The organism is Frateuria sp. GZRe12 (assembly GCF_051900535.1).
In the GTDB taxonomy this organism is placed as follows: Bacteria; Pseudomonadota; Gammaproteobacteria; order Xanthomonadales; family Rhodanobacteraceae; genus Frateuria_A.
In genome coordinates this window covers 54,988-110,846 of sequence record NZ_JBHZGI010000008.1, presented here as the reverse complement: position 1 = coordinate 110,846, position 55,859 = coordinate 54,988, and the positions used below count along the sequence as shown (strand labels likewise).

Genomic DNA, 55,859 nt, shown 5'->3' with positions numbered 1-55,859 from the left:
GCCTCGATGCGGTTACCCACGCCGGCCGCCAGGTGCTCGAACGCGCGCGGGTGATCCTGGCCGAGGCGGCCAATATCCGCTCGATCGCCGCGAACCTGCGCAACGAGGCGCACGGCGAACTGCGCATCGCCACCACCCACACCCAGGCGCGCTTCGCCCTGCCCGCCTCGATCGCGGCGCTTAACCACGCCTACCCGCAGGTGAGCGTGCACCTGCAGCCGGGCCAGGATGCCGACGTGCTGGCCCAGCTCGAAAGCGGCCGGGTGGACATGGCCGTCATCAGCACGGCCGGTGCGCCGCCATCCATCGGCATCGCCCTGCCCGCCTACCGATGGCATCGCGTGGTCGTCGCGCCGACGGGCCACGCCCTGGCGAGGCGCGCCCTGCCGCCCACGCTGGCCGAACTCGCCGCCGAGCCGCTGATCAGCTACGACTCCTCGGTCAAGCCGGAGTCTTCGCTGCGGCGGGTATTCGAAACCGCCGGCCTGGTGCCGCAGATCGCGATGACCGCCGGCGACGCGGATCTGATCAAGACCTACGTACGCGCGGGGCTGGGCATCGGCGTGCTGGCGGAGATGGCGATGCTTGCCGCCGACGCGGACCTGCGCGTGCTGCCGGCCGACCACCTGTTCCCGCAATGCACGACGTGGATCGTGTTGCGGCGGGAGGCGGTGGTGCGCGAATTCGTGCTGGAGTTCATCGGGCGGTTCGCGCCGCATCTCGACCGGCGGGACGTGGTGCGCGTGCTGGCCGGCGACGAGGTGTCGGGCGAATGGCCGCAGGCGCCGCACTGGCGCGAGCGGGCAGTGGCGCTTCCGGACGCTGCCTGAGGCGGCGGCTGCCCTATGCTGCTGCTCCCTTGCGGGAGAGGGTTGGGGTGAGCGGCCGTGGCTCGTGGGTGCATCCACAAGAGCACTTTCTTGCATGTCGTTCTTGCGGGGATCTGCGGCGACTGGGCTCGCCTGCGGCGGGCTTTCGATCGCCTGCCGGCGCTCGAGTCACTTTTCTTTGCTGGCCCAAAGAAAAGTAACCAAAAGAAACGGCCTGCTAAGCCCGGTGAGGGATAAGAGCTAGGTGCCACCTCGCCTTGATGGGTGGGTCTCTTGCTCTTAGAGGAGCTGCCGCCGCTTTACCGCGGGCGCTCGGGAGTTGGGGCAAGGGAGGGTTTGCGGCGGCATGGAGCTGCTACCGACTTGCCGGTCAAGAGCGGTCGGTGTTCTGACGCCCGAACGGTCTACAGATCAGCGGAATGGATAGGCTACGAAGGAAACCGTTCTTCCGTTTGGTGATCGCGAGCCCTATTTCAAGCAATGGCGAGCGCTCGCTGAGCGAGAGAGTCACCCGAGCCCCGCACTACCAAACCGCTGAATACCTCCCTCGCCTCAACTCCCGAGCGCCCGCGGTAAAGCGGCGGCAGCTCCTCTAAGAGCGAGCGGCTCACCCATCAAGGCGAGGTGGCACCTAGCTTTTTAGCCACCCCGGGCCTAGCAGGCCATTTCTTTTGGTTACTTTTCTTTGGGCCCGCAAAGAAAAGTGACCCGAGCGCCGTCAGGCGATCGGAAGCCCGCGGCAGGCGAGCCAAGTCGCGGAAGATCCCCGCAAGTACGACATGCCAGGCAACACTGCTTTAGCGGACGTAACGGCGTCGCGCCAAGGCACCAGCGAACAGGCCAACACCGAAGGCCACGTAGACCGCCGCGATCGACCTGCGGCTGATGTGCCGTTCGAAACCGGGCCGGAATCTCGGCGGCGTGATCGTGTAATCGACCACGCAGGCGGCCGCCGCCACCGCACCGGCACGGGCGGCCATTACGCGCGGGGGCGCGGGCCGGCGCAGGCACCAGGCTTCGTAGATGCCCGCCCACAGCAGCGAGCTGGCGTGGTGCACCAGGTAACCCACGGCCGTGTAGCGCCAGCTCGGCCGGACGTGCCTCTTGGCGCGTCGTCCCCAGAACCACTGGCTCGCCGCGTTCACGCCGGCAAACGGCGCGCGCGCTTCGCATGCACTACACGCCGCCACCACCACGCTCGACAGCATCGCGGCGGCGGCGCCGCTGAGGTTGGTGCGGGCGATCCATGAGGGTTTCAGGCGCGCGGGCGGCGTGGGCATGAAGGAAGCCTCCGGAGGGGACAGGACGCGCCTGCGCGTGCTGGTGCTGGGCGCCGACGGATTGATTGGTCGTGCCGTATGCGACGCGTTGCAGGCGGCCGGCCATCGCCCCGTGCGTGGCATCCGGCACAGGCAGGGTAGCGGTGGCGCGGGTGTAGGCCATGTCGAAATGGACTTCGCCCACGACACCCACCAGGCCGACTGGCTGCCACGTCTCCGGGGTATCGATGCGGTGGTGAACGCCGTGGGCATCTTCGCCGAGCATGGCGCGCAGACGTTCCGGCGCATCCACACGCAAACGCCGCGCGCGCTGTTCGCGGCGTGCCGCGCGGCGGGCATCACGCGCGCCGTGCAGATTTCCGCGCTGGGCGCCGACGAGCACGCCACCAGCCGCTTCCATCGCAGCAAGCGCGCCGGCGATGCCGCGCTGCACGCGATGGTCCCGACCGGCACGGTGCTGCAGCCGTCGCTGGTGTTCGGCCCGACCGGCGCGAGCAGCCGGATGCTGATGCTGCTCTCCTGGCTGCCGCTGGCGGTGCTGCCCGGAAGCGGGCGCCAACGCATCCAGCCGATCCACGTCGACGACATCGCGGCGCTGGTGGTGCGGCTGCTGGAAGATGACGCGCGCCCGCGCAGCCTCGCCGCGGTGGGGCCGCAGCCGCTCTCGCTGGCGCGCTATCTGTCGGTGCTGCGCCATGCACTCGGTGGCGGGCGGCTGCGCGTGCTCGGCATCCCCACCGCCTGGCTGGCGCGCTTCGGGCGCCTGGGCGGGCACTGGGTGGATCGCGAGGCGCTGGCGATGCTCGATCGGGGCAACACGGCCGACGCCGCGCCCGCCACGCACTGGCTCGGCCATCCGCCACGGCCTCCACGGCTGTTCCTTTCGCGTGCCGAGGCGGCGGACATGCGCGTGCTGCTCGCCTGGCGCGTCTGGTCACTCGTGGGGCGTGCCGCCGTCGCACTGGTGTGGCTGGTGACGGCCGCGCTTTCGCTGGGCGTGTACCCGGTGGCGGGCAGCATGGCTTTGCTCGCCCAGGTCGGGCTGCATGGCCCGATGGCCTCGGCCGCGCTCTATGGCGGCGCGCTGCTCGACCTTGCGCTCGGCATCGCCACGCTGGCGCTGCGCGGCCGCGCGCTGCGGCTGGCCTACCTGGCGCAGGTCGCGCTCATCCTTTCCTACACGGCCATCATCACCGTTGCCCTGCCGTCGTTCTGGCTGCATCCCTTCGGGCCGATCCTGAAGAACCTGCCGATGCTGGCGTTGATCGGCGCCCTGTACGCTACCGAGCGGCGCTGATGGACTACCTCATCGTCAAATGGCTGCACGTGCTGTCCTCGACGCTGCTGTTCGGCACCGGCATCGGCACGGCGTTCTACCTGCTGGTGGTCAGCCTGCATCGCGACGTGCGCGTGGTGGCGGTAGTGGCGCGCTACGTGGTGATCGCCGACTGGCTGTTCACCGCGACCACGGTCGTGTTCCAGCCTGCGAGCGGCTTCTGGATGGTGCACTGGGCGAAGATCCCGTGGCGCAGCGGCTGGGTCGGCTGGTCGACGCTGCTGTATGCGCTGGCGGTGGCGTGCTGGTTGCCGGTGGTGGTGTTGCAGGTGCGCATGCGCGACCTGGCGATCGAGGCGGCGGCCCGCGACCTGCCGTTGCCGCCGGGCTACTGGCGTGCCTTCCGGCTCTGGGTGGCGCTGGGGATCCCGGCCTTCTTCGCGTTCGTGGCGGTGTTCTACCTGATGGTGGTCAAGCCGCCGTTGTAGGGCCGCACCCTATGCGCGGCCGGGCACCGAGGCGGACGCGCACAGGGTGCGCTCCTGCAGGAAGCAGCTTTCCGAGATTCTATGAGGGGCGGGTTTTGCGCAGGGCGGTCAGGACGAGGCGTCGCTGCAGGCGCTCGGCGACTCGCCGCGGCGTTGCCAGCTGCATGCGTTCGAGCGCGGCGTCTTCGCCGGGCACCGGTTCGCCCGGCCGCAGGACGGCCTTCGCCAGCGCAAGGCGTCCGCGCCAGTTCGTGCCGCGCTCCTTCAGCCAACCCAGCGCCGGCACCAGCTGAAGTTCGACGTCGTCGAAGTCGCTGCCGAACGGGAACATCGGCAGCAACTGGGCACGCCCGAGCGGCGCCAGCGCCTGCTCCAGGCATTCCGGTCGGTGCCGGCGCCACGCCTCGGGAATGCGGAACCCCGGCGCGAGCTTGCCGTTCGCCTTGGCCTCGGCCGCCAGCGCGTCGAGGAAGCGCGCGTCGCAGATCGACAGCATCGCCTCGATGCACTCGCTGTCGCTCTTGCCGCGCAGGTCGGCGGCGCCGTACTCGGTGACCACGATGTCGCGCAGGTGGCGCGGGATCGTGGTGTGGCCATAGTCCCAGCGGATGTTGGTGCGCACCTCGCCGCCCTCGCGGCGGGTCGCGCGCAGCAACAGGATCGAGCGGCCGTCGTCCAGCTCGTGCGCCATCGCCACGAAGTTGTACTGGCCGCCGACACCGCTGACCACCTGGCCGTCCTCCAGCGCATCCGATACGGCGGCGCCCAGCAGCGTGGCCATCATGCAGGTGTTGAAGAAGCGCGCACCGCGCCGCTGCAGCGCGGCCAGCGGCTGATGGTCGCCATAGAGCTGGTTGACGTTGGAGACCGGGCACATGTCGATCGCATCCGGATCGGCCGCTTCGGTGGCATCGAGCCACTCGTACAGCTCGCGGCTGCCGAGGAAGAACGCGCCACGCAGGTAGTGCCCGCCCGGCGTGGCCGGATTGAGCCGCCCGGCCGCGGCGGCCTTCTCCAGCGCCATGTTGTCCCAGCTGCGACGCTTGAGGATGCCGCCGCGCGCCAGGTGCATGAAGCCGTCCATCACCATCTCGCTGGCGCCGTACACGCCGGCCTCGAACGGCTCCAGGCCGCCGATGCGCCGGGCCAGCGCCAGGGTCGGGCTCTCGCCATCGAGCGCGCGCAGGCCATCGCGCCAGGCGGCGTTGTCCTGCTGGCGCAGCAGCAGGCTGTGGACCAGCGCGTCCGACAGCGCACCGATGCCGATCTGCAGGCAGCCGCCATCCTTCACCAGCGCACTCGCGTTGAGGCCGATCGCGTATTCGGCCACGCCCACCGGCGTGCGCGGCAGGGCGAACAGCCGCGGCGACCGTGGCGGAGCCAGTTCCATGTCGAAGAAATCCGCCGCAACCTCCGCATGCCCGCTGAGGTAAGGCAGGTCCGGATGCACCACCGCCACGCACAGTGGCCGCGGCTTGCCGGCACGGGCGCACTGGGCGAGGAAATCGAGCGTGAGGTCCGGGTTGCAGGAGAGGCTGTAGCGCACGCCCTCCGGCGTTTCCCGCCGCGCCACCAGTTGCACCAGCAGGTTGACGTCCTGCGCGGCCAGGTCGCGCGCCACGTGGGTGTAGTTCTGGCTGATGTAGTCGCGCTGCGCCCGCGGCGCGTGCAACAGCGCGCCCGACTGCAGGTAGAACTCGTGCACGGCCACATTGGTGGGCAGCGCATGGCGCTGCTCGGCGAGGGCGTATTCGGGGTCCTCGTAGTCGGCCCCGAAATGCCGCTCCAGGAACGGCGCGAGGAAGCGCGCCTCCAGCCCCGGTTTCGGCCGCGGCCGGGTCAGCGAGAGCGCGGTATAGAGCCTCAGTGAGCGCGCCGGATCGGCCACGGTCAGCCGGTAAAGGGCGTTGAGCAGGCCATGCGGCTTGCCCAGCCCCAGCGGCGCGGCGACGCAAAGATGCGCCCCCAGCCGGTCGGCAATGAGCTGTGCGCAGGCGGCAGTGTCGTCGAGGCGCGGCGCGGGCGGCATGCCCGGATCATGGCAGATGGCGGGCGAGGCGCGCATCCGTCCCGCGACGTTCCGGGGACGGACCTTGCCCTAAACTCGCGGCCATGGCGACGATCCCGCTGATACCCTCCGCGCCCAGCCGCTTCCTGGCCGAACAGGCATTGAGCCGCGCCGCCGGCGCGCCGCTGATCGGTGGCAACGCGGCTGACCTGCTGATCGACGCCCAAGCGCATTTCGACGCCTGGCTGGCCGCGATCCGCGGCGCCCGCCAGCGCGTCCTGCTGGAAAACTACCTGATCAGCGACGACACGGTGGGCCGCGCCTTTCGCGATGCGCTGGTCGAACGCGCGCGGGCCGGCGTGATGGTCGCGGTGGTCTGCGACTGGCTCGGCTGCCTGGGCCAGTCCGGATACGCGTTCTGGCAACCGCTGCGCCGGGCCGGCGGCGAGGTGCGGGTGTTCAACCCGCCGCAGCTGGGCAAGCCGTTCGGGTGGATCACCCGCGACCACCGCAAGTTGCTGGTGGTCGACGGTCACCTGGGCTTCCTCTCTGGCGTGTGCATCAGTGCGCGCTGGCTGGGCAACGCCAAGCGCGGCGTGCCGCCGTGGCGGGACACCGGCGTGGTGCTGCGCGGCCCGGCCGTGGGCGAGCTGGAGCAGGCCTTCGCGCAAAGCTGGGCGAGCATGGGTAAGCCCCTCACGCTGCCGCCCCCGGACAACAAGGCCGCCGGCGAGACCGCCCTGCGCGTGATCGCCACGCAGCCGTCCACCGCCGGCATGTACCGGCTCGACCAGCAGGTCGCCGCGATGGCGCGGCGCACCCTGTGGATCACCGACGCCTACTTCGTCGGCATGGCGCCGTATGTGCAGGCGCTCGCCTCGGCCGCGCGCGACGGCGTGGACGTGCGGCTGCTGGTGCCGGGCACCAGCGATATCCCGCTGGTCGCGGGCATGTCCCGCTCGGGCTACCGGCCGTTGCTCAAGGCCGGCATCCGCGTGTTCGAGTGGAACGGCTCGATGCTGCACGCCAAGACCGCGGTGGCCGACGACCAGTGGGCGCGCGTGGGTTCGTCCAACCTCAACATCGCCAGCTGGCTGGGCAACCGCGAGATCGACGTGGCGGTGGAGGACACCGGCTTCGCCCGGCAACTGGCCGAGCAGTACGAGCGGGACCTGACCAATGCCACCGAGATCGTGCTGGCGCCGCGCCGGCGTCGGCCGCACATCGCAAGGGTGGAGAGCACCACCGAGCGTCCGCCACGCCCCAAGCGCCCGGGCGGCAGCACCAGCCGCGCCGCGGCCGGCGCGCTGCGTATCGCCAACACCGTCGGCGCGGTGTTGACCGACCGCCGGGTGCTCGGCGATACCGAGCGCGGTCCCCTGCTCGTCGGCATCGTCGTGCTGACCGTGCTGGCGGTGGTGGCGATCGCCTGGCCCAAGGCCCTGAGCTGGCCGATCGCCGCCTTTTCGGTCTGGTTCGCGTTCAACCTGGCGATTCGCCTGTGGCGGCTGCGCCGCCGGAAGTAGCCCGGCTCCTTTCCGGCCCAGGGAACCGCGCCATAACCTGATGGAAGGTCTTCAAATCGTCGCCCAAGCGCATGTTCGGCAAGCGCTTCGTGCTAGGCTCGACGGTCCATGCACACCCCCGACCAACCCGCGGCCCCGCCGCGCAACATCCTCACGCCAAGCACGCTGAACCGGCTCGTGCGCGGGCTGCTGGAGGACGCGTTGCCGCTGGTGTGGATCGAGGGCGAGCTGTGCAACGTGTCGCGACCGGCCTCGGGGCATCTGTACTTCACGCTGAAGGACGCCGGCGCCCAGGTGCGCGCGGCGATGTTCAAGCCCAAGAGCAGTTGGCTGCGCTTCAAGCCGGCCGACGGCATGCACGTGCTGGTCCGCGCGCGGGTCGGGCTGTACGAACCGCGCGGCGAGTTCCAGCTGGTCGCCGAACACATGGAGCTGGCCGGCGAGGGCGCGCTGCGGCGCGAGTTCGATCTGCTCAAGGCGCGGCTCGATGCCGAAGGCCTGTTCGAGCCCTCCCGCAAGCGTCCCCTGCCCCGGTTCGTCCGGCGGATCGGCGTGATCACCTCGGCCACCGGCGCGGCGATCCGCGACGTGCTGAGCGTGCTGCGCCGGCGCTGGCCACTGGTCGAGGTCGAGGTGCTGCCCGTGCCGGTGCAGGGACGAGAAGCGCCACCGGCGATCGTGGCCATGCTGCGCAAGGCCTCGGCGTCCGGTCGCCACGACGTGCTGCTGCTGACCCGCGGCGGCGGCTCGCTGGAAGACCTGATGGCCTTCAGCGACGAAGCCGTCGCCCGCGCCGTACACGCCAGCGCTGTCCCGGTGGTGAGCGCGGTCGGGCACGAGATCGACTTCTCCATCGCCGACTTCGTCGCGGACCTTCGCGCGGCCACGCCCTCGGCCGCTGCCGAACTGCTGGTGCCCGACGCGCTGGCGCTGCGCCGGCATCTGGGCCAGCTGGCTCAACGTCTTCAATTGCTGCAGGCCCGTCGCCTGCAGGCACAGACCCAGCGCCTCGACCACCTTTACGCTCGCCTGCAGGCGCAACGCCCGCAGGCGCGGTTGGGGCGCGACCGCGAGCGGCTGGTGCAATTGCACCGTCGACTGGACGCGGCGCTGCGCGAGCAGGTTCGCACCCGTGGCATGCGGCTCGAGCGCCTGCACGCGCGGCTGCTTGCGCAGCATCCGCGCCAGCGACTGCAGTTGCTGCAGCGACGCCTGGCCGAGCGCGAGCGCTCGTTGCAGCAATGCATGGGCCATCGCCTGGAGCGCGCCCGCCTGACCCTGCGCCAGTCCGCGCGCGCACTGCACGCGGTCAGTCCGCTGGCCACGCTGGAGCGCGGCTACGCCATCGTGTTCGACGGTGAGGGCCGGGTACTGCGGGCGGCAAAGGATGCACCGGCGGGTACGGTCGTTCGCGCGCGACTCGCCGAGGGCGAATTGACCGCCCGCGTCCTGCCCCCGGATACACCCAAGCCGTAGTAGCGAAGCCGGCTCACGCACCGGCAACGCCTGCGGCGGCAACCTGTTCTTCTCCATCCGGGAGACGTCCATGCTCGAGAAGACCTACCCCTACTACCTCGCCAACCGCCCGCAGCACCCCAACGCCGACCTCGAGGTACGCGACAAGTACAGCGGCAAGGTCGCCACGCGAGTGGCCGTGCCCGACGCCCGCGCGATCGAGAAGGCCATCGCCGCGGCGGTTAAGGCGACGGCGCCCATGCGGGCGTTCAAACCCTGGGCGCGGCAAGCCGTGCTCGAACATTGCGTCGCGCGCTTCGAGCAGCGCCGTGACGAACTGGCGCTGGCGCTGTGCGTGGAAGCCGGCAAGCCGATCAAGGACGCCGCCGGCGAGGTCACGCGACTGATCGAGACCTTCCGCATCGCCGCCGCCGAAGCCGTGCGCCTCGACGGCCAGACGCTCAACCTGGAACTGGCGCCGCGGCTGGACGGCTATCACGGGTACACCAAACGCGTGCCGATCGGGCCGGTGGCTTTCATCACGCCATTCAACTTCCCGCTCAACCTGGTCGCGCACAAGGTCGCGCCGGCGATCGCCGCCGGCTGCCCGTTCGTGCTCAAGCCCTCCGAGAAGACCCCGATCGGCGCGCTGATCATCGGCCAGGTGCTGGCCGAGACCGACCTGCCCAGGGGTGCCTTCTCGATCCTGCCAATCGGTGGCAAGGAGGCCTCACCGCTGGTCGAGGACGAGCGCCTCAAGCTGCTCTCCTTCACCGGCGGGCAGATCGGCTGGGACCTGAAGGCCCGCGCCGGGCGCAAGAAAGTGGTGCTGGAGCTGGGCGGCAATGCCGCCTGCATCGTCGACGCCGACCAGGGCGGCAAGCTCGACGCCATCGTGCAGCGGCTGGTGTTCGGCGCGTTCTACCAGTCCGGCCAGAGCTGCATCGGCGTGCAGCGGATCTACGCGCACGCTTCGCTCTACGAGGCGCTGAAAAGGAAACTGGTCGCCGCCACGAAGAAGCTCAAGGCGGGCGATCCGAAGAAGAAGGACGTCTTCATCGGTCCGATGATCGACGAGGCCGCCGCCGAACGCCTGCACGGCTGGATCGAGGAGGCCCGCCGCGCCGGCGGGAAGCTGCTCTGCGGCGGCAAGCGCGAGGGCAACATGCTCGAAGCGACGCTGATGGAGAACGTGCCGCGGGACGCCAAGGCCAATCGCCTCGAAGCCTTCGGCCCGTTCGCCCTGCTCGCCCCGTTCGACACGCTGGACGAGGCCATCGGGCTGGTCAACGACTCCGACTACGGCCTGCAGGCGGGCATCTTCACCGATCGCCTGGAACACGCCATGCGCGCGTGGGACGAGCTGGAACAGGGCGGCGTGATCGTCAACGACATCCCGAGCTTCCGCGTGGACAACATGCCCTACGGCGGCATCAAGCTCTCGGGGTTCGGCCGCGAGGGCGTGCGCTACGCCATCGAGGATATGAGCGAGGTGCGGTTGCTGGTGATGCGTCGACCGGCGTGAGTCAGTCCTCCGCCGGCCCCTCGTTTTCCGGCGGCACATCGGTGCGCTCACGCCACGCGTACCAGTGATACACCGCCATTCCCACGTATTCGTGCAGAGCCGCGTTGGTGACATAAAGGTTGTACGCATTGGGCACCAGCGACCACACCCCGCGCAGGTAGTCCGCCCGCACCGGCGTCACCTTGATGCCGAAGTGCTCGAACGCGAACACCGCCCGCCGCAGGTGATGCGCCGAGGTCACCAGCCAGACCCGGTCGGCGCCGATCTGCCGAAGCATCCCGCGGGCGTACAGCGCGTTGCCCCAGGTGGTGAGGCTGCGCTTTTCCAGCACCATGTCTTCGCGCGGCACGCCCAGTTGCATCAGCGTGCGCTTGTAGGTGCGCGCAAGCGGCTCGCCGGTGTTCTCCGCGTCGCCACCGCTGACCAGCAGGGTGCAGCGCGCGCCGGACGCGCGGCAATCGCGATAGAGCACGACCGCCTCGGCGATGCGCGAGTAGGCGGTATGTCCCGGCTCGAGCGGCCCACCCGGCGGGTAGGTCGCCCCGGCGGTGAGCAGCACGATCGCGTTGGATGGCGCCCAGTCCAGCGCCGGCCGCTGCGCGTACGGCGATTGCCATACCCGCAGGAGCACTTTGGGCAGCGCGCCGCAGCCGGCCGCGACCAGGAACGCCAGCGCCAGCACGATGCCGGTGAGCCGCAGCCGTCGCCAGCCCAGCCGGCCGGCCAGCCAGGCGAAGGCGAACAACGCGATCAGCAGGTGCACGGTCATCGGCGGCCTCTCCACGGTCGAGTCCGGCATTATGCGGACGCAAAGATGAGCGGAAGGTGGTGCGGGGGCGCACCGCGTGCGCGACCCGGCGGGCTGCCGCGCGGATTGGCGTCCTGCAGGGATGGCGACATCGCCCTGCTACGCTCCCGCTACCCACGAAGGACCATCGCATGACGACGCTCGTCTTCGTCCATGGCTGGAGCGTGACCAGCACCGCCGTCTACGGCGCGATGCCCCGCCGCGTGCAGGACGCCGCCCGCGCCGCCGGACTGGCGCTGACGATCCATGACATCCGCCTGTCCGAATACGTGAGCTTCGACGATGCGGTGACCATGGGCGACCTGGTGCGTGCATTCGACCACGCACTGCGCGACCTGCACCTGTCCACCGGAAGCTTCGCCTGCGTCACCCATTCCACCGGCGGCCCGGTGGTGCGCGAATGGCTGCGTGCGCAGCGCGACACGCCGGGGAGCTACAGCACCATCCGGCTCAGCCACCTGGTGATGCTCGCGCCGGCCAACTTCGGCTCGGCACTGGCCAGGCTCGGGAAAAGCACGCTGGCCCGGCTCAAGGCCTGGTTCAATGGCGTGGAGCCGGGCCAACGCATCCTGGACTGGCTGGAGCTGGGCAGCGCGGCCTCGCTGGCGCTCAACCTGGACCACATCCATGGCGCCGATCCCGCCGCGAAGGGCCAGTTCCTGTTCGTGCTGACCGGCGATCGCCCCGACCGATCGCTCTACGACCACTTGAACAGCTACACCGGCGAGAACGGTTCCGACGGCGTGGTGCGCATCGCCTCGGCCAATCTCAATGCCCGCCACGCCGTGCTTGCGGTAGCGGGTGGGCGGCGCGGCGCGGCGGCCGACGCACTGTCGCTCAGCCTGCTGCGCGGCCCGCGCTGCGCATTCAAGCTGGTCGCCGGCGCCGCGCACTCGGGCGACGAGCAGGGCATCCTCACCGCCGCGGTGCCGGCGACCGTCGAGGCCATCGTGCGCTGCCTGGCGGTCAACGACGCGAGGGCCTACGCTGATCTGTGCGACGCCTTCGACACCGAGAACGCCGCCCGCGACGCCGACAAGGTGGAGCTCGAACCGGTCGGCCCGTTTGCGCCCCGCGTGCACATCCACGATCCGCGCAGCATGCTGATCCTGCGCCTGGCCGACGACACCGGCGAGCCGCTGACCGGCGCGGGGTTCCTGCTCACCGCAGGCCCCGAGGCCAGCCTGGACCAGCTGCCGGCCGGATTCCTGACCGACCGCCAGGCCAACTCGGCCGATCCGTGCACCGTCACGCTGTTCCTCAACCACGCCTTACTCGCCGGCGACGCCCGCGTGCCCGACCCACGCCAACCCCGGCGCACCCTGCGACCGGCCGTCGCGAGCCACCGTCCATACGGCGCGCGCGTGCAGCCCCTGGATCTGGCCGGGCTGGTGCACCACGCCCTGGCCGCCAGCGCGCCGGGCGAGGATCTCTTCGCCATGCTGGGACCGCACCAGAGCACCGTGCTCGACGTGGTGCTGCCGCGGCGCATCCACGAGGGTGTGTTCCGGCTGACGCGCGATCTCTCGCCACACGACTTCCACCACCCCGATCCGGGCCCCGCGATCGGCGACTGAAGCGGGCGGCCCGGCGCGGCGTGCTACCGTGCCGGCGTTTCGTTATCCACCGCCCCGCATGTCCGAGACCCTGCACGTCCTCGTCGCTCCCTGCCGGCACGTGCAGGACATCCGCAAAAGCAGGTTCCTGGCGCAGGCCGCGCCGGTGCCGTCGATCGAGCAGGCGATGGCGTTCCTGCATGAAGTCGCCGACCCCGCCGCCACGCACAACTGCTGGGCCTACCGCATCGGCCACGACTACCGCTTCAACGACGACGGTGAACCCGGCGGCACCGCCGGCCGGCCGATCCTGCAGGCGATCGAAGGCGCTGGCGTGGATCGCGTGATGGTGGTGGTCACCCGCTGGTACGGCGGCATCAAGCTCGGCGCCGGCGGACTGGTGCGCGCCTACGGCGGCACCGCCGCCGAATGCCTGCGCCTGGCCGGGCGCACGCCGCTGGTGGCGATGGCGCGGCTGACCGTGCACTGCCCGTTCGCCGAACTGGCGCTGCTCAAGGCGCGCTGTTCCAACTGGCAGGCGCGGATCGAACACGAGAGCTTCGACGCCGGCGGCGCCATGCTGGAGCTGGAATTGCCGGCGGACTGCCTCGACGAGGCATCCGCGCGCATCGTCGACCTCACCCGCGGCCAGGCGCGCGTGCACCCTTCGCTTCCGTAGTATCGGTCCCGGTGGCCTTTCGGCCAGCGTGCGGGGGGATGGGATCGGCCCATCCACGCTATGCTCCCCCGCAGCGGCTGCCGGGGAGCGGTCGCGAGGGGCGCGCCGATGGCGCGCAGGGGAACCAACCAGAACGGAACCGCCACGTGACTGCCCAAGCCCAAGGCGCCAAGCGCACCGAATTCACCCTACGCGGCCTGATCATCGGCATCGTGATCACCGTGGTATTCACCGCGGCCAACGTGTTCTTCGGCCTCAAGGCCGGCCTTACCTTCGCCACCTCGATCCCGGCGGCGGTGATTTCGATGGCGATCCTGCGGGCGATGAAGAACTCGACCATGCAGGAGAACAACATCGTGCAGACGGTGGCCTCGGCCGCCGGCACGCTCTCCTCGATCATCTTCGTGCTGCCGGGCCTGATCATCATCGGCTGGTGGAACGGGTTCCCGTTCTGGATGTCCTTCGGCATCTGCGCCACCGGCGGCATCCTGGGCGTGATGTACACCATCCCGCTGCGCCGCGCGCTGGTCACCGACTCGGACCTGCCCTACCCCGAAGGCGTGGCCTGCGCCGAGGTGCTCAAGGTCGGTTCGAGCAATTCGCAGGAGGCGGCCGAGTCGGTCGAATCCGGCGGCGCCGGCCTCAAGGCCGTGATCGTGGGTTCCATCGTCTCGGCGGTGTTCTACGTGATCGTGCAGACCAAGGTGTTCGCCGCCGCAGTGTCGGACTACTTCCGCGTGGGCGACCGCGGCGCGGCCACCGGCTTCGATTTCAGCCTGTCGTTCGCGCTGTTCGCAGTCGGCCACCTGGTCGGGCTCTGGGTGGGCGTGGCGATGCTGGTCGGCGCGCTGATCGGCTGGGGCTGGGCGGTGCCCCACTTCCTGCTGCTCCATCCGGAAACCGGTTCGGTCGCCGAAGCCGCGCAAGCGACCTGGAGCCACTACGTGCGCTTCGTCGGCGCCGGCACCATCGGCGTGGCGGCGATCTGGACGCTGGCCAAGCTGGTCAAGCCGGTCATCAGCGGCCTGGCCGGCGCCATGGCGGCCTCGCGCGTGCGCAAGGCGGGCAACCTGGCCACCCTGCCGCGCACCGAACACGACATTCCGATCGGCGTGGTGGGCCTGGTCACGCTGGTCTGCATGGTGCCGGTGGCCTGGCTGCTGGGGCATTTCGCCAACGTCAGCGGACTGGGCTCGCACACGGCCTTGCTGGTGATCGGCGGCGTGCTGTTCGTGCTGATCCTGAGCTTCCTGGTCTCGGCCGTATGCGGCTACATGGCCGGCCTGATCGGTTCGTCCAACAGCCCGCTGTCGGGCATCGGCATCCTGGTTGTGATCATCGCCGCGCTGCTGCTGGTGCTGGGCGTCAAGGCGATGATGCCGGAGGACGCCGGCAAGGCGCTGGTGGCGTTCGCGCTGTTCATCACCGCGATCGTGTTCGCGGTGGCCTCCATCGCCAACAACAACCTGCAGGACCTCAAGACCGGCCAGCTGGTCGACGCCACGCCCTCGCTGCAGCAGTGGGCGCTGGTGATCGGCGTGATCGCCGGCGCGGTGGTGATCCCGCCGGTGCTGGACCTGCTCAACCAGGCATACGGTTTCCTCGGCGCGCCGGGCGTCGATCCGGCACGCGCGCTGCCGGCGCCGCAGGCCGGTTTGATTTCGGCGCTCGCCCAGGGAGTGATCACCGGCAACATCGACTGGAGCCTCATCACCATCGGCGCGATGATCGGCGTCGCCCTCATCGTCGTCGACGAGGTGCTGGTGCGCACCACGAAGTCCGCGCGCCTGCCGCCCCTGGCCGTGGGCCTGGGCATCTACCTGCCGACCTCGACCACGTTGATGGTCGTGGTCGGCTCGCTCGTCGGCGCCTGGTTCGACAAGCGTGCGGACCGGGGTCCCAACGCGGACGCGACCAAGCAGCTCGGCGTGCTGCTGGCGTCGGGTCTGATCGTCGGCGAAAGCCTGCTCGGTGTGATCGTGGCCGCGCTCGTGGCGTTCTCCGACGAGCTTGGCTTCGCCAACCACGACGCGCCGCTGGCGCTGGTCGGCGACGGCTTCGCGACTCCGGCGATCTGGATCGGCGGCATCGCGTTCGTGGCCTGCGTCGTGGTGCTGTATCGCTGGATCGCCCGCATGGGCCGCAACGCCGCCTGACTGCCGGCCCTCCCCGGCAATGCCGGGGAGGGCCAGGTCGCCGGCAGGCTTGGGGTGGGTCCCACCCGCCCCCACCTCACCAGGCTCCACCCCTCCAGGCGCCTCGATGAGCGACACCACGCCCCCCGGCAAGCCCACCGCCCGCGTCGGCGCCTTGCGCCAGCTGTGGCCGTTCCTCAAGCCGCACAAGGCGCTGGCGATCGGCTGGCTGGTATTCCTCGGGCTGTCCTCCGGCTCGACGCTGGTGTTGCCGATGGCGGTGCGGCACATGATCGACGCCGGCTTCGGCCACGCCAGCAGCGACATGATCAACCGCACCTTCCTCGGCCTGTTCGCCGTGGCGCTGGTGCTCGCCTTCGCCACGGCGGCCCGATACTTCTGCATCACCCTTCTGGGCGAGCGCTCACTGGCGGCGCTGCGCGCCAAGCTGTACGCGCACGTGATCCGGCTGGACGTGGGCTTCTTCGAGCGCTCGCGCGTGGGCGAGCTGATCTCGCGGCTGGGCACCGACACCGAGGTGGTGCAGGCGCTGATCGGCTCGGGCATCTCCGTGGCGCTTCGCAGCGCGGTGATGCTGCTGGGCGCCAGCGCCATGATGGTCTGGACCAGTCCACGACTGGCAGGTCTCACCGCGCTGGTGATCCCGGCGGTGATGTTGCCTATCCTGATCTTCGGCCGCCGCGTGCAGAAGCTTTCGCGCGCCAGCCAGGACCGCCTGGCCGACGCCGCGGCGATCGCCAACGAAACACTCAACGCCGCGCCGGCGGTCAAGGCCTACGCCCGCGAAGGCATCGAGAGCCGCCGCTACGGCGACGCCATCGACCGCGCGCTGGAAAGTGCGCGCCGGCGCATCGGCATGCGCGCGCTGCTTACCGCGGCGGTGATCGTGCTGTTCTTCGGCGCGATCACGCTGGTGCTCTGGGTCGGCGCGCGCGACGTGCTGGGCGGCAGGCTCAATGCCGGGATCCTCGGCCAATTCGTGCTGTACGCGGTGTTCGCCGCCGGCTCGGTGGCCGGCCTGTCCGAAGTCTGGGGCGACGTGCTGCGCGCCGCCGGCGCGATGGAACGCATCGGCGAACTGTTCGGCGAACAGGCGCACATCGCCGACCCGCCGCAACCGCTCGCGCTGCCGCGCCCGGTCAGCGGTGCGCTGCGCTTCGAGCACGTCGGCTTCCACTATCCCACGCGACCGGATGCGCCGGCGCTGCACGACTTCACCCTGGACATCCGCCCCGGCGAGACTGTGGCGCTGGTCGGCCCCTCGGGTGCCGGCAAGAGCACCGTGTTCGCCCTGCTGTTGCGCTTCTACGACCCGCAGACCGGCGCCATCCGGCTCGATGGCATGGACCTGCGCGCGGTCGCGCTGTCCGAACTGCGCGGCACCATCGCGCTGGTGCCGCAGGAAACGGTGATCTTCGCCGGCAGCGCCTCCGACAACATCCGCTTCGGCCGCCAGGCGGCGAGCGACGACGAGGTGCGCGAGGCGGCCGGTGCCGCCGAGGCCCACGAATTCATCAGCGCGCTCGGCGAGGGTTACGACGCCGAGCTGGGCGAACGCGGCGTGCGCCTGTCCGGTGGCCAACGCCAGCGCATCGCCATCGCCCGCGCCATCCTGCGCGACGCCCCGCTGCTGCTTCTCGACGAGGCCACATCGGCCCTCGACGCGCAATCGGAAGCCGCCATCCAGCAGGCCCTGGAACGCCTGGAAAAGGGCCGCACCACCCTCGTCATCGCCCACCGCCTGGCCACCGTGCAACGCGCCGACCGCATCGTGGTGATGGACGGCGGACGCATCGTCGCCCAGGGCACCCACGAAAGCCTGCTGGCCGAAGGTGGGCTCTACGCCGAGCTGGCAAGGCTGCAGTTCGTCGCCTGATCGGTGGTGTCGCCCTCTTTACCGCGGGGATAGGAATGGCGTGAAGCGACGAGCCCGCCATGCCGCCATCGGTGCGACGGGCTGTTGCCACCAACTTGACGCCCCGGCGACGAGCATCACCTCATGCCCGACCCGTTGCTCCAGCCGCGTCCCGAAGGCCTCTACTGCCCCGCCGGCGGCTTCTACATCGACCCGGCCGAGCCGGTCGCGCAGGCCGTGGTGACGCACGCGCATGGCGACCATGCGCGCCAGGGCAATGCGCGCTACCACGTCGCCCGCGCCGGCCTGGGACTGATGCGCGAGCGGCTGGGCGAGCCTGCGCTGGTCGAGGCCTACGATTACGGCGAATCTTTCACGCTCGGCGAGGTGACGGTGTCGCTGCATCCCTCCGGCCACATGCTGGGCGCGGCGCAGGTGCGCATGGAACATGGCGGGCGCGTCGTGGTGGTCTCGGGCGACTACAAGCGAGAGGCAGATCCAACCTGCGCGCCGTTCGAGCCGGTGCCCTGCGACACCTTCGTCACCGAATCGACCTTCGCCCTGCCCGTCTACCGCTGGCCGCCGATGGCGCAGGTGATCGACGAATTGCTCGCCTGGTGGGACGACTGCAGCCGCCGCAAGGTTTCGGCCGTGCTGTTCTGCTACGCGCTTGGCAAGGCGCAACGGCTGCTGGCCGAGCTCGCGCCGCGGGTCGATCGCGTGGTGCACCTGCACGGCGCGCTGTTGCGACTGACGCAGCTTTATCGCGAGGCCGGCGTGGTGATGCCGCCCACGCAGCCGCTGGAGGAGAACGCGCGTGGCGCGGCGCTGGCAGGGGAGCTGATCCTCGCACCCCCGTCGGCCGCCGGCTCGCCGTGGATGCGACGCTTCCCGAATGCCTCGACCGCCTTCGCTTCCGGCTGGATGCAGGTGCGTGGCAACCGGCGCCGGCGCGGCTACGAGCGTGGATTCGTGGTTTCCGATCACGCCGACTGGAACGGCCTGGTGCGCAGCGTGCGTGACAGTGGCGCCAGGCGCGTCTATGTCACCCATGGCGATGGCGATGCGCTGGTGCGCTACCTGCGCGAGCAAGGCCACGATGCGCTGCCGCTGGCGGCACTGGGGGTCTGAGCGATGCGCCGCTTCGTCCAGCTCTATGCCGCGCTCGACCGCACCGGCTCGACCACCGCCAAGCGCGACGCCATCGCCGCCTACCTGCACGATGCGCCCCCCGCCGATGCGGCTTGGGCGGTGTACGTGCTCGGCGGCGGCAAGCTGCGCCGGCTGGCCAGCGTCACCGAATTGCGCCAGGCCACCCGCGTGGCCACGGGTTACCCCGACTGGCTCATCGACGAGAGTTACGCGCACGTGGGCGATCTGGCCGAAGCCATCGCCCTGCTGCTGCCGACCGGCCGGCCTTCGGACGACGCCCCGCTGCACACGTGGATGGAGCAGCGCCTGCCGGACTTGAGCCGGCTCGATCCGCCCGGTCGCATCGCGCAGCTGCAGGCGTGGTGGAAGACCCTTCCAACAGATGAGGTTTTCCTCCTCAACAAGCTGATCACCGGCGCGCTGCGGGTGGGCGTGTCGCAGCGCCTGGTGGTGCAGGCGCTGGCGTTGTGGTCGCAACTGCCCACCGACCTGATCGCCCATCGCCTGAGCGGCGACTGGAGGCCGAGCACCGGCTCGCTGGCCGCCTTGGCGCAACCGGCGGAGGACGACGCCCATCGCGAGCATCGACCTTATCCCTTCTTCCTCGCCTCCCCGCTGGAATCACCGACGGAGAGCCTGGGCGAGCGTGGCGACTGGCTGGCCGAATGGAAATGGGACGGCATCCGTGCACAACTCATGCGTCGCGCCGACGAGGCGCGGCTGTGGTCGCGTGGCGAGGAGCGGCTGGACGGGCGTTTCCCTGAAATCGAGCAGGCCGCCTGCGCGTTGCCCTCCGGCTGCGTGCTCGATGGCGAAATCCTCGCCTGGGATGGCGAAGCGGCCGCACCGCGGCCGTTCACCGCCCTGCAGAAGCGCATCGGCAAGCTCAAGCCCGGCGCGAAGCTGCTGGCCGAGACGCCGGTGCGCTTCATGGCCTACGACCTGCTGGAACTGGACGGCGCCGACCTGCGCGAGGCGCCGCTGCACCTGCGGCGCGAGCGTCTTACCGTGCTGCTGGAAGGGATGCCACCGACGCTGCTGCTCTCACCCGCCGCCCACACGGACGACTGGGCCGCCCTGGCGCAACTGCGCGAGCAATCGCGCGAGCGGCGCACCGAGGGCCTGATGCTCAAGCGCCTGGACTCGCCCTATCGCGTCGGCCGCAAGCGTGGCGACTGGTGGAAGTGGAAGGTCGACCCCTACACGCTGGACGCGGTGCTGATCTACGCCCAATCCGGCCATGGGCGTCGCGCGGGCCTGTTCACCGACTACACCTTCGGGGTATGGGACCGGGGCCATCTGGTGCCGGTGGCCAAGGCCTATTCGGGCCTGGACGATGCCGAAATCGCACGGCTCGATGCGTGGATCCGGGCGCATACCCTCGAACGATTCGGACCGGTGCGTTCCGTCGAACCGGAGCATGTATTCGAACTGGCGTACGAGGCGATCCAGCGATCCACCCGGCACAAGTCGGGCGTGGCGGTGCGCTTCCCGCGGATCCTGCGCTGGCGTACGGACCTTTCGGTGCGCGACGCCGATCGGCTGGAAGAACTGAAGCGGATGGCCGAGGGCTGAGTGCAGGCACAAGGGCTCCTGCAAGAGCGCAACCGCGGACATAACAGTCGCGCACAGTGCGCTTCTACGGGATCTCGCCGCTAGAACCGTACCAGCAGGATCAGCGCGATCAGGAGTGCCAGCACCGCGGCTGTGGCGATCAGCCACCACACCTCGCCTCGCGGCCCGGCCTGGTCTTCGGGCAGGCGCTCGACCGGAGGCTCCGGCGGTGTTCCCACCGGTGAGGGCAGCAACCCGGGCGCGTCCACCAGGAAGCGGTGCATGGCGATGCCCAGCTGGTCGCCCGGGTGCAGCGCGGCCTGCTCCACCGCGGCGCCATTGAGCCGCAGCGGATAACGTGACGGCGTCGCACTGGCGGCCACGCGCAGCTCGCCCTCTTTCCAGAACAGTGCGAGCGTGGCGGTGGCGGCCTGTGGCAACTCCAGCGGCTGGTCGCCCTGCGGTCCGAGTTCCAGCCGCTCGTGCAGCGGGAACACGCGCCCGGACAACGGCCCGGCCACCGCGCGCAAGGCCGCGGTACAACGGCCCTGCTCGGAAAGCGCGACCGGTACGCGCCTGGCGGGTGCCTCGTCGGCGCACAGCAGCATTCGGCAATCGCCCAGGCTCAGGATGTCGCCCGCGCGCAACAGTGCACGCTCGCGCACGGGGCGCGCGTTGACGTAGACGCGGCCGGCGCCCGAGAGCACTTCGAGCACCCAACCGCGGCGGTCCTGCAGGATGCGCAGGTGGTGCGCCGCACCCTGCTGGGCGGAGACCACCAGGTCGTTGTCCGGCGCGCTGCCGATGCGCAAAGCGACCTGCGTCCAGCGGAACTCCTCGCGAGCCGAATTGGGGAACTCGATGCGCATCTAAAGACCGATCCAGAGATGCCCGGGACTCTAGCAGATGCATGGCGTGTCCTTCGCGTTCGCCGCGTAAGATGGACGCTTCCACACGGAGCCCATCCATGCCCAAGATCGACATCCGCCGTCCGCACGACCTGCCGCTGGACCAGGCCCGCGCCGTGGTCGAAAAGGTCGCCACGCGCATGCGCGAAAAGTTCGAGATGCAGAGCCGGTGGGAAGGCGACACGCTGAGATTTTCCCGCTCGGGCGTTAGCGGTGCGATCGCGGTGGCGCCGCAGTCGGTCCACGTCACCGCCGAGCTCGGCCTGATGCTGTCGCCCCTCAAAGGCATGGTGGAGCAGGAGATCCGGCGCAAGCTGGATGAGTACTTCGGGGATGCTGCCTGACCGCCGCTTTGATCGGACCGCCCGGAAGTGGCATACTTCTCCGCTTACGCGGCCGCCACGGCCGGGCCCCATACACCGGAACGCATGGCCAAAGACGACGTCATCGAAATGGAAGGCACGGTCCAGGAGACCCTGCCCAACACCATGTTCCGTGTGCAGCTGGAGAACGGGCACGTGATTACCGCCCACATCTCCGGTCGCATGCGCAAGCACTACATTCGCATCCTCACGGGCGACAAGGTCAAGGTCGAGATGACTCCCTATGACCTGACCAAGGGGCGGATCACTTACCGCATGAAGTAAGGTCCCACGGACAAACGAAAAAGGCCGCGCGATGCGCGGCCTTTTTCGTGCCCGGATTTCCACGACGGCAGCTACCATCCGTGGGAGCGCCTCCGGTGCGCGACCGGTGGTGGGTCGCGCACTGGGGGCCTAGCACCCGGGTTACTCCACGACGACCGGCATCTTCTCGGCCGCCTCGGTCTCTACGTGCAGCTCGCCGTCGCGCACGCTCAGCAGCACCTTGCCGCCCTCGGACAGCTTGCCGAACAGCAGCTCGTCCGCCAGCGCCCGCTTGACCTTCTCCTGGATGACGCGGGCCATCGGCCGCGCGCCCATCTGCGGGTCGAAGCCGTGCTCGGCCAGCCAGCGACGGGCGTCGGCATCGACGTCCAGCACGACGTGCTTGTCGGCAAGCTGCGCTTCCAGTTCGATCAGGAACTTGTCCACCACGCGCAGGATGTGTTCGAAGTCCAGCGCATGGAACTGGATGACGGCATCAAGGCGATTGCGGAACTCCGGCGTGAACATCTTGCGGATCGTTTCCAGCGAGTCGGTCGCGTGGTCCTGCTTGACGAAGCCGATGCTCCGCCGCGACGCCTGCTGCGCCCCGGCATTTGTGGTCATCACCAGGATCACGTTCTTGAAGTTGGCCTCGCGTCCGTTGGTGTCGGTGAGCACACCGCGGTCCATGACCTGCAGCAGGATGTTGAACACGTCCGGGTGCGCCTTCTCGATCTCGTCGAGCAACAGCACCGCATGCGGATGCTTGGTCACCGCTTCGGTAAGCAGGCCGCCCTGGTCGAAACCGACATAGCCCGGAGGCGCGCCGACCAGGCGAGAGACCGAATGCGCCTCCATGTACTCGGACATGTCGAAGCGGATCATCTCGATGCCCAGCTGCAGGGCCAGCTGCTTGGTCACCTCGGTCTTGCCCACACCCGTGGGACCTGCGAGCAGGAAGCTGCCAATCGGCTTGGTCGGATCGGCCAGGCCCGAGCGGGCCATTTTGATCGACGCGGCCAGTGCCTCGATCGCCTGGTCCTGCCCGAACACCACCATCTTGAGGTTGCGCTCGAGGTTCCTGAGCACGTCGCGGTCCGAGGCCGAAACCTGCTTGGCCGGAATGCGCGCCATCTTGGCGACGATGTACTCCACCTCCGGCACGTCGATGGTGCCGGTGCGCTGATCCTCGGGCAGCAGGCGCTGGCGCGCGCCGGCCTCGTCGATGACGTCGATGGCCTTGTCCGGCAGCAGGCGGTCGGGGATGTGCTTGACCGACAGGTCCACCGCGGCCTTGAGCGCCTCGTTGGTGTAGGCGACGTTGTGGTGCTCCTCGAAGCGGCTCTTCAAGCCCTTCAGGATCTCGATGCTGTCGGCCACGGTCGGCTCGACGATGTCGATCTTCTGGAAGCGTCGCGCCAGCGCGCGGTCCTTTTCGAAGATCCCGCGGAATTCCTGGAAGGTGGTCGACCCGATGCAGCGCAGCTCGCCGGAGGCCAGCATCGGCTTGATCAGGTTGGACGCATCCATGGTGCCGCCGGACGCCGAGCCGGCGCCGATGATGGTGTGGATCTCGTCGATGAACAGGATCGCGCCTGGCTGCTTCTTGAGCTGGCCGATCACCGCCTTCAGCCGCTTCTCGAAGTCGCCGCGGTACTTGGTGCCCGCTACCAGCGCGCCCAGGTCCAGCGACCAGATCACGGCGCTTTCCAGTACCTCGGGCACCTCGCCCTCGACGATGCGCTTGGCCAGGCCCTCGGCCAGCGCGGTCTTGCCCACGCCGGCCTCGCCGACGTAGAGCGGGTTGTTCTTGCGACGGCGGCAGAGCACCTGGATGGTGCGCTCGATCTCGTCCTGGCGGCCGATCAACGGGTCGATCTTGCCTTCCATCGCCAGGTCGTTGAGGTTGGTCGCGTACTCGCTGAGCGGGTTGCCCTTGCTGTCGGCCCCCTCTTCGCCCTCGCGCTCGCTGCCCGGCATGCCGGTGCTCGGCTCGTCGCCGATCTTGGCGATGCCGTGCGAGATGTAGTTGACGACGTCCAGCCGGGTGATCTCCTGCTGGTGCAGGAAGTAGACGGCGTGGGAATCCTTTTCGCCGAAGATCGCCACCAGCACGTTGGCGCCGGTGACCTCCTTACGGCCGGAGGACTGCACGTGGTAGACCGCGCGCTGCAGCACGCGCTGGAAGCCGAGCGTCGGCTGGGTGTCGCGCTCGTCCCCGTGCGGCAGCACCGGCACGGTCTCGGCGATGATCCGCTCCAGTTCGGCCGACAGCCGCGGCAGGTCCGCGCCACAGGCGCGCAAGGCGCCCAGCGCGGACTGGTTTTCGGTGAGGGCGAGCAACAGGTGCTCCACGGTCATGAACTCGTGGCGCTGCTCGCGGGCCTGCTTGTAGCAGTGGCCGATGGTGACTTCGAGATCCTTGCTGAACATCCGGACCTTCTCCGCTTGGGATTGGCTTGGGCGGCTACGCCGCGATGGCTACAAGATGGGGCTGCTCATAGCTTTTCCATAGTGCACAACAAGGGATGCTGATGAGTCCGTGAGTACTCGTTCACTTGCGTCACTTTCGTCTCCGCCACCTCGCGGGTGAAGACGCCGCACACACCCTTGCCACGGGTATGCACGTGCAGCATCACCTGCACCGCGCGTTCCTGGTCCATGGCAAAGAAGCCACGCAGCACTTCGACCACGAAGTCCATGGGAGTGAAATCGTCATTCAGCAGCACAACTTGAAAAAGTGGCGGCCGTGCCAGTTCCGGGCGGCTGGTCTCGACGGCCAGGCCGTGTCCGCTGCCGGGGTCGTGTTCGGGTTCGTGGGCCATTGCTCGTGGGGACTTTGTTGCTGGTACGGAGTATACGCCGCGACGGATGCAGCCCCGTCGCGCCGCCGTGCAGGACGCGCCTCGTTTAGGTGATGGCACAATGGCGCATTTCCACCCCTCCCGTCCCCGATGTCCGTCACTTCCACCGCTCCCTCCGTCTGGCGCCCCCGCGTCACCGTCGCCTGCGTGGTGGCGCGTGGCGAGCGTTACCTGATGGTCGAGGAGGAGGTCGACGGCCGCCTCGTCTACAACCAGCCGGCTGGCCACCTGGACGACCAGGAAAGCCTCCTGCAGGCCGCGGTGCGCGAAACGCTGGAGGAAACCGGCTGGACGATCGAGGTGGAGCATTTCCTGGGCGTGCACCAGTGGCGCAGTACCGAGCATGGCGAGGGCGTGGTCCGCTTCAGCTTCGCGGCACGCGCGCTGGCGCACGACCCGCATCGCGCGCTCGACGAGGGTATCCGCCGCGCGGTGTGGCTGACCCGCGCCGAGATCGCCGCGCTGGGCGGGCGCCTGCGCAGCCCCATGGTGCTGCTGAGCATCGATGCCTGGCTGGCGGGCCGGCGCCTGCCGCTGGGCGTACTGTCCAGCCTGCTTGCGGAGCCCGCCCTGCCATGAAGGTGATGCTGGGCGTGTCCGGCGGGGTCGACTCGTCGGTTGCCGCGCTGCTGCTTCAGCAGGCCGGCCATGAGGTCGAGGGCCTGTTCATGCAGAACTGGGAGGAGGACGACCGCGACGCTCCCTGCACCGCCGACGCCGATCGCAAGGACGCCCTGGCGGTATGCGGGCGTCTGGGGATTCCCTTTCACGCACGCAACTTCGCGGCCGAGTACTGGGACGGCGTCTTCGCCCACTTCCTCGCCGAGTACCGCGCCGGACGCACGCCCAACCCGGACGTACTCTGCAACCGCGAGATCAAGTTCAAGACCTTCCTGGACGAGGCGCGGGCGCTGGGCGCTGAAAAGATCGCCACCGGCCATTACGCACGCGTCGACGAGCGCGACGGCCGCTACCGCCTGCTGCGTGCGGTGGACACGGGCAAGGACCAGACCTACTTCCTGCACGCGCTGGGCCAGCGGCAGTTGTCCGTCACGCTGTTCCCGGTCGGCGAGATCGAGAAGTCGGCCGTGCGCGAACTGGCCCGCGCCGCCGCCCTGCCCACGCACGCCAAGAAGGATTCGACCGGCATCTGCTTCATCGGCGAGCGCGACTTCCGCGGTTTCCTGGCGCAGTACATTCCGGCGCGGCCCGGTGAAATGCGCACCCCGGAAGGGACCTTGGTCGGCGAGCACCAGGGCACCATGTACTACACGCTGGGCCAGCGAAACGGATTGGGTATCGGCGGGCGCCAGGGCATGGGCGGCGAGCCGTGGTACGTGGTCGGCAAGGACGTGGCGGCGAACGTGCTCTATGTGGCGCAGGGCGGCGAGAACCACTGGCTGCAGTCCAGGCGACTGCTTGCCGAAGCGCCGACCTGGGTGGCCGGGGGGGCTCCGGCGACGGCGTTTCGCTGCACCGCCAAGACCCGCTACCGGCAGGCGGACCAGGCATGCGAGGTCCAATGGTCGCCCGCCGGGCTGGAGGTGCGCTTCGACGAATCCCAGCGGGCGGTCACCCCGGGCCAGTCGGTGGTGTTCTACGACGGCGAAGCCTGCCTGGGTGGCGCCGTGATCGCGGCCACCGATGCGCCGTTTGGCGGCCTTTCCCCTCTTCCCGCAGGACCTAAGACGTGCTCGATATCCTCGCCATGAACGAACCACGCGTGCTCGCGCTGGCCGGCCTGTTCCAGGCGGCGGGACTGGCGCAGCAGCTGGCCAACCAAGGGCGTTGCGACGAAGGGGCGATGGAGTCGAGCGTGGCCAGCGTGTTCCGCATCGATGCGCCGTCGGTGGCGGCCGTCTACGGCGGCGTCGGCGGCGTGCGGCTGGGCCTGCGCAACCTGATCGGCCAGCTCGACGACGGCAGCCGCGACATGGGACTGACCCGTATGGCGGTGACCGTCATGCGGCTGGAACGCAGCCTGGCTCGCCGGCCCGAGCTGACCGCGAAACTGCAGGAAGGCGTGGTTGCCGCCCAACGCCAGGTGGCGCATTTCGGCCAGGATTCCCCGCAGGTCGTCCGGCGCCTGGCCGATCTCTACGCATCGACCCTGTCCACGCTGAGCCCGCGCGTGATGGTCAGCGGGAACCCGCAGTTCCTGCAGCAGCCGGCGGTGGCGGAAAAGGTGCGCGCCAACCTGCTGGCCGCCGTGCGTTCGGCCGTGCTGTGGCGGCAGGTCGGCGGGCGGCAGTGGCAGATCGTCCTCAACCGCCGCCAGTGCAGCATGCTGGCGCGTGGGTTGCTGACGGGCGTGACGCTGGACAACGGCTGAGCGCGGTGCGGCGGGCTGAAGCCCACCCAGCCTCGCACTCGCAGGGCGGCCTTCAGCCCACCGGCCCCACCACCAACCCTGGCCGCCCGCGCGCCACCTCTTGCAGCAGTTCGGCGAACGCCTGTATGTCCGCGTGCCAAGGCGATGCCTCGCGCCAGTACAACGCGATCTGACGGCCCGGCACGGCGCCTTCCAACGGCACGACGGTCAGCTCGGGCTTCGAGGCCAGCCGCTCGCGCGCCAGCGCCGGCACCAGCGCGTAGCCGCCACGCAGGCCGACCAGCGCCGCCAGGCTTTCCAGGCTGACGTCCTGCACGTGACCGCCATGGCCGCCCTGCCCGTCGATGCCGTCCGGATGGCTCTCGGCCATCAACGTGGCCTCGGCCTCGTCCAGTTCGTCCAGCGTCACGTGGGCACGGCCGGCCAGCGGATGGTCGGCGCGGAACAGCACCTGCCACGGCTCGGCGAACAGCGGCCGCGTGGCGATGCCGCTCGCGGCGGTAGCCGGCGGCGCCAGCACCGCATCGAGTTCGCCCTCGTGCAGGCGACGCAGCAGTCCGCGTGGCTTGCCCTCGGACAAGCTCAACCGGGCCGCCGGAAAGTGCAGCGGAAACGGCTCTACCAGGTGCGGCAGCAGATAGGGACCCAGTGAGGCCGGCACGCCCAGTCTCAGCTCGCCGCCGAAGGCAACCGTGCCGGCGCGGGCGGCCTGCTGCAGGAGCTCGGCCGCGTCCAGCACCGCGCTGATCCGCTCCAGCAACCGCTGCCCGCCGGCGGTGGGCACGATGCGCCGGCCACCACGTTCGAACAGCGGGGCGCCCAGCGCCTGCTCGACCTTCTGCACCTGGTGGGACAGTCCCGACGGACTGATGTGCATGGCCCGCGCGGCGCTGTTGAAACTGCCATGGCGATGCACCGCCTGCACCAGCGCCAGGTCGCGCAGCGATACCGCCGAGAGCGCCGTCGAAATCATCGAATGCTGCATGTCACCAAAAGCGTTTGTGCGGAAGGGCGGGCCGTCGCATGCTTGGCGGCCAACGGTGGGATGGTCGGCGTATCGGGGCCATTCTAGCCGCCCCGCTCGCCCGCCCCGCGAGAATACCGCCCGCCAATTCCGCCCGACCCCAGGCGCCGCGAGGACGCGCGGACGCGGTATTTGCGATAATCGCGGGCCTTTGCGTGCGCTTGGCCGCCGCAATACCAGCTCTCCCCAGCCGCTTCAAAGCTCAAGCCAGGAGTTTCGTCATGAAAGACTCGTTTTCCATCCGCGACACCCTCGAGGTCAACGGCAAGCGCTATGCGTACGCCAACCTCGCCAAGTTCGGCGAGCGCTTCGACCTCAAGCGGCTGCCGTACTCGCTGAAGATCCTGCTTGAGAACCTGCTGCGGCACGAAGACGGCATCAACGTCACCACGAAGGAAATCGAGGCGGTCGCCAACTGGCAGGCCAAGGCCGAGCCCGATACCGAAATCTCCTTCATGCCCGCGCGCGTGGTGCTGCAGGACTTCACCGGCGTGCCCTGCGTGGTCGACCTGGCGGCGATGCGCGACGCGGTGGTCAAGCTCGGCGGCGACGCCACCCAGATCAATCCGCTGGCGCCGGCCGAACTGGTCATCGACCATTCAGTGCAGGTCGACGTCTACGGTTCCGAGTCGGCGCTGGAGAAGAACGTCGAGATCGAGTTCGAGCGCAACCAGGAGCGCTACGCGTTCCTGCGCTGGGGCCAGAAGGCGTTCAACAACTTCAAGGTTGTGCCGCCGCGCACCGGCATCGTGCACCAGGTGAACCTGGAGCACTTGGCCCGCGTGGTGTTCACCGCCGAGAAGGAGGGCCAGCTGTGGGCCTATCCGGACACCGTGTTCGGCACCGACTCGCATACCACCATGATCAACGGCGTGGGCGTGCTCGGCTGGGGCGTGGGCGGCATCGAGGCCGAGGCGGCCATGCTGGGCCAGCCCTCGTCGATGCTGGTCCCGCAGGTGGTCGGCTTCAAACTGACCGGCAAGCTTCCCGAGGGCGTGACCGCCACCGACCTGGTGCTGACTGTCACCCAGATGCTGCGCAAGCTCGGCGTGGTGGGCAAGTTCGTCGAGTTCTTCGGTGACGGTCTCAAGCACCTGCCGCTGGCCGACCGCGCCACGATCGGCAACATGGCGCCGGAATACGGTGCGACCTGCGGCATCTTCCCCATCGACCAAGAGGCGCTGAACTACCTGCGCCTGTCCGGTCGCAGCGAAGAGCAGATCAAGCTGGTCGAGGCTTATGCCCGCGCGCAGGGCATGTGGCACGACGAGAACAGCGTCACGCCCGAGTTCACCACCACGCTGGAGCTCAACCTCGCCGACGTGCGCCCGTCCATGGCCGGCCCCAAACGCCCGCAGGATCGCGTGCTGCTCGAAGGCGTCAAGCAGAGCTTCCACGACGTGGTCGGCCCGCTAACCGCCAGCCGCAAGTCCGGCAGCGGCAGCGTCGGCGTCACCAAGGACGGCGAGAACTTCACGCTCAAGGACGGCTCGGTGGTGATCGCCGCGATAACCTCCTGCACCAATACCTCCAACCCGGCGGTGATGCTGGGCGCCGGCCTGGTCGCCAAGAAGGCCGCCGCCAAGGGCCTGAAGGCCAAGCCGTGGGTGAAGACCTCGATCGGCCCGGGCTCGCTGGTGGTCAGCGATTACCTCGAAAAGACCGGCCTGCTGAAGGAACTGGAGAAGGTCGGTTTCTACATCGTCGGCTACGGCTGCACGACCTGCATCGGCAACTCCGGTCCGCTGCCGGCCGAGATCAGCCAGGGCATCGGCGCGGGTGACCTGGCCGTCGCCTCGGTGCTCTCGGGCAACCGCAACTTCGAAGGCCGCGTGCACGCCGAAGTGAAGATGAACTACCTGGCCTCGCCGCCGCTGGTGGTCGCCTACGCACTGGCCGGCACGCTGGACATCGACCTGACCAAGGATGCCATCGGCCTGGGCGACGACGGCCAGCCGGTCTACCTGAAGGACATCTGGCCGACCAACCAGGAAATTTCCGACGCCATCGCCGGCGCGATCAACCCGCAGATGTTCGAGAAGAACTACGCCGACGTGTTCAAGGGCGACAGCCGCTGGAACCAGATTCCGTCGGCCGAGGGCGCGTTGTACGGCTGGGAGGATTCGACCTACATCAAGAACCCGCCCTACTTCGACGGCATGACGATGGAGCTGTCCAAGGTCGACGACCTCCATGGCGCACGCGTGCTCGGCCTGTTCGGCGACTCGATCACCACCGACCACATCTCGCCGGCCGGCTCGATCAAGAAGGACAGCCCGGCGGGCCGTTACCTGATCGCCAAGGGCGTGGAGCCCAAGGACTTCAATTCGTACGGTTCGCGCCGCGGCAACGACGACGTGATGGTGCGCGGCACCTTCGCCAACATCCGCATCAAGAACCTGATGCTGGACGGCGTCGAGGGCGGCTATACCGTGCACGTCCCCTCGGGAGAGGAGATGTCCATCTACGACGCGGCGATGAAGTACAAGGCCGAAGGCACGCCGCTGGTGGTCATCGCCGGCAAGGAATACGGCACCGGCTCCTCGCGCGACTGGGCGGCCAAGGGCACGCTGCTCCTGGGCATCAAGGCGGTGATCGCCGAGAGCTTCGAGCGCATCCACCGCTCGAACCTGGTGGGCATGGGCGTGTTGCCGCTGCAGTTCAAGCACGGCGAGAACGCGCAGTCGCTGGGACTGACCGGCAAGGAGTCGATCGAGATCCTGGGCCTGGAAGGCGGTGAGTCGAAGGAAGCGAAGGTGATCGCCACGGCGGCCGACGGCACGAAGAAGGAGTTCGCCGTGCACGTCATGCTGCTCACGCCGAAGGAGCGCGACTTCTTCCGGCACGGCGGCATCCTGCAGTACGTGCTGCGTCAGCTGGCCGGCCGCAAGGCCGCCTGAGCCCTGCCGTAGTTGCAGCGAAAAGGCCGCCTCCGGGCGGCCTTTTTTTTCGCGCTTCATTCCACCGGCTCCTGCCGGAAAGGCGGGCTGGAGCTCACCCTACGAGGCACTAGAGCTGCCGTTTCCACGTCGCGCTGTAGCAGCGCCACTCGTCGCCCTCCCTGCGCCACGCCGTTTCCACCTGGTACACCCCGGCCGCATCCGGCAGCAGGCGACTGCCCTGGGTGAGGGTGACGGTGAAATCCGCCATCAACCGCTCACCGCGCCGTTCCATCGAGATCGGTCCAAGCGTCGCCCCGACGTGCTCGCCACGCAGGCCCGCCAGGCGGACCAGGTTGGCGATGTCCTTGCGCTCGAGCTGGCCGCCGTTGCCGTCGAAGTCTTCGCTGAGCGGCTCGACAACGCCACCGGCATCGGCCTGTCCGGCCGCCTCTTCGACGGATGCGATGGCCTCGCGCACGCGCGTTTCGTCCGGCGTGTGCCGACAGCCGGCCAAGGCCACGAACACCAGCGCAAGCCCAAGGGAAGACAGTATTTTTCGTGCGTGCATGAACCCTCCGATCCGCGCCGCGGCGCGGCTTGCCGCCGTGCGCGGGCGTATGCTCCAATGCCTTGGCCGCAAGGCCGAACGGGGAACAGGAACAGTACATGAGCAACGAGCGTCCGTGGCTTGCCCACTATCCGCATGACGTGCCCGCCGAGATCGACGTCAACGCCTATGCATCGGTGGCGGAGGTGGTGGAAGAAGCCTTCGGCAAGTTCCGCGACAAGCCGGCGTTCGCCAGTTTCGGCAAGCAGCTGAGCTACGGCGAGATCGAAACCCTGAGCGGTCAGTTCGCCGGCTACCTCACCGGCGTGTTGGGCCTGAAGAAGGGCGACCGGCTCGCCATCATGCTGCCCAACGTGCTGCAGTATCCGATCGCGCTGTTCGGGGCGCTGCGCGCAGGCCTGGTGGTGGTCAACACCAACCCGCTCTACACCGCACGCGAACTCAGGCACCAATTGGAAGATTCCGGCGCCAAGGCGATCCTGGTGCTGGACAACTTCGCCTCCACGTTGCAGGAGGTCATCAACGAAACCCACGTCCAGCACGTGGTCACCACGGGCATCGGCGACCTGCTGGGTTTCCCAAAGGGGGCGCTGGTCAACTTCGTGCTCAAGCACGTGAAGAAGATGGTGCCCGACTACTCGCTGCCGAAGGCGGTGCGCTTCCGCGACGCACTGGCACAGGGCGCCTCGCATCCCATGCCCAGGGTCGAGCTGGGCCACGACGACCTCGCTTTCCTGCAGTACACCGGCGGCACCACGGGCGTGGCCAAGGGCGCGATGCTCAGCCATGGCAACATGGTCGCCAACATGCTGCAGGCCAGCGCCTGGATCGGCGACCTCGCCAAGCCCGGCGAAGAGGTGATCATCACCGCCCTGCCGCTGTACCACATCTTCTCGCTGACGGCGAACGGCCTGGTGTTCATGCGCCTGGGCGGCCTGAACTGGCTGATCACCAATCCGCGCGACATGCCCGGCTTCGTCAAGGAACTGAAGAAGTCCGGTTTCACCGCGCTGACCGGTGTCAACACGCTGTTCAACGGCCTGCTCAACACGCCGGGCTTTGCCGAGCTGGACTTCTCGCGCCTGCACCTGACCCTGGGCGGCGGCATGGCCGTGCAACGGGCGGTGGCCGAGCGATGGAAGAAGACCACCGGTTGCACCCTGGCCGAGGCCTATGGCCTGACCGAAACTTCGCCGGCGGTGTGCATCAACCCGCTGGACCTTCGGGACTACAACGGTTCGATCGGCCTGCCGGTGCCGTCCACCGAGGTGGCGATCTGGTCGGAGGAAAACCAGCCTTTGTCGATCGGCGAAGTGGGCGAGCTCATGGTGCGTGGCCCGCAGGTGATGCAGGGCTATTGGCAGCGTCCGGACGAGACGGCAAAGGTGCTGGGCGCCGATGGCTGGTTGCACACCGGCGACATCGCCCGCATGGACGAGAATGGCTACGTCTACATCGTCGACCGCAAGAAGGACATGATCCTAGTGTCCGGCTTCAACGTGTATCCGAACGAGGTCGAGGACGTGGTGATGCAACACCCCGGCGTGGCCGAGGTGGCCGCCGTGGGTGTGCCGGACGAGCACTCGGGCGAGGTGGTGAAGCTGTTCGTGGTTCGCAAGGATCCCGCGCTCACCGCCGACGTCCTCAAGCAGTTCTGCCACGACAAACTGACTGGTTATAAGCGCCCGCGCCAGATCGAATTCCGCGACGCGCTGCCGAAGTCGAACGTGGGCAAGATCCTTCGTCGCGAGCTGCGCAACGAGCAGAAGAAAACCCCGGCCTGAGCGCCCAGGCCTTCGTAGGGGACCATTTGTGGGTTCCTACGAAAAGCGCACGGCTGGATCACTCCTCCCGCCAATGCTCCAGTATGTCCGCGTAGCCTCCCAGCAGGTTCCACAGCGGCACCTGCTTGTCTTCCGGGATGCGCGAGTAGGCAAAGCCGATGTGGCGGTCGGAGATGCGCGCGACCACTGCCTCCAGATGGATGTGCAGGTCGCGGCCGAAGATCATGTCCAGCACCCAGTTCTGTCCCAGCTCGCCCTGCCAGCCCAGCGGTCGGCGCAGCAGCGCGCCCGTGGCGGAGATGTCGACCAGTTCGGTCGGATGCGACTGCACGCCGTGGCTCATGAGCACGGTGGTTTCGATGCGCATGCGCGCGGGCCGCAGGAATTTCGGGCCCGATTCATCCGTCACGTTGTCTTCGATCGTCATCCAACTCCCCAAACGGAACGCACCTGCGCCCCTGTGACGTCCCTGCGATCGTACGACGCATCCTGCGTCCCATCGACACCCGGTTGCTGCCTGCGTAGCCGCCAGTGTTCAGCGAACGGCACGCGCAGCGAGAAAAACGGACATCTCACCGCACGGCGAAGCAAACGCCATGCCATCGATGGATCGATGCGACGCCACCCCTTGCCCGCCCGCCACGGCATTGGAACTGCCGCGCCCGGCGTCTGCCCGACGCACCGTGTCACATGCTGCCCCATGCGCGAGCACCTGCGTACTGGACTTGCCGCAACGCTACCGCTAACCTGTCCCCATGCCCGGTTCAAGCGTGCGCCGTGCCGGTCGATACCGGCCATCGCGGCACGCATCCGAGTCCCGGCAGACCGATTGAAACCGTCCGTGGCGCCCGTGTCGCCATCCTGTCTTGCGTTCGTTCCAGGGCCCGGTGCCCGGCGTGGACGCCTTGGTGGTCGCCCGAGCCCGCCTGACCGAACCGCCGTGGTGCGGCTTCGTCAAGCGACACGCGGCGACGGCTGTGCCGGAACCGGCGAGCCAGCTTGAACGATCGCCGGCCCGAAGCCGCGGTCACGAGGGGATACCCGTCTACAGGGCACCGCCCGCCAGGACGACAGGTTTTGAACGCATTGCCGGCCGCGTGAGCGGCCTCACGACATGCATTGATGAGCACAGAACCGCAGCAGCCGGCCGCACCGTCGCAGGACGCCTTCGCGTCGATCCCCCAGCAGCAGGAAATGCCGCTGGCGGTCGTGCGCGGCGAACCCATGCTGCAGATGCCGCAGGACCTGTACATCCCGCCGGACGCCCTGGAAGTTTTCCTCGAAGCGTTCGAGGGCCCGCTGGACCTGCTGCTGTACCTGATCCGCCGCCAGAACCTGGACATCCTGGACATTCCGATTGCCGAAATCACCCGGCAATACATGGAATACATCGACATGATGCGGGACACGATGCGGCTGGAGCTGGCCGCCGAGTACCTGCTGATGGCCGCGATCCTGGGCGAGATCAAGTCGCGCCTGCTGCTTCCCCGGCCGCCCGCCGAGGAAGGCATCGAAGACGACCCACGCGCCGAACTGGTGCGCCGCCTGCAGGAATACGAGCGCTTCAAGAAGGCCGCCGAGGACATCGACACCCTGCCCCGCCTGGAACGCGACACTGTGGTGGTGCAGGCCGAGGTGGGCGAGCGCAACGTGGTGAAGCTGCCGCCGCCGCTGGACCTGAAGGAAATGCTGCTGGCGCTCAAGGATGTGATGCACCGCGCCGAGCTGTTCGGCCACCACGCGATCAAGCGCGAGGCATTGAGCGTGCGCCAACGGATGGGCGAACTGCTGAGCCGTCTGGAAGACAGCACGTTCCACCGCTTCGAAAGCCTGTTCGATATCACCGAAGGCCGCCTGGGCGTGGTGGTGACCTTCCTGGCCATGCTGGAGCTGGCCAAGGAAATGCTCGTCGAGATCGTGCAGGAAGAGCCACTGGCGCCGATCTACGTCAAGGCAAAGACCGCGCTGGCCGAAGAAAACGACGAACTGCCGGACGACATGCCGGTTTCCGCCGCCGCCGATTGACGGCGCGGCTCCATTCGCATCTCTGACCTCAAGGCCATGCAGATCGAGCAACTCAAACCGATTATCGAAGCGGCGCTGCTTGCCGCCAGTCAGCCGCTCACCGTGGCTCAGCTGGGCGAGCTGTTCATCGACGAGGACCAGGTCGACCGCGAGGCGATCGCGCGGGCGCTGGAGTCGCTGGGCGAGGACTGCGCCGGCCGCGGCGTGGAGCTCAGGGAAGTCGCCTCCGGCTTCCGCTACCAGGTCCGTCAGGACGTGCACCCTTGGGTGTCGCGCATGTGGACCGAGAAGCCCAGCCGCTACTCGCGCGCCCTGCTGGAAACGCTGGCGCTGATCGCCTACCGCCAGCCGATCACCCGGCCGGAGATCGAACAGATCCGCGGCGTGGTGGTCTCTTCCAACATCGTCAAGACGCTGGAAGAGCGCGAGTGGATCCGCGTGGTCGGCCATCGCGACGTGCCCGGCAAGCCGGCGCTGTTCGGCACCACCCGGGCATTCCTGGATTACTTCAGCCTCAAGTCGCTGGACGAGCTGCCGCCGCTGTCCGAAATCCGCGACATGGAAGACCCGCAGCTTCGCCTCGACCAGGAACCGCTGCCCCCGCGGGTGATCAAGGACCTGCCGATCGATCCGGACGAGGAAGATGCCGGGGCCGTGCAGGACGAGGCCCCTGGCGACATCGACGAAAACACCGCCGAGTCCGGCCAGGACGAGGCGCTTTCCGGCGAAGCACCCGCGCTCGCCGAGGCCGAGGCCGAACCGGCCGACGCCACCGAAACCACCGCCGCCGCGTCCGAGGACGAGGCGCCCACCCCACCCGCCACTGCCGACGAGGCAGCAGCCCCTGCGGACGTCGACGAAGACGCCGCCGAGCAGGACACCGAGGAGTACCGCGCATGACTGCGCCGCAGAAATCCGTTTTGACCCTCAAGCGCGAACCCCGCGAAGAGGCCGACAGCCCCGCCCTGGAAGAACGCCTGCACAAGGTGCTGGCCAACGCGGGCCTGGGCTCGCGCCGCATGCTGGAACAGCGCATCCAGGCTGGCGAGGTCGAACTCAACGGCGCGCCGGCCGGCATCGGCGCCAGCGTGCACGCCGGCGACCGCGTCGTGCTCGACGGCAAGCAGTTCGTCGTCGCCACCGACAACCGCGACGAGACCGAGGTGCTGCTCTACCACAAGCCCGAAGGCGTGGTGACCACCCGCGAGGATCCCGACGGCCGCCCCACCGTGTTCGAACAGCTGCCGCGCCTGAAGGGCGCACGCTGGGTGGCCGTGGGCCGCCTGGACATCAACACCACCGGCCTGCTGCTGCTCACCACCGACGGCGAGTTGGCCAACGCGCTGATGCACCCCAGGAGCGGGCTTGGCCGCGAGTATCTCTGCCGCGTGCACGGCGAGGTGCCGGACGAGGTGATCGAGAAGCTCAAGTCGGGCGTGGAGCTGGAGGATGGCCCCGCACGCTTCGACGAGATCGCCATCATCAGCCGAGGCGGCAGCCACAGCTGGTTCCGCGTGGTGATCCGCGAAGGCCGCAACCGCGAGGTGCGCCGCCTGTGGGATTCGCAGGGTTTCCTGGTCAGCCGCCTCAAGCGCATCCGCTATGGCACTGTCGAGCTGCCGCGCACGTTGCGCCGGGGCGACAGCGAGTCGCTTTCCGAAGATGCCATCAAGGACCTGCGCAAGTCCGCCGGCCTGGGGCCTGCCCAGCCGGTGCTGACGCTGAGCCCGGTCCTGCACCAGCGCCGCGCCAGCCGCAGCGTCACCGAATACCGTCCCGAGCGCGGCGCGCCGACTGGCTGGAGCGGCGCCTACCACGACGAGGCCCGCGAGCTGCGCGCGTTCGACCGCATCCGCGAGGAACCGGCGCGGGGCAAGCAGCAGCGCCGCCGCCCGGGCAAGGAAGTCAACGGAAACGTGGCCAGGCCGGAGCGTCCGGCGGCCCCCGGCCGTCGCAAGAGCAAGCGCGGTGTTGCGCCCGGGCAGGAACTGCCGTCGGTGCGCACCTGGTTCGCGGGCGAAAGCCGCGAAGGCGGCGGCCGTGGGCAGGCGCCGGGCGGCAACCGGGCTGCCGGCAACGCGGCAGGCGGCAACGCGGCGGGCGGCAATCGACGCGGCGGCAAGCCGGCGGGCGGCCGCGGTGGTGAAGCACGCAACGCCGGCCCCTACTCCGGCTTCGGCGGTGGCGGTGGCGGCAATCGCGGTCCCCGCCCGGGTGGAAGCCCGGGCCAGGGCGGTAGGCCGCAAAACCGCGGCAACCGCCCGCAGGGCGGCGGTGGACGGCCCCAGGGCGGCCGCGGCGGCAACCGCCACGGAAACCGCTGAGGTCTCGCCGCCATGACCGTGCGCATTTACCACAACAGCCGCTGTTCCAAGTCGCGCGGAACGCTCGAGCTGCTGCAGGCGCGCGGCATCGAGCCTGAAGTGGTCAACTACCTCGACACGCCGCCCGGCGTGGATGAGCTCAAGAACCTGCTGCACCTGCTGGGCATGACGCCGCGCCAGCTGCTTCGCACGGGCGAGGCGGAGTACAAGGAGCTTGGCCTGGACGACCCCGCGGTGGGCGACCAAGCCCTCCTGCAGGCGATGGTCGCGCATCCGAAACTCATCGAGCGCCCCATCGTCGTGGCCGGTGGCAAGGCCGCCATCGGCCGCCCGCCGGAGGCGATCCTGGCCATCCTGCCTTGAACCGCGGGGTGGGCTTCAGCCCACCTTGCGCGCCAATGCCGATGGCGACCGCAACAGAAGCCGCCCCATGGGCGGCTTCGTCGTGATGGAGCCTGCGGCAGGTGCGATCACGCGCTGCGTGGGCACACTCTGCGACTGCCGCCCTGGCGATTCGATCACATCGGCCCCAAGGTGAACTCGTCGGCATCCATCCACGCGGGAAAACGCTCGCGGTGCGCCAGCAAAGGCGCCGGATCCAGGCGCACCGTGGCGACCTGTTCCTGCGTGCCGAGCTCGATCATCGCCTCGCCGACCGGGTCGATCACTGCGCTGTCGCCCGCATACGGCAAGTCGTTGCCGTCCACGCCGACGCGGTTGACGCCTACCACGCACGCAAGGTTTTCGATCGCCCGCGCGCGCAGCAGCGTGCGCCAGGGCTGCCGGCGCGGCGCCGGCCAGTTGGCGACGAACAACGCCAGGTCGTAATCCATGCCGCCGGCCGCGCTCTCCAGGCGGCGGTTGCGCAGCCACACGGGGAAGCGCAGGTCGTAACAGACCTGCGGCAGGATGCGCCAGCCGTTCAACTCGACCACCAGCCGCTCGCGGCCACCGCCGTAACGCGTGTGCTCGCCGGCCATGCGGAACAGGTGGCGCTTGTCGTACTGCGCGTGGCTGCCGTCCGGGCGCATCCAGAACAGGCGGTTGTAGACGGTGCCGTTTTCGATGATGGCCAGGCTGCCGCAGATCACCGCGTCCATCTCGCACGCCAGATCGCGAAGCCAGGCCACACCCTCCCCGTCCATGGTGCCGGCGCTGACTCGCGTGTCGTTGCTGAAACCGGACAGGAACGTCTCCGGAAGCACGATCAGGTCGCTGCCCCGGGCCTGGCGCACCAGCGCGCCGTAGTACTCGCGATTGGCCGGCGCGTCGTGCCAGCGCGTGGCGCCCTGGACCAGGCTGACGGTCAGCGGCTGCATGCTCACAGACGGCACAGGCGCTCCGCGGCGGCGGTCATGGTGGCATCGCTCTTGGCGAAGCACAGGCGCAGCAGGCGCGTGCCGGGCGGCTTTTCGTAGAACGGTGTCAGCGGGATGCCCGCCACGCCGCCCTGCTCCACCAGCCAGCGCGCGAACGCGAGGTCGTCCTGGTCGCGGACGGCCGAGTAGTCGACCAGCTGGAAATAACCGCCCGGCACGTCGAGAAGCTTGAAGCGCGAGGGCGCCAGCAGCGCGCGGAAGCGGTCGCGCTTGGCCTGGTAGAAGTCCGGCAGTTCCAGGTAGTGCGCCGGGTCATTGGCCATGATTTCGGCGAAGGCCGCCTGCGCGGGATGGAACGTGCAGAAGGTCAGGTACTGGTGCACCTTGCGGAACTCGGCCGACAGCGCCGCTGGCGCCACCGCATAACCGACTTTCCAGCCGGTGCAGTGGTAGGTCTTGCCGAAGCTGGACACCACGATGCTGCGCTCGGCCAGCTCCGGATGCCGCAGCACGCTTTCGTGCCGACAACCGTCATAGACGATGTGTTCGTAGACCTCGTCCGACAGCACGACGATGTCGGTGTCGCGGGTGAGCTCGGCCAGGATCTGCAGGTCGTCCGCCGAAAGTACCGCGCCCGAGGGATTGTGCGGGCTGTTGATCAGGATCATCCGTGTCTTCGGGGTGATCGCATCGCGCACGCGCTGCCAGTCGATCGAGAAGCTGGGCACGGTCAGGGGGATGTGTACCGCGCGTGCGCCCTGCAGTTCGATCGCCGGCTCGTAGGAGTCGTAGGCCGGGTCGAACACGATCACCTCCTCGCCCGAACGCACGGTCGCCGCGATCGCGCAAAACAGCGCCTCGGTGGCGCCGGACGTCACCGTGATCTCGGTAGCCGAGTCCACGCGCCGCCCATACAACCGCTGTGTTTTGATCGCGATCTGCTCGCGCAGCGCGGCGGTGCCGATGCCCGGGGCGTACTGGTTCTTGCCTTCGGCCATCGCTCGGGTGAGAGCGTCACGCAAAGGCTGCGGCGGCTCGAAATCGGGAAAGCCCTGGCCCAGGTTCACCGCCTGGTGATCGAGCGCAAGCTGGCTCATCACGCTGAAGATGGTGGTGCCGACCTTGGGAAGCTTGGTGTCGATGTTCATGCGCACGGATGTCTGGAAGGCCAAACGGCAAGCCTAGCACGGCTCATGTGCGCGGCCGGTCGAGTGGATCGAGCGGGCGTTGCCGGCATTGCTCGTGCTTCAGGCGGGTCGCCTCGGGCAGGCGCTCGGCAAGGAAGTCCACCAGCGCACGCACGCCGGGCAGCATTCCGCGACGGCTGGGATAGACGAAATGCATGGTGCCTTCCGGCGCGCTCCAGTCAGGCAGCACCACTTCCAGCTCGCCGCGGGTAACCGCGGGCGCGCAAACGAACTCCGGCAGCAGCGCAACACCCAGACCACGGCGTGCGGCTTCCAGCAGCAGCGCGAACTCACCGGTGACCAGGCGTGCATTCATCTCCACCGAAACGCGCTCGCCCTGAGCGTCGATCAACTCCCATACCTGCGCGCCCTCGTGCTCGAGCATGGTCAGTGCCGGCAACGTGGACAGTTCTGCCGGCGCCTTGGGCCGCCCCAGGCGGTCGAGCATTCCGGGGCTGGCCACAGCGAGCACGCGGGACAGGCCGAAGGTACGCATCACCATGTTGGCGTCGGCATCGAGCTTGCTGCGCACGCGAATGGCGATGTCGTAGCCCTCGCCCACCACGTCCACGCGCCGGTTGCTGGAAAGCACGCGCACCTGCACCTTGGGGTACTGCGCAAGGAAGTCCGGCAGCACGTGTGCCACCACCGTCTGCGCCAGCGAGACCGGGCAGCTCAGACGCACTACGCCCCGTGGCTCGGCGCGCAGCTCGTCGACCGCTTCCTGCGCCGCGCGGGCTTCTTCCAGCACCGCGCGGCAGTGGGCATAGAAGCGCTCGCCTACTTCGGTCACCACGAAACGACGGGTGGTCCGCTGCAGAAGTCGCACACCCAGGCGCTCCTCCAACTGCGACACCCGCTTGCTCAAACGCGATTTGGGGATGCCCAAGGCACGGCCAGCCGCTGAGAAGCCGTTGTGCTCGACCACCATGGCGAAGAAATAGAGGTCGTTGAGGTCCTGCAGCGTGCCGTCGAGGGTCATGCCAGCTGTTTCCTTATAGAAACGATAAGTTCGATATTAGCCGACTTATCAGACCATTGTTGCGAAAGTATCGTGTATCCCGTCGCCGGCTCGCCGGCCTTCGACTGGAGTCACGCTATGAAACTGCTGCACATCGATTCAAGCGCCCTGGGCCAGCATTCGGTCTCGCGCGAACTCACCGCGGACATCGTGGCCCAGGTCAGGCGCGCGCGCCCGGATGCCTCCGTGCGCTACCGCGACCTCGCCGCGCAGCCGCTGCCGCACTGGGCGCCGGTGGCCGATGCCGGGGATCCCGGCGCGCTGTTGGGCAACGAGGTGATGGATGAGTTCCTGGCCGCCGATGTCATCGTGCTCGGCGCGCCGATGTACAACTTCGGCGTGCCCAGCCAACTGAAGGCCTGGATCGACCGCATCGCGGTGGCCGGCAAGACCTTCCGCTACACCGCCGACGGCCCCGAGGGCCTGGCCGGCAACAAGCGGGTGATAGTGGCTTCCAGCCGCGGCGGTTTCTACGGCGAAGGTACGGGGGCCGCAGCGATGGACTTCCAGGAGAACTACCTGCGCGCGGTGCTCGGTTTCCTGGGGATCACCGACGTGGAGTTCGTGCGCGCCGAGGGCGTGGCGGTCAGTGCCGAGCACAAGAGCCGAGCGCTGGCGGCTGCGAAGGAAGCGATCGGGACGCTGTTGCCCAAGGCGGCGTGACCTCACGCGCGACTACCAGGCGTTCGTGAGCGCAAGCCGAAGTCGAAGCGCCCTCGCAGGGTGCCTTCGACTTCGGCGCCTTTGCGCTTGCGCCCAGGCGAACGGCACCTTCTTCCTTTGCGCAACTTCTGTGGTGGAAAAACCGGGCCCGGACCGACACACTGCGGCTTTCCCCGCACAGGAATCCGCGCGCATGAACTCCACCCTGCGTCTGTCCCTGCTCGCCCTGCTGGCCATCGCGCCGGCGCTGCAGGCTGCCGATCTGTACGTGCACAACGTCAAGGGCTACACCCTGGACGGCCACGGCAAGCTGCAGCGCTTCGACGCGTTGCTGGTGGACGACGGCAAGGTCGTGGCCACCGGCACCGATGCGGTGCTGGTCAAGCGCGCCGACGACGCGACGGTGGTCGACGGCCACGGCAAGACGCTGCTGCCGGGCCTGATCGATGCACACGGCCACGTGCTCGAACTGGGGTATGCGCTCACCCAGGCCGACCTGACCGGAACGCAGTCGATCGACGAGGCACTCGCGCGCATCAAGGATTACGCCAAGGCCCATCCGGACGCACGCTGGATCACGGGCGGCGGCTGGAACCAGGTGATCTGGAAGCTCGGTCGCTTCCCCACCGCCAGGGAACTGGATGCGGTGGTTTCGGACCGGCCGGTGTGGCTCAGCCGCGTCGATGGCCACGCTGCCTGGGCCAATACCGCCGCCATGAAGCTGGCCGGCATCACCCGCGACACCAGGGATCCGCCGGGCGGGCGCATCGAACGCGATGCCCAGGGCAATCCCACCGGCGTGTTCGTCGATGGCGCCACCGAGCTGGTCGCCTCCGTGGTGCCCGCGCCCACCGACAACGAGCGTGCCATCGCGCTCGACACCGCGCTGGCGGAGATGGCGCGCGTGGGCCTGACCGGCGCGGCCGACGCCGGCATCGACCTGCCCAACTACCGCCTTTACAAGCGCTACGCCGACGAGCACAAACTCACCGCGCGCATCTACGCGATGATCCGCGACACCGGCGACGACTTCGACACGATCACGGCGGGCGCTCCGCTGGACGGCTACGGCGACGGTTTCCTTACCGTGCACTCGGTCAAGCTGTATGCCGACGGCGCACTGGGCAGCCGCGGCGCGGCGATGCTCAAGCCCTACTCCGACGATCCGCACAACCACGGGCTGCTGTTCATGAGTCCGGGCACGATGGCGTCGAAGATCGAGAAGGCCTTCGCCAAGGGCTACCAGGTCAACATCCATGCGATCGGCGATGCGGCCAACCGGGAGGTACTGGACAGCTTCGCCGCGGCCTACAAGGCCCACCCCGACGCCAGGGCCTTCCGCAACCGCGTCGAGCACGCGCAGATCGTTTCGCTCAAGGACATCCCGCGCTTCGTGCCGTTGAAACTCATTGCCTCGATGCAACCCACGCACGCCACCTCCGACATGAACATGGCCGAGGACCGCGTGGGCCATGAGCGCATCGAGGGCGCCTACGCCTGGCGGCGTTTCCTCAAGCAGGGCACGGTGGTCGCCTTCGGTTCCGACTTCCCGGTCGAATCGCCCAACCCGTTCTTCGGCCTGCATGCGGCGGTGACCCGGCAGGACCACCATAACCAGCCGCCCGGCGGCTGGTACCCCGACCAGAAACTGAGCCTGGTCGAAGCGCTGCGCGCCTTCACTCTCAGTGCGGCCTATGCCGGCCATGCAGAAAAGACACAGGGTTCGCTGGAACCGGGCAAGTACGCCGACTTCATCCTGGTGGATCGGGACATCTTCAGCATCAACCCGCAGGATCTCTGGAAGACCCAGGTGCTGGGGACCTGGGTCGGTGGCAAGCAGGTGTACTCGGCCGACAAGTGACCGCAGGCCGGGCTTCGCCCAACGGTTTGCGCGCGAGGGTAACGGGGTTAGGTGGACTGAAGCCACTCCTCGCGCGCCGGCGCACCGGTCGGTTCCGGGCGACTCCCCTTCTCGTCCCTACGTCGTTCCCGCGAACGCGGGAATCCGCTTGTCAGAGCAACACGGATTCCCGCCTTTTTCCGGAAGTGACGCCCGGAGAAGGGACAGTTGCCCACTCGGACAGAGGCATCCGGCGTGAGGCCCGCCTCTGCGCAAGCGCCTAACACACTGACGGATAACCATTTTCGCAGATAGGCCATCAGTCATGGCCGATTGCCTGTTGACGTTTTCGGAGATGGTGTTATAGTTCACTACAACACCGGTCCACGAGGTCACTAAGGAGACCCGCCATGAAAGCGCAGAACCTGATCGCCCTGGCCGCCGCCACGCTGATTACCGCGACGAGCCTGGCCACTTTGAACAACCCCGTGCGCACCGCGCCGGTTTCCGAAATCAACGGTATCCGCGTGGTCAATCTCGCCCCCGTCGAAGTGAAACCCAGCGCCAGCGACCTGCGTGCCGCCGCCCTGATGGAAGGCTCCGACATCACCAGCGCCACCCTGGCGCCGGTCCTTGGCACGCCTGCCGAAGCGGGCGCCACCCTGCTCGGGGCGCAGTTGGCCATGCCCTACTATTCGTTTGGCACCCAGCTTGCCCGTGCCAGCAAGGAATAACGTATGACCATCACCTGGAACGACAGCGTCCCGATCTACCGCCAGCTGCGCGAACGCGTGGTGGCGATGATCCTGGATGGCGCCTTGAACGAAGGCGATCCGCTGCCGTCGGTGCGCCAGGTGGCGGCGGATTTCCAGATCAATCCGCTGACCGTATCCAAGGCGTACCAGGAGCTGGTCGACGATCAACTGGTCGAAAAAAGGAGAGGACTGGGCATGTTCGTCATCGAAGGGGCCCGCGAGGCCTTGTTGAAATCCGAGCGCGAGCGCTTCCTGCGCGAGGAATGGCCGGCCCTGTTTGCGCGCCTTCAGCGCCTGGGGCTCGATCTCAAAACGCTGATGCGCGACGCGCCGGCCACCACGGAACTCAAGCCATGAGCGCCATCGTCACCGCGCGGAACCTGAGCAAGCGCTACAAGAACGCGGTCGCGCTGGACGGCGTGAACTTCGAGATCCAGTCCGGCCGGATCGTCGGACTGATCGGCCCCAACGGCGCCGGCAAGACCACCGCGCTCAAGGCGATCCTGGGCCTGACCTCCTTCGACGGCGAGCTCAACGTGCTGGGCTACGACCCGCGCACCCAGCGCGACAAGCTGATGGAGCAGGTCTGCTTCATCGCCGACGTGGCGGTGCTCCCGCGCTGGATCCGCGTGCGCGAGGCGATCGATTTCGTCGCCCACGTCCACCCGCGATTCGACCGCGCCAAGTGCGAGGGCTTCCTCAAGCGCACCAAGCTCACGCCCGACCAGCGCGTGCGGCAGATGTCCAAGGGCATGATCGTGCAATTGCACCTCGCCCTGGTGATGGCCATCGACGCGCGCCTGCTGGTGCTGGACGAGCCCACGCTCGGCCTGGACATCCTCTACCGCAAGCAGTTCTACCAGAGCCTGCTGGAGGATTACTTCGACGAGAACAAGACGATCATCGTCACCACTCACCAGGTGGAGGAGATCGAGCACATCCTCACCGACCTGATGTTCATCCGCGACGGCAAGATCGTGCTGGACACCGACATGGAAGCCGTCGGCGACCGCTTCGCCGAAGTGATGGTCAACGCCGACAAGGCCGCGGCCGCACGTGCACTGCAGCCGATCGACGAACGCCAGGTCTTTGGCAAGAGCATCTTCCTGTTCGACGGCGCCGACCGCCCGACGCTGGAGGCACTGGGCGAAATCCGCCGGCCTTCCGTCAGCGACCTCTTCGTCGCCACCATGAAAGGGACCTACGCATGAAAACCCTTGTCGGCAACAACACGCCCGGAAGCAACCTGTACTGGCTCGTCAGGCGCGAGTTCTGGGAACACCGCGGCGGCTTCCTGTGGGCGCCGCTGGTCACCGGCGGCATATTCCTGCTGTTGAACATCATGGGCATCATCACCGCCGAAGTGATTGGCGCCCGCCACGGCATCCACATCGGTGAACTCGGGGCAGCGAAGCAACACTTCGCCGGAGGCAATCTGCAGAGCGTCATCTCGCAGATGGACGCGGGCGACATGAGCCAGGTCGGCATGGCGCTGGACATGGCCATGTACTCCTCGATGGCGCTGATCTTCGTGGTGCTGGGCTTCGTGGTGTTCTTCTACTGCCTGGGCGCCATCTACGACGAGCGGCGCGACCGCAGCATCCTGTTCTGGAAGTCGCTGCCGCTGTCGGATACCGAGACGGTGCTGTCCAAGGTCGTCAGCGCCACCCTCCTGGCCCCGGTAATCGCGACCGTGGTCGGCATCGCCGCAGGCATCCTGCAGCTGTTGATCGTGGCAACGACGTTGTCCTTCCACGGCATCAACGTGTGGCAGTTGCTGATGCTCGCCCATCCGGTGCGCGTCACGCTCAACATGATCGGCCAGATCCCGCTGTACCTGCTGTGGGCCCTGCCCTCGGTCGGCTGGCTGATGGCGTGCTCGGCCTGGGCCCGCACAAAGCCGTTCCTGTGGGCCATCGCCCTGCCGGTCGCGACCGGCCTGCTGGTCACCTGGTTCGGCATCATGGGGTTGTTCAACCTGCCGGCCGGCTGGTTCTGGCAGAACATCGTGGCCCGCGCCCTGTTCAGCGCCTTCCCCGGTGCCAGCCTGATCGCCAGCGACGGCGTGATCCACACCGGCAACAACAACCTGGACTTCATGAACCTCGGCAACACCTACCAGTTGCTCGGCTCGGTCAACCTGTGGATCGGCGTGGCGGCCGGTGCGGCGCTCATCGCGGCAGCCATCTGGTTCCGCCGCTGGCGCGACGAAGGTTGATCGCAAACGCAACGTCCCACCGCCCAGCATCTGAGGCCGCTCATTTCAACGGAAGCACTCCCATGAAGACCCACGCGATCGCCGGCACCCTTGCATTGGTCCTATTGCTACCCATTGCCGGGTGCGATCGTTCCGGACAGTCCGATGCCCAGCAAGCGGCCGCGGAAGTCGACAAGCAGACCTCGCCGGCGATGATCTCTTCGGAAATCCACAAGGCCATGGAGCAGGCCAAGCGGGAACTGGCGACCAAGGACATCGACATCGACCACATCCATGTCGGCCATGGCGAGCATCGTGATCGCGGCTCGCTCCCCAAGGCCGCGATCACGCCCCAGGGCGACCTGCTGATCGCGGGCAAGACGGCGGAGGCGACGCCCGAGCAGCACACCCTGCTGCTGGATTACCGCCAGCAGGTCATCGGGATCGCCGAGGCCGGCATGGACATCGGCGAACAAGGGGCCAATCTCGGCACCCATGCTGCCAAGGAAGCGATCTGGGGCGCGCTTACCGGAAAGAGCGACAAGGAGATCGAGGCCGGCATCAAGCCGCAGGCCGAGCAGATCAAGATCGCCGCCATGAAGCTGTGCCAGCGTCTGCCGGGGCTGCTCGGCTCGCAACAGAAGCTGGCCGCCGTCATGCCGGAGTTCCGCCCCTACGCGACCATGACGCAGAAAGACGTCGACGACTGCGGGCGCGACGACAACTGATCCAGTCTTTCGGAGGTCAAGGAATGTTCTCTCGAAACTCCAGCTTCGTTCTCGCCCTCGCAGCCGGTCTCCTGCTAGCCGGCTGCGGCAACGGACCCGACACGACCACGATCGCCAACGGCGGCATCGTCGTGAATGGCGACAAGGTCACGCTCCACGGTACCGGCGGCACCGAAGCCTTCCTGGACGCCACCGGCCGTCTGGTGATCGACGGCCAGGACGTGGCGGTGGATGCCACGCAGCAGGAATTGCTCAAGCAGTACTACCGAAGCGCCCGCGCCGTGCGCGAGCACGGCGTGGCCACCGGCAAGGCGGGCGCGGCGGTCGGGGTCCAGTCGCTGAAGAATGCCGCGGCGCACGTGACCGGCGGCGACAGCGAACAGGCCGACGCCCGGCTCGACGCAGCCACGCATCGCATCGACCAGGAAACATCGAAGATCTGCATGGACATCCAGCAGATCCGCGTCGCCCAGAACGGCCTGGCCAGCTCGCTTGCCGCGTTCAAGCCGTTCGCCACCATCATCGATGGCGACGATGACGACTGCTCGAAGGGTCCATGACCTATCCCGCCCGGACGGCCAGGGACGGAACACGGAGGTTCGGATGAAAAAGGACGCGAGGATTGCCGGCCTGCTCTACCTGGTCACGGTGCTCACCGGCATCTTCTACCTGGGCTACGTGCCTTCGCAGCTTTCGGCACATGGCGATGCGACCGCGACCGTGGCGCGGCTCGTTCAATCGGAAACGCTGTTCCGGCTCGGCATCCTGGCCGAGCTGGCCTGCAACGTCGCCTTCCTGCTGCTGCCGCTGGCGCTGTACCGGCTGCTCGGCGCCAGCGGCAGGACCGCCGCCCTTTTGATGGTCGCGTTTGCCGTCCCCAGCGTGCCGGTCGCGTTTGCCAACGCGTCGCATCACCTGTCGGTGCTGTCGCTACTTCACCCCGCCGTCTCCCTGCAGTCGCTCGACAGCGGGCAACGGCAGGCCCAGGTCATGCTCCAGCTCGATGCATACCGGCAGGGTCTGATGGTGCTGGAGATCTTCTGGGGCCTGTGGCTGCTTCCCTTCGGGTACCTGGTGAGCAAATCCGGTTTCCTGCCCCGGCTGCTGGGCGCGCTGCTGATGCTGGGCGGGCTGGGCTATCTGGCCGATTTCCTCGCCACGCTGCTGTTGCCTGGCTATCCGACTTCGGCCGTGGCGGACTACATCATGCTGCCGGCATCCCTGGGCGAGATCGGCATCTGCCTGTGGCTGCTGGTCATTGGCGTACGCCTTCCCGCGAAGCTCGCGACTGCCCGGTCCGCCTGACCATGACCCCGGACGGGCTACCCGATCCGGCCGCCGACACGGAAGCGATGGCCCCGATGCCGCTGCATGACCTGAAGATCCACGTGCGTTTCAAGCTGTCCGCGCTGTGGACGGCGATCATGTTCTGTTACGTCTACGGCGACTTCTGGGGCCTGTACCGTCCCGGCAATTTGAGGGACATTCTCGAGGGCATGGGCCCGCTGGGGCCGACGAGCCAGGGCTCGCTGCTGGCCGTCTCGGTCCTCCTGGCCGTCCCGGCGGTGATGATCTTCCTGTCGCTGGTGCTGCCGCCGCAGGCGGCGCGCTGGCTCAACCTGCTTGTCGGCGTCGCGCTGACCGGGATCGTGCTTGTGACGCTGCCGGGTGCGTGGACGTTCTACGTATTCATGAGCCTGGTGGAGATTGCCATGCAACTCGCCGTGATCGGATACGCCTGGCGGTGGCCACGCCAGACGCCCTGATTGCACGCCGCGCGTTTATCGGACGATGACGCGCGAGGGCGCATGTTCTTCCGAGGGGCAGATGGTCGGTCGCCCGTCAGCGGAGACTACATGCGCACGGCAATCCTCGTCAGGCCGCTCGCCACGATGGGCCACCGCGTGCGCCCTTCGCGCGCGCCCGCAACCGTTCCGGGTGCAACCGGCCCGACAGACAGGGCAGGCCCGACACGCCAGCGCGTCCCCCTAGCCGGGAGGTCGTTCCGATGACCGGCATCAGCGGTGCCCCACGCGGCAACCCCACGGCAGGAAGTGGCGGCCCGGCGCCTCATATGGCGCGCCCCGCGTTTCCGGATGGCCACTTCTATTCCCCGGTGGTGGACGTTCGGCAGACGCTCGCGGACGAGGACAGGCTCTGGGGCGAAGTGGCGCAACCGGCCGGGCTGGACCTCGATCCCGCCGGGCATCGACGCCTGTTGACCGAAGTGTTCCCCGCGTTGATGGAAGGCTACGACTACGCCAGCGAGGGGCCGCCTGATGATCAGCTCGATCGCTTCTACGATTTCAACGGCCAGTTCGAACGGCAGGATCCCCGCGTGCTGTTCTGCATGCTCAAGATGGCCCGGCCCAGGCGTATCGTCGAGATCGGCTCCGGCTATTCCACGCTGCTGATGATGGACGTCAACAAGCGCTTCCTGGGTGGGGAGGCCGCGATCACCTGCGTGGAACCCTACCCGAGGCCGTTCCTGCGCGAGGCGCACTACGCGGGCGAGATCACCCTGCTCGACCGTCGCGCCCAGGACTTGCCGATCGCCATGCTCACCTCGCTCGATGCCGGCGACATCCTGTTCGTCGACTCTTCGCACGTGTCCAAGACCGGCAGCGACGTCAACCGCATCATCCTGCAGGTGCTGCCCAGACTGAAGCCCGGGGTGTACGTCCATTTCCACGACATCTTCATTCCCGCGGACTACCCGAAGGAATGGATCGAAATGGGCTTTTCGTGGAACGAGCAATATCTGCTGCAGGCCTTCCTCGATTTCAATCGCTGCTTCCGTGTGGTCTACGGGTGCGCGATAGCACGCGAGATCCACCCGCGCGAGCTGCGACGTTTCCTTGGCGACAACCCGCCCGACGGCGGAAGTTTCTGGCTGCAACGCTGCGATCCCTAGCAGGCAACACGACACATCGATGTCCGAAGATGGCGAGTTCCGCGCCAGACGCAGTGCTAGCCTGCGCTGCATGCCTACGTTACGAGATGCCCTTCCCGACCACCTCTGCGAGCAGGCGCGCCTGAGCCGCGATGCCCGCTTCGACGGATTGTTCTTCACCGCCGTCACCAGCACACGCATCTACTGCCGGCCGGTCTGCCCTGCCCCCTCGCCCAGACCGTCGAACGTGCGCTACTACGCCAATGCCGCGGCGGCCGAGGCGGACGGCTTTCGTCCGTGCCTGCGCTGCCGGCCGGAACTTGCGCCGGGCAACCCGGCGTGGCATCGCGGCGAGGACGTGGTGGCGCGCGCATTGAAATTGATCGATGCCGGTGCGCTGGCCGAGGCTTCGCTCGAAAGCCTGGCGACGCGCGTGGGCGTGGGCGGGCGGCAGCTGCGCCGGCTGTTCGTCGAACACCTGGGCGCACCGCCGCTCAACGTGCACACCACGCGCCGGCTGCTGTTCGCCAAGCAATTGCTGACCGAAACCGCGTTGCCGGTGACCGAGGTGGCGATGGCGTCCGGGTTCGGCAGCCTGCGCCGTTTCAACGCGGCATTTGCCCAGGCCAACCGTATCGCGCCGCGCGAACTTCGCCGCCAGCCACGGGCGCCCGGAAACGGGGATGCGCTGGTGCTGCGGCTGGGCTACCGGCCTCCATACGACTTCGATGCCGTGCTGGACTTCCTGCGTACGCGCGCCCTCCCCGGCATCGAGCAGGTGGACGCGCATGCCTACGCGCGCGTGTTCGGTCCCGCCGAAGTAGCGGGCTGGTTGCGCCTGTCGGCCTGGCCGGGTGGCGAGCACGCGCTCAAGCTGGAACTGCACTGCCCGCAGCCGGAGCGGATGCTGGGGCTGGTGACTCGGCTGCGACGCATGTTCGACCTCGATGCGGAACCCCGCGCGATCGCCGCCACGCTCGGTGCCGGTGGCGTGCTCGCGCCGTTGCTGCGCCGGCGGCCGGGCCTGCGCCTGCCCGGCGGGTGGGATGGTTTCGAGATCGCCGTGCGCGCGGTGCTCGGCCAGCAGGTCAGCGTCGCCGCGGCGCGGACGCTCGCCGCGCGCATCGTCGATCGCTGGGGCGATCCGCTGCCCACGCCCGTGCTGCCCGGCCTGGCGCGGCTGTTTCCCACGCCCGAACGGCTGGTCGATGCCGACTTGCGAGGGGTGGGCGTGATCAACGCACGTGCCGAAACCATCCGAGGCATCGCCCGCGCCCTGCTGGACGGCCGCGCGGACTTCCGCGCGGAGCAGCCGCTGGACGAGTTCGTGGCGCGCTGGACCGCGCTGCCCGGCATCGGCGAGTGGACGGCGCACTACATGGCGATGCGAGCGCTGAGTCATCCGGATGCTTTCCCCGCGGCCGACCTTATCCTGCGCCGCGCCGCTGCCGGTGATGGCGGCGAACTGAGCACGCGCGCCCTCTCGACCCTGGCCGAGGCGTGGCGGCCCTGGCGTGCCTACGCGGTGATGCACCTTTGGCGCGGTGTCGCGGACCAGGCGTCACCGTCCAGGAAACGCCCGTGAGTGCGCGCCATGGTCTTCGACTTCGCTGCGCTACGCTCGGAACGAACGACTGCTCACCCTGAAGACGGATTTACCCGCCTCCGTTCGCCCTGGGCACAAGCCCCAGGGCCGGAGTCGGAGTGCTTCACAACGTAACGAACAGCCCACATGAGCCCTGTCTGGTACGACAACCTGTCCACTCCCATCGGCCGCCTGCGCCTGGTCGCCGACGAGCAGGGCCTGCGCGAGGTCTGGTTCGAGACCGGCCGTCATCAGCGCGAGCCGGCGTCCTCGTGGACACACTCGCCGCAGGCGCTGGCCTTCGCGCGCGTGCAACTGGAGGAGTACTTCGCCGGCACGCGACAGGTGTTCGAGCTGCCATTGCATCCGCTCGGCACGCCATTCCAGCTGGCGGTGTGGCAGGAGCTGGCGCGCATCCCCTACGGCGCGACCATCAGCTATGGCGAACTGGCGCGCCGCATCGGCCAGCCGCAGGCGATGCGCGCGGTCGGCGCCGCCAACGGCCGCAATCCCCTGCCGATCGTGTTGCCCTGCCATCGCGTGATCGGCGCCAACGGCAGCCTCACCGGCTTCGGTGGCGGCCTGCCGACGAAACGCTTCCTGCTGGCGATGGAAGAAGGCGTCGCGCGCGGCGACCTGTTCGGCCTGGTGACCTGATCGCTGCAGGTCGCGCGCAGATCCGCGAAGGTCGACCCGATTGCCGGGCGGCGCGTCGTAGTCAGTCGCTGCTGCGCGAGGACGCCGGCGCCTTGCCCGAATGCACGACCGGAGGCGCGACCGCACTCTGGTAGCGATCCAGCAGATCCTGCTGGCGTGCGCGGTAGAGCTCGCGCTGTCCCTGGTCGGCCTGGTCAAGGCGTGCCGCGTGGAGTGTGTTGGCGGCCTGTGGCCGACGCAGCGTATCCACGCGGACCTGCCGCAGTTGCTCTTCGACCTGGTTCTTCTGCAATTGGTCGCGTACCTGGTTTTCCCGCACGGTTTGCTGGAAGCGCGTGCTGGCGGGCGGCTGGACGACGATCACCGGACGCGGCGGCGCCGGTTGCGATTGCCAGGCACATGCCGCCGCAGGCGCCGCCAGCGCGAAGGCGGCTGGCCACAGGCGTAAGAACGCACGGGTTTTGAGCGACATGGGGGCGATGCGATGATGGGGAGTTGTTTCATCGTACGAGCCCCTCTATGAAAAACCTGTTTCGCCTGTCGTGTTGCCTGCTGCTGGTATTCAGCGCCGGTTGCGCCACCACGCCGCCCGCCGACGCGGGCAAGCCGACGCCCCTGCTGCTGGTCTCCATCGATGGCTATCGCGCCGATTATCTCGACCGGGGCCTGACCCCCACCGTGGCGATGCTCGCGCACGATGGCGTGCGCACGGCGATGCAGCCGTCCTTTCCGTCGCTGACCTTCCCGAACCACTACACGATCGTGACCGGCCTGCGCCCGGACCACCACGGTATCGTCAACAACACCATGTACGACGCGCAGCTGGGCAAGTTCTCGCTGCACAACCGCAAGGCGGTGAGCGATGGACGCTGGTGGGCCGAAGGCACGCCGCTCTGGGAGACCGCCGACCGCCACGGCCTGCTCACCGCGACGATGTTCTGGCCGGGAACGGAAGCGGACATCCATGGCCGCCACCCTGACCACTGGGAGCCCTACGACGGCACGGTGACGCCGAACCAGCGCGTCGACCAGGTGCTGGCCTGGCTGGATCTTCCGGCCGCCCGGCGGCCAAGCTTCCTCACCCTTTATTTCGATGACGTCGACCATGCCGGCCACTACCACGGCCCGGACTCGCCGCAGGTAGAGCAGGCCTTGCGCGAAACCGATCAGGCGCTGGCGCGACTGGTGCAGGGCCTCAAGCAGCGCGGGCTGTTCGACCGCATCAACCTGATCGTGCTGGCCGACCATGGCATGGCGCCGGTGCCGCTGGACCACAGCGTGCTGATCGAGCGCGAATTGGGCCTCGATGATGTACAGGTGGTGAGCCTGGGCGTGCTGGCCGGCTTCAATCCCAAGCCCGGGCACGACTTCGCCGCGATCGAGGCGCGCATGGAACGCCCGCACCCGCACATGCAGTGCTGGGACAAGACGCGCGTGCCGGCGCGCCTGGCGTATGGCCACAATCCGCGGGTGCCGCAGTTGCTGTGCCTGGCCAATGTCGGCTGGCGCATCACCACGGCGGACTGGCTGGCTTCGCACAAGGGCCACATCAGCGTGGGCGAACACGGTTACGACAACGCGGCGCCGCAGATGCGGGCGCTGTTCGTGGCGCACGGACCGGCCTTTCGCGACGGCGTCATGGTTCCACCTTTTCCCAACGTGGACGTCTATCCGCTGATGGTGCACCTGCTCGGTCTGCCGCCGCAGCCGAGCGACGGAGACTACGACGCGGTCAAGGACATGCTCGAACCTGCCGCGCGCTGAGAAAACGCGAAGTCCTTGCAGGAGCACCCTTGTGCGCGATCGCCGGGAGCGAGCGCCCGCAATCGCGCACAGGGTGCTCACGCTGGATCGAACCGGCTCGCCTGGACAACCACGCCGCCTCAGGGCAGCGGCGGCTCCGTCCCCGGCGACGGCGGCCCCGGCAATGGCCGCAGGAAGTACAACCGCCACGCGATCAGCAGCCCGGCCAGCACCATCGCGCCGATGAAGGCGGCTACGCCATTCCACCCTCGCGCCGCATAGAACAGACCGCCACCCGCCCCCGCCAGGCTGGAGCCCATGTAGTACGCGAACAGGTACAGCGACGAGGCCTGCGCCTTGGCGTTGCCCGCGCGCCGGCCGACCCAGCTGCTGACGATGGAGTGCCCGCCGAAGAAGCCGAAGGTCACCGCCACCACGCCGGCGATCACCAGGATGAGTGGCCGGAACGCGGTCAGCCCGACACCCGCCAGCATCAGTACGAAGGTCGTCCACAGCACGCGCCGGCGGCCAAGCCTGCCGGCCAGGTGACCCATCCATGCCGAGCTGAAGGTGCCGATCAGGTACACGCTGAAGATCAGCCCGACCACCACCTGGCTCAGGTTGTAAGGCGGCGCGAGCAACCGGTATCCGATGTAGTTGTAGACGGTGACGAAGGCGCCCAGCAGCAGAAAGCCCTCGACGAACATCCACGGCAGGCCGGCATCGCGGAAAACGCGGGCGAAGCGTGCCAGCAGCGTGCGCGGCCGCAGCGGCTGGCGCTCGAAATGATGCGACGGCGGCAGCAGCCGCCAGAACATCAGGCCGGACGCGAGGCCGATGCCGGCCACCACCATCACGCCCACGCGCCAGTCGAAGAAATCCGCCAGCACGCCGGTGACCAGCCGTCCGCCCATGCCGCCGATGGCGTTGCCGCTGATGTACAGGCCCATGCCCAGGCCGATCGAATCCGGGTGCATCTCCTCGCTCAGCCAGGTCATCGCCACGGCGGGCAGCCCGCTCAGTGAGATGCCAAGCAGCGTGCGCAGGACCAGCAGGCTGGTCCAGCCGGGCACGATCGCGCTCAGCAGCACCAGCAGCGCCGAGGCGATCAGCGATACGGTCATCACCGACTTGCGCCCGCAGGCATCGGATACCGCGCCGGCGAACAGCATGGCAAAGGCCAGCACGCCCGTGGTCAGCGACAGCGACAGCGCGCTCGTGGCCGCGCTCACGCCGTAGTCCTTGCTGAACTCGGGCATCAGCGGCTGGACGCAGTACAGCAATCCAAAGGTGGCGATACCGGCGGCGAACAGCGCCAGGTTCGCCTGTCGGAACAGCGGGGTGCCGTGGCGGATCAGCGATCCGTCGTCGCTGCCGATGGCCGGCACGGGGTAGTCATTCATCGGCTGCCTTTGGCGGGCCGTGGCGGGTGGGAAGCGCCATTGTCCTCTGCGCGGCTGCGGCAAACCACCCGCGCAAGCTCCACGCGCCGGGATTTTGCTCCCTCACCCCTCCGGATCGAGGGGTTGGGGCTCGCGGGAATGTTGCCCATGATGGTCGCTGTTACGCCATCGACCTGCCGGTAACCGGTACCCGGCCGGAGGTCTGCGGTCCGCCGCCAACAACGCCCCTTGACCGGCCCGCCGCCAGGCAACGCCTGCGCGAAGCACTGGCGGGTTTCCATTTCCAGAAGGGCTGCATCGCGATCAGCGATGGCGCCAGTGACCTGCAACCCAGACATGGTGCGAGGCCCAGTGCCCCGGCACCCACACGCCGGCGCGGTGGG

Annotated in this window: 52 protein-coding genes (2 of these 52 only partly in view); 37 read left to right on the top strand and 15 right to left on the bottom strand. The window is 68.4% G+C overall.

What is annotated here, in order from left to right; genetic code table 11:
* On the top strand, positions 1–830 hold the 3' portion of the coding sequence (locus ACFWZ4_RS15830) for a LysR substrate-binding domain-containing protein (protein ID WP_439705627.1). It extends 163 nt beyond the left edge of the window; 830 of the gene's 993 nt are visible here — the last part of the coding sequence; its start codon lies off the left edge, out of view; its stop codon occupies positions 828–830.
* Positions 831–1,627: 797 nt separating this feature from the next.
* Here ACFWZ4_RS15830 and ACFWZ4_RS15825 read toward each other — a convergent pair.
* Positions 1,628–2,110, bottom strand: coding sequence for a hypothetical protein (locus ACFWZ4_RS15825; protein WP_439705626.1), 483 nt, complete (start codon positions 2,108–2,110; stop codon positions 1,628–1,630).
* On the opposite strand from ACFWZ4_RS15825, the gene ACFWZ4_RS15820 reads away from it, so the two are divergent.
* Together ACFWZ4_RS15820 and ACFWZ4_RS15815 are read left to right on the top strand one after the other, a co-directional pair.
* Complete coding sequence (locus ACFWZ4_RS15820; protein WP_439705625.1) at positions 2,109–3,407, top strand: SDR family oxidoreductase; 1,299 nt, start codon at positions 2,109–2,111, stop codon at positions 3,405–3,407. The two genes, ACFWZ4_RS15825 and ACFWZ4_RS15820, sit on opposite strands and share 2 nt — an antisense overlap.
* Positions 3,407–3,874, top strand: coding sequence for a DUF2269 family protein (locus ACFWZ4_RS15815; RefSeq protein ID WP_439705624.1), 468 nt, complete (start codon positions 3,407–3,409; stop codon positions 3,872–3,874). Before ACFWZ4_RS15820 ends, ACFWZ4_RS15815 begins: the two co-directional genes overlap by 1 nt.
* 79 nt (positions 3,875–3,953) lie before the next feature.
* Here the strand turns inward: ACFWZ4_RS15815 and ACFWZ4_RS15810 are convergent, their stop codons facing one another.
* The gene (locus tag ACFWZ4_RS15810; RefSeq protein WP_439705623.1) at positions 3,954–5,903 is read right to left on the bottom strand and encodes an acetyl-CoA hydrolase/transferase C-terminal domain-containing protein; all 1,950 of its coding nucleotides are present in this window, start codon (positions 5,901–5,903) and stop codon (positions 3,954–3,956) included.
* An 83-nt stretch (positions 5,904–5,986) separates the two neighbouring features.
* Here ACFWZ4_RS15810 and ACFWZ4_RS15805 point away from each other — a divergent pair, with 83 nt between their 5' ends.
* From ACFWZ4_RS15805 to ACFWZ4_RS15795, 3 genes are all read left to right on the top strand, one after another.
* A complete protein-coding gene (locus tag ACFWZ4_RS15805) occupies positions 5,987–7,408 on the top strand; it encodes a phospholipase D-like domain-containing protein (RefSeq protein ID WP_439705622.1) in 1,422 nt (473 codons plus the stop codon).
* Positions 7,409–7,516: 108 nt separating this feature from the next.
* Positions 7,517–8,884: an exodeoxyribonuclease VII large subunit gene (xseA, locus tag ACFWZ4_RS15800; protein ID WP_439705621.1), complete on the top strand. Its 1,368-nt coding sequence runs from the start codon at positions 7,517–7,519 to the stop codon at positions 8,882–8,884.
* A gap of 70 nt (positions 8,885–8,954) precedes the next feature.
* Positions 8,955–10,388, top strand: coding sequence for an aldehyde dehydrogenase family protein (locus tag ACFWZ4_RS15795; RefSeq protein WP_439705620.1), 1,434 nt, complete (start codon positions 8,955–8,957; stop codon positions 10,386–10,388).
* A 1-nt stretch (position 10,389) separates the two neighbouring features.
* Here ACFWZ4_RS15795 and ACFWZ4_RS15790 read toward each other — a convergent pair whose 3' ends face one another.
* A complete protein-coding gene (locus ACFWZ4_RS15790; protein WP_439705619.1) occupies positions 10,390–11,157 on the bottom strand; it encodes a YdcF family protein in 768 nt (255 codons plus the stop codon).
* 170 nt (positions 11,158–11,327) lie between these two features.
* On the opposite strand from ACFWZ4_RS15790, the gene ACFWZ4_RS15785 reads away from it, so the two are divergent.
* From ACFWZ4_RS15785 to ACFWZ4_RS15760, 6 genes are all read left to right on the top strand, one after another.
* Positions 11,328–12,773: a phospholipase gene (locus ACFWZ4_RS15785; RefSeq protein ID WP_439705618.1), complete on the top strand. Its 1,446-nt coding sequence runs from the start codon at positions 11,328–11,330 to the stop codon at positions 12,771–12,773.
* A gap of 58 nt (positions 12,774–12,831) precedes the next feature.
* On the top strand, positions 12,832–13,431 hold the full coding sequence (locus ACFWZ4_RS15780) for an IMPACT family protein (protein ID WP_439705617.1): 600 nt from the start codon (positions 12,832–12,834) through the stop codon (positions 13,429–13,431).
* A 146-nt stretch (positions 13,432–13,577) separates the two neighbouring features.
* On the top strand, positions 13,578–15,587 hold the full coding sequence (locus ACFWZ4_RS15775) for an OPT family oligopeptide transporter (RefSeq protein ID WP_439705616.1): 2,010 nt from the start codon (positions 13,578–13,580) through the stop codon (positions 15,585–15,587).
* 106 nt (positions 15,588–15,693) lie between these two features.
* Positions 15,694–17,463 (top strand): ABC transporter transmembrane domain-containing protein, encoded by a 1,770-nt coding sequence (locus tag ACFWZ4_RS15770; RefSeq protein ID WP_439705615.1) that lies wholly within the window; start codon positions 15,694–15,696, stop codon positions 17,461–17,463.
* Between the two features lie 123 nt (positions 17,464–17,586).
* Entirely contained in the window at positions 17,587–18,573 is a 987-nt protein-coding gene (locus tag ACFWZ4_RS15765; protein WP_439705614.1) for a ligase-associated DNA damage response exonuclease, read from the top strand.
* 3 nt (positions 18,574–18,576) lie between these two features.
* On the top strand, positions 18,577–20,169 hold the full coding sequence (locus ACFWZ4_RS15760; protein ID WP_439705613.1) for an ATP-dependent DNA ligase: 1,593 nt from the start codon (positions 18,577–18,579) through the stop codon (positions 20,167–20,169).
* 80 nt (positions 20,170–20,249) lie between these two features.
* Here the strand turns inward: ACFWZ4_RS15760 and ACFWZ4_RS15755 are convergent, their stop codons facing one another.
* Complete coding sequence (locus tag ACFWZ4_RS15755; RefSeq protein WP_439705612.1) at positions 20,250–21,017, bottom strand: FHA domain-containing protein; 768 nt, start codon at positions 21,015–21,017, stop codon at positions 20,250–20,252.
* A 98-nt stretch (positions 21,018–21,115) separates the two neighbouring features.
* On the opposite strand from ACFWZ4_RS15755, the gene ACFWZ4_RS15750 reads away from it, so the two are divergent.
* Positions 21,116–21,400 carry a polyhydroxyalkanoic acid system family protein gene (locus ACFWZ4_RS15750; protein WP_439705611.1) on the top strand — a complete coding sequence of 95 codons (285 nt, stop codon included), beginning with the start codon at positions 21,116–21,118 and terminating at the stop codon, positions 21,398–21,400.
* 84 nt (positions 21,401–21,484) lie between these two features.
* Positions 21,485–21,703: a translation initiation factor IF-1 gene (gene infA / locus ACFWZ4_RS15745; protein WP_019466733.1), complete on the top strand. Its 219-nt coding sequence runs from the start codon at positions 21,485–21,487 to the stop codon at positions 21,701–21,703.
* Positions 21,704–21,844: 141 nt separating this feature from the next.
* Here infA and clpA read toward each other — a convergent pair whose 3' ends face one another.
* Both clpA and clpS read right to left on the bottom strand, forming a co-directional pair.
* Complete coding sequence (clpA, locus tag ACFWZ4_RS15740; RefSeq protein ID WP_439705610.1) at positions 21,845–24,115, bottom strand: ATP-dependent Clp protease ATP-binding subunit ClpA; 2,271 nt, start codon at positions 24,113–24,115, stop codon at positions 21,845–21,847.
* A 65-nt stretch (positions 24,116–24,180) separates the two neighbouring features.
* Positions 24,181–24,507 (bottom strand): ATP-dependent Clp protease adapter ClpS, encoded by a 327-nt coding sequence (gene clpS, locus ACFWZ4_RS15735; protein WP_091332759.1) that lies wholly within the window; start codon positions 24,505–24,507, stop codon positions 24,181–24,183.
* 129 nt (positions 24,508–24,636) lie between these two features.
* On the opposite strand from clpS, the gene ACFWZ4_RS15730 reads away from it, so the two are divergent.
* From ACFWZ4_RS15730 to hflD, 3 genes are read left to right on the top strand one after another with little or no spacing between them, the layout of a single operon-like run.
* On the top strand, positions 24,637–25,125 hold the full coding sequence (locus ACFWZ4_RS15730) for an NUDIX hydrolase (protein ID WP_439705609.1): 489 nt from the start codon (positions 24,637–24,639) through the stop codon (positions 25,123–25,125).
* On the top strand, positions 25,122–26,258 hold the full coding sequence (gene mnmA, locus ACFWZ4_RS15725) for a tRNA 2-thiouridine(34) synthase MnmA (protein ID WP_439705608.1): 1,137 nt from the start codon (positions 25,122–25,124) through the stop codon (positions 26,256–26,258). The genes ACFWZ4_RS15730 and mnmA overlap by 4 nt, the downstream gene beginning before the upstream one ends.
* Positions 26,255–26,878, top strand: a complete 624-nt coding sequence (gene hflD / locus ACFWZ4_RS15720) for a high frequency lysogenization protein HflD (RefSeq protein WP_439705607.1) — start codon at positions 26,255–26,257, stop codon at positions 26,876–26,878. The genes mnmA and hflD overlap by 4 nt, the downstream gene beginning before the upstream one ends.
* Positions 26,879–26,930: 52 nt before the next feature.
* On the opposite strand, the gene ACFWZ4_RS15715 is transcribed toward hflD, so the two are convergent.
* Positions 26,931–27,863, bottom strand: a complete 933-nt coding sequence (locus tag ACFWZ4_RS15715; RefSeq protein ID WP_439705606.1) for a LysR family transcriptional regulator — start codon at positions 27,861–27,863, stop codon at positions 26,931–26,933.
* Positions 27,864–28,123: 260 nt separating this feature from the next.
* Between ACFWZ4_RS15715 and acnA the strand changes: the two genes are divergently transcribed.
* Positions 28,124–30,802, top strand: a complete 2,679-nt coding sequence (gene acnA / locus ACFWZ4_RS15710; RefSeq protein ID WP_439705605.1) for an aconitate hydratase AcnA — start codon at positions 28,124–28,126, stop codon at positions 30,800–30,802.
* A 109-nt stretch (positions 30,803–30,911) separates the two neighbouring features.
* Here acnA and ACFWZ4_RS15705 read toward each other — a convergent pair whose 3' ends face one another.
* A complete protein-coding gene (locus ACFWZ4_RS15705) occupies positions 30,912–31,352 on the bottom strand; it encodes a hypothetical protein (RefSeq protein WP_439705604.1) in 441 nt (146 codons plus the stop codon).
* Positions 31,353–31,450: 98 nt separating this feature from the next.
* On the opposite strand from ACFWZ4_RS15705, the gene ACFWZ4_RS15700 reads away from it, so the two are divergent.
* Positions 31,451–33,136 carry an AMP-binding protein gene (locus tag ACFWZ4_RS15700; RefSeq protein WP_439705603.1) on the top strand — a complete coding sequence of 562 codons (1,686 nt, stop codon included), beginning with the start codon at positions 31,451–31,453 and terminating at the stop codon, positions 33,134–33,136.
* 58 nt (positions 33,137–33,194) lie between these two features.
* On the opposite strand, the gene ACFWZ4_RS15695 is transcribed toward ACFWZ4_RS15700, so the two are convergent.
* A complete protein-coding gene (locus ACFWZ4_RS15695; RefSeq protein ID WP_439705602.1) occupies positions 33,195–33,563 on the bottom strand; it encodes a PilZ domain-containing protein in 369 nt (122 codons plus the stop codon).
* A gap of 695 nt (positions 33,564–34,258) precedes the next feature.
* Between ACFWZ4_RS15695 and ACFWZ4_RS15690 the strand changes: the two genes are divergently transcribed.
* The 4 genes from ACFWZ4_RS15690 to arsC are packed head-to-tail and all read left to right on the top strand — an operon-like array spanning position 34,259 to position 37,848.
* Positions 34,259–35,161 (top strand): segregation and condensation protein A, encoded by a 903-nt coding sequence (locus ACFWZ4_RS15690; protein ID WP_439705601.1) that lies wholly within the window; start codon positions 34,259–34,261, stop codon positions 35,159–35,161.
* A 36-nt stretch (positions 35,162–35,197) separates the two neighbouring features.
* Complete coding sequence (scpB, locus tag ACFWZ4_RS15685) at positions 35,198–36,061, top strand: SMC-Scp complex subunit ScpB (RefSeq protein ID WP_439705600.1); 864 nt, start codon at positions 35,198–35,200, stop codon at positions 36,059–36,061.
* Positions 36,058–37,485 (top strand): pseudouridine synthase, encoded by a 1,428-nt coding sequence (locus tag ACFWZ4_RS15680; RefSeq protein ID WP_439705599.1) that lies wholly within the window; start codon positions 36,058–36,060, stop codon positions 37,483–37,485. Before scpB ends, ACFWZ4_RS15680 begins: the two co-directional genes overlap by 4 nt.
* 12 nt (positions 37,486–37,497) lie before the next feature.
* Positions 37,498–37,848 (top strand): arsenate reductase (glutaredoxin), encoded by a 351-nt coding sequence (arsC, locus tag ACFWZ4_RS15675; protein ID WP_439705598.1) that lies wholly within the window; start codon positions 37,498–37,500, stop codon positions 37,846–37,848.
* A 155-nt stretch (positions 37,849–38,003) separates the two neighbouring features.
* On the opposite strand, the gene ACFWZ4_RS15670 is transcribed toward arsC, so the two are convergent.
* The 3 genes from ACFWZ4_RS15670 to ACFWZ4_RS15660 are packed head-to-tail and all read right to left on the bottom strand — an operon-like array spanning position 38,004 to position 40,973.
* A complete protein-coding gene (locus ACFWZ4_RS15670; RefSeq protein WP_439705597.1) occupies positions 38,004–38,804 on the bottom strand; it encodes an amidohydrolase in 801 nt (266 codons plus the stop codon).
* Positions 38,805–38,806: 2 nt separating this feature from the next.
* The gene (locus ACFWZ4_RS15665) at positions 38,807–39,952 is read right to left on the bottom strand and encodes a pyridoxal phosphate-dependent aminotransferase (RefSeq protein WP_439705596.1); all 1,146 of its coding nucleotides are present in this window, start codon (positions 39,950–39,952) and stop codon (positions 38,807–38,809) included.
* A gap of 43 nt (positions 39,953–39,995) precedes the next feature.
* The gene (locus ACFWZ4_RS15660; protein WP_439705595.1) at positions 39,996–40,973 is read right to left on the bottom strand and encodes a LysR substrate-binding domain-containing protein; all 978 of its coding nucleotides are present in this window, start codon (positions 40,971–40,973) and stop codon (positions 39,996–39,998) included.
* Positions 40,974–41,090: 117 nt separating this feature from the next.
* Here ACFWZ4_RS15660 and ACFWZ4_RS15655 point away from each other — a divergent pair, with 117 nt between their 5' ends.
* The 13 genes from ACFWZ4_RS15655 to ACFWZ4_RS15595 all read left to right on the top strand — a co-directional run bounded on the left by ACFWZ4_RS15655 (position 41,091) and on the right by ACFWZ4_RS15595 (position 52,330).
* Entirely contained in the window at positions 41,091–41,675 is a 585-nt protein-coding gene (locus ACFWZ4_RS15655) for an FMN-dependent NADH-azoreductase (protein ID WP_439705594.1), read from the top strand.
* Positions 41,676–41,868: 193 nt separating this feature from the next.
* Positions 41,869–43,536 (top strand): amidohydrolase, encoded by a 1,668-nt coding sequence (locus tag ACFWZ4_RS15650; protein ID WP_439705593.1) that lies wholly within the window; start codon positions 41,869–41,871, stop codon positions 43,534–43,536.
* A gap of 389 nt (positions 43,537–43,925) precedes the next feature.
* A complete protein-coding gene (locus ACFWZ4_RS15645; RefSeq protein WP_439705592.1) occupies positions 43,926–44,249 on the top strand; it encodes a hypothetical protein in 324 nt (107 codons plus the stop codon).
* 3 nt (positions 44,250–44,252) lie between these two features.
* Positions 44,253–44,627, top strand: a complete 375-nt coding sequence (locus ACFWZ4_RS15640) for a GntR family transcriptional regulator (RefSeq protein ID WP_439705591.1) — start codon at positions 44,253–44,255, stop codon at positions 44,625–44,627.
* On the top strand, positions 44,624–45,481 hold the full coding sequence (locus tag ACFWZ4_RS15635; protein ID WP_439705590.1) for an ABC transporter ATP-binding protein: 858 nt from the start codon (positions 44,624–44,626) through the stop codon (positions 45,479–45,481). Before ACFWZ4_RS15640 ends, ACFWZ4_RS15635 begins: the two co-directional genes overlap by 4 nt.
* Complete coding sequence (locus tag ACFWZ4_RS15630; protein WP_439705589.1) at positions 45,478–46,488, top strand: ABC-2 transporter permease; 1,011 nt, start codon at positions 45,478–45,480, stop codon at positions 46,486–46,488. The genes ACFWZ4_RS15635 and ACFWZ4_RS15630 overlap by 4 nt, the downstream gene beginning before the upstream one ends.
* A gap of 62 nt (positions 46,489–46,550) precedes the next feature.
* On the top strand, positions 46,551–47,195 hold the full coding sequence (locus ACFWZ4_RS15625) for a hypothetical protein (protein WP_439705588.1): 645 nt from the start codon (positions 46,551–46,553) through the stop codon (positions 47,193–47,195).
* 23 nt (positions 47,196–47,218) lie between these two features.
* Positions 47,219–47,755, top strand: a complete 537-nt coding sequence (locus tag ACFWZ4_RS15620; protein WP_439705587.1) for a DUF2884 family protein — start codon at positions 47,219–47,221, stop codon at positions 47,753–47,755.
* A 43-nt stretch (positions 47,756–47,798) separates the two neighbouring features.
* A complete protein-coding gene (locus ACFWZ4_RS15615; protein ID WP_439705586.1) occupies positions 47,799–48,500 on the top strand; it encodes a DUF4386 domain-containing protein in 702 nt (233 codons plus the stop codon).
* Between the two features lie 56 nt (positions 48,501–48,556).
* Complete coding sequence (locus ACFWZ4_RS15610; RefSeq protein ID WP_439705585.1) at positions 48,557–48,961, top strand: DUF6326 family protein; 405 nt, start codon at positions 48,557–48,559, stop codon at positions 48,959–48,961.
* 308 nt (positions 48,962–49,269) lie between these two features.
* Positions 49,270–50,109 (top strand): class I SAM-dependent methyltransferase, encoded by an 840-nt coding sequence (locus ACFWZ4_RS15605; protein WP_439705584.1) that lies wholly within the window; start codon positions 49,270–49,272, stop codon positions 50,107–50,109.
* 70 nt (positions 50,110–50,179) lie between these two features.
* On the top strand, positions 50,180–51,673 hold the full coding sequence (locus tag ACFWZ4_RS15600; protein ID WP_439705583.1) for an AlkA N-terminal domain-containing protein: 1,494 nt from the start codon (positions 50,180–50,182) through the stop codon (positions 51,671–51,673).
* A gap of 147 nt (positions 51,674–51,820) precedes the next feature.
* A complete protein-coding gene (locus ACFWZ4_RS15595; RefSeq protein WP_439705582.1) occupies positions 51,821–52,330 on the top strand; it encodes a methylated-DNA--[protein]-cysteine S-methyltransferase in 510 nt (169 codons plus the stop codon).
* 61 nt (positions 52,331–52,391) lie between these two features.
* On the opposite strand, the gene ACFWZ4_RS15590 is transcribed toward ACFWZ4_RS15595, so the two are convergent.
* On the bottom strand, positions 52,392–52,802 hold the full coding sequence (locus ACFWZ4_RS15590) for a hypothetical protein (protein WP_439705581.1): 411 nt from the start codon (positions 52,800–52,802) through the stop codon (positions 52,392–52,394).
* Between the two features lie 47 nt (positions 52,803–52,849).
* Here ACFWZ4_RS15590 and ACFWZ4_RS15585 point away from each other — a divergent pair, with 47 nt between their 5' ends.
* Positions 52,850–54,094, top strand: coding sequence for an ectonucleotide pyrophosphatase/phosphodiesterase (locus ACFWZ4_RS15585; protein WP_439705580.1), 1,245 nt, complete (start codon positions 52,850–52,852; stop codon positions 54,092–54,094).
* A 119-nt stretch (positions 54,095–54,213) separates the two neighbouring features.
* Here ACFWZ4_RS15585 and ACFWZ4_RS15580 read toward each other — a convergent pair whose 3' ends face one another.
* Positions 54,214–55,476: an MFS transporter gene (locus tag ACFWZ4_RS15580; protein ID WP_439705579.1), complete on the bottom strand. Its 1,263-nt coding sequence runs from the start codon at positions 55,474–55,476 to the stop codon at positions 54,214–54,216.
* A gap of 303 nt (positions 55,477–55,779) precedes the next feature.
* Positions 55,780–55,859: the 3' portion of a hypothetical protein gene (locus tag ACFWZ4_RS15575; RefSeq protein WP_439705578.1), read on the bottom strand. It continues 79 nt past the right edge of the window; the window shows 80 of its 159 coding nt (coding positions 80–159); its start codon lies beyond the right edge, outside the window — the gene reads right to left on this strand; its stop codon occupies positions 55,780–55,782.

Coding starts and splice junctions, on each gene's coding strand:
- ACFWZ4_RS15820 (WP_439705625.1), top strand. CDS start 2,109: ATGAAGGAAGCCTCCGGAGGGGACAGGACGCGCCTGCGCGTGCTGGTG.
- ACFWZ4_RS15825 (WP_439705626.1), bottom strand. CDS start 2,110: ATGCCCACGCCGCCCGCGCGCCTGAAACCCTCATGGATCGCCCGCACC.
- ACFWZ4_RS15815 (WP_439705624.1), top strand. CDS start 3,407: ATGGACTACCTCATCGTCAAATGGCTGCACGTGCTGTCCTCGACGCTG.
- ACFWZ4_RS15810 (WP_439705623.1), bottom strand. CDS start 5,903: ATGCCGCCCGCGCCGCGCCTCGACGACACTGCCGCCTGCGCACAGCTC.
- ACFWZ4_RS15805 (WP_439705622.1), top strand. CDS start 5,987: ATGGCGACGATCCCGCTGATACCCTCCGCGCCCAGCCGCTTCCTGGCC.
- xseA (WP_439705621.1), top strand. CDS start 7,517: ATGCACACCCCCGACCAACCCGCGGCCCCGCCGCGCAACATCCTCACG.
- ACFWZ4_RS15795 (WP_439705620.1), top strand. CDS start 8,955: ATGCTCGAGAAGACCTACCCCTACTACCTCGCCAACCGCCCGCAGCAC.
- ACFWZ4_RS15790 (WP_439705619.1), bottom strand. CDS start 11,157: ATGACCGTGCACCTGCTGATCGCGTTGTTCGCCTTCGCCTGGCTGGCC.
- ACFWZ4_RS15785 (WP_439705618.1), top strand. CDS start 11,328: ATGACGACGCTCGTCTTCGTCCATGGCTGGAGCGTGACCAGCACCGCC.
- ACFWZ4_RS15780 (WP_439705617.1), top strand. CDS start 12,832: ATGTCCGAGACCCTGCACGTCCTCGTCGCTCCCTGCCGGCACGTGCAG.
- ACFWZ4_RS15770 (WP_439705615.1), top strand. CDS start 15,694: ATGAGCGACACCACGCCCCCCGGCAAGCCCACCGCCCGCGTCGGCGCC.
- ACFWZ4_RS15765 (WP_439705614.1), top strand. CDS start 17,587: ATGCCCGACCCGTTGCTCCAGCCGCGTCCCGAAGGCCTCTACTGCCCC.
- ACFWZ4_RS15760 (WP_439705613.1), top strand. CDS start 18,577: ATGCGCCGCTTCGTCCAGCTCTATGCCGCGCTCGACCGCACCGGCTCG.
- ACFWZ4_RS15755 (WP_439705612.1), bottom strand. CDS start 21,017: ATGCGCATCGAGTTCCCCAATTCGGCTCGCGAGGAGTTCCGCTGGACG.
- ACFWZ4_RS15750 (WP_439705611.1), top strand. CDS start 21,116: ATGCCCAAGATCGACATCCGCCGTCCGCACGACCTGCCGCTGGACCAG.
- infA (WP_019466733.1), top strand. CDS start 21,485: ATGGCCAAAGACGACGTCATCGAAATGGAAGGCACGGTCCAGGAGACC.
- clpA (WP_439705610.1), bottom strand. CDS start 24,115: ATGTTCAGCAAGGATCTCGAAGTCACCATCGGCCACTGCTACAAGCAG.
- clpS (WP_091332759.1), bottom strand. CDS start 24,507: ATGGCCCACGAACCCGAACACGACCCCGGCAGCGGACACGGCCTGGCC.
- ACFWZ4_RS15730 (WP_439705609.1), top strand. CDS start 24,637: ATGTCCGTCACTTCCACCGCTCCCTCCGTCTGGCGCCCCCGCGTCACC.
- mnmA (WP_439705608.1), top strand. CDS start 25,122: ATGAAGGTGATGCTGGGCGTGTCCGGCGGGGTCGACTCGTCGGTTGCC.
- hflD (WP_439705607.1), top strand. CDS start 26,255: ATGAACGAACCACGCGTGCTCGCGCTGGCCGGCCTGTTCCAGGCGGCG.
- ACFWZ4_RS15715 (WP_439705606.1), bottom strand. CDS start 27,863: ATGCAGCATTCGATGATTTCGACGGCGCTCTCGGCGGTATCGCTGCGC.
- acnA (WP_439705605.1), top strand. CDS start 28,124: ATGAAAGACTCGTTTTCCATCCGCGACACCCTCGAGGTCAACGGCAAG.
- ACFWZ4_RS15705 (WP_439705604.1), bottom strand. CDS start 31,352: ATGCACGCACGAAAAATACTGTCTTCCCTTGGGCTTGCGCTGGTGTTC.
- ACFWZ4_RS15700 (WP_439705603.1), top strand. CDS start 31,451: ATGAGCAACGAGCGTCCGTGGCTTGCCCACTATCCGCATGACGTGCCC.
- ACFWZ4_RS15695 (WP_439705602.1), bottom strand. CDS start 33,563: ATGACGATCGAAGACAACGTGACGGATGAATCGGGCCCGAAATTCCTG.
- ACFWZ4_RS15690 (WP_439705601.1), top strand. CDS start 34,259: ATGAGCACAGAACCGCAGCAGCCGGCCGCACCGTCGCAGGACGCCTTC.
- scpB (WP_439705600.1), top strand. CDS start 35,198: ATGCAGATCGAGCAACTCAAACCGATTATCGAAGCGGCGCTGCTTGCC.
- ACFWZ4_RS15680 (WP_439705599.1), top strand. CDS start 36,058: ATGACTGCGCCGCAGAAATCCGTTTTGACCCTCAAGCGCGAACCCCGC.
- arsC (WP_439705598.1), top strand. CDS start 37,498: ATGACCGTGCGCATTTACCACAACAGCCGCTGTTCCAAGTCGCGCGGA.
- ACFWZ4_RS15670 (WP_439705597.1), bottom strand. CDS start 38,804: ATGCAGCCGCTGACCGTCAGCCTGGTCCAGGGCGCCACGCGCTGGCAC.
- ACFWZ4_RS15665 (WP_439705596.1), bottom strand. CDS start 39,952: ATGAACATCGACACCAAGCTTCCCAAGGTCGGCACCACCATCTTCAGC.
- ACFWZ4_RS15660 (WP_439705595.1), bottom strand. CDS start 40,973: ATGACCCTCGACGGCACGCTGCAGGACCTCAACGACCTCTATTTCTTC.
- ACFWZ4_RS15655 (WP_439705594.1), top strand. CDS start 41,091: ATGAAACTGCTGCACATCGATTCAAGCGCCCTGGGCCAGCATTCGGTC.
- ACFWZ4_RS15650 (WP_439705593.1), top strand. CDS start 41,869: ATGAACTCCACCCTGCGTCTGTCCCTGCTCGCCCTGCTGGCCATCGCG.
- ACFWZ4_RS15645 (WP_439705592.1), top strand. CDS start 43,926: ATGAAAGCGCAGAACCTGATCGCCCTGGCCGCCGCCACGCTGATTACC.
- ACFWZ4_RS15640 (WP_439705591.1), top strand. CDS start 44,253: ATGACCATCACCTGGAACGACAGCGTCCCGATCTACCGCCAGCTGCGC.
- ACFWZ4_RS15635 (WP_439705590.1), top strand. CDS start 44,624: ATGAGCGCCATCGTCACCGCGCGGAACCTGAGCAAGCGCTACAAGAAC.
- ACFWZ4_RS15630 (WP_439705589.1), top strand. CDS start 45,478: ATGAAAACCCTTGTCGGCAACAACACGCCCGGAAGCAACCTGTACTGG.
- ACFWZ4_RS15625 (WP_439705588.1), top strand. CDS start 46,551: ATGAAGACCCACGCGATCGCCGGCACCCTTGCATTGGTCCTATTGCTA.
- ACFWZ4_RS15620 (WP_439705587.1), top strand. CDS start 47,219: ATGTTCTCTCGAAACTCCAGCTTCGTTCTCGCCCTCGCAGCCGGTCTC.
- ACFWZ4_RS15615 (WP_439705586.1), top strand. CDS start 47,799: ATGAAAAAGGACGCGAGGATTGCCGGCCTGCTCTACCTGGTCACGGTG.
- ACFWZ4_RS15610 (WP_439705585.1), top strand. CDS start 48,557: ATGCCGCTGCATGACCTGAAGATCCACGTGCGTTTCAAGCTGTCCGCG.
- ACFWZ4_RS15605 (WP_439705584.1), top strand. CDS start 49,270: ATGGCGCGCCCCGCGTTTCCGGATGGCCACTTCTATTCCCCGGTGGTG.
- ACFWZ4_RS15600 (WP_439705583.1), top strand. CDS start 50,180: ATGCCTACGTTACGAGATGCCCTTCCCGACCACCTCTGCGAGCAGGCG.
- ACFWZ4_RS15595 (WP_439705582.1), top strand. CDS start 51,821: ATGAGCCCTGTCTGGTACGACAACCTGTCCACTCCCATCGGCCGCCTG.
- ACFWZ4_RS15590 (WP_439705581.1), bottom strand. CDS start 52,802: ATGTCGCTCAAAACCCGTGCGTTCTTACGCCTGTGGCCAGCCGCCTTC.
- ACFWZ4_RS15585 (WP_439705580.1), top strand. CDS start 52,850: ATGAAAAACCTGTTTCGCCTGTCGTGTTGCCTGCTGCTGGTATTCAGC.
- ACFWZ4_RS15580 (WP_439705579.1), bottom strand. CDS start 55,476: ATGAATGACTACCCCGTGCCGGCCATCGGCAGCGACGACGGATCGCTG.